The sequence below is a fragment of the Rhizobium indicum genome (assembly GCF_005862305.2).
Classification (GTDB): domain Bacteria; phylum Pseudomonadota; class Alphaproteobacteria; order Rhizobiales; family Rhizobiaceae; genus Rhizobium; species Rhizobium indicum.
The window spans coordinates 3,202,501-3,260,171 of the sequence record NZ_CP054021.1; the positions used below are offsets into that span (position 1 = coordinate 3,202,501).

General features: G+C 60.8%; 48 protein-coding genes, 1 tRNA gene, 2 rRNA genes and 1 riboswitch (2 of these 52 only partly in view). Of the genes, 19 read left to right on the plus strand and 32 right to left on the minus strand.

Going from position 1 to position 57,671, the window contains the following annotated elements:
- The 6 genes from FFM53_RS15685 to FFM53_RS15710 form a co-directional block, all read left to right on the plus strand.
- Positions 1-1,456: ribosomal RNA gene (locus FFM53_RS15685) — 23S ribosomal RNA — on the plus strand (it extends 1,360 nt beyond the left edge of the window).
- 184 nt (positions 1,457-1,640) lie between these two features.
- Positions 1,641-1,755: ribosomal RNA gene (gene rrf / locus FFM53_RS15690) — 5S ribosomal RNA — on the plus strand.
- Between the two features lie 133 nt (positions 1,756-1,888).
- Positions 1,889-1,965, plus strand: a tRNA-Met gene (locus FFM53_RS15695).
- 593 nt (positions 1,966-2,558) lie between these two features.
- Positions 2,559-3,560: an NADH-quinone oxidoreductase subunit NuoH gene (gene nuoH / locus FFM53_RS15700; protein ID WP_138334946.1), complete on the plus strand. Its 1,002-nt coding sequence runs from the start codon at positions 2,559-2,561 to the stop codon at positions 3,558-3,560.
- 10 nt (positions 3,561-3,570) lie between these two features.
- A complete protein-coding gene (locus FFM53_RS15705) occupies positions 3,571-4,137 on the plus strand; it encodes an NADH-quinone oxidoreductase subunit I (protein ID WP_113544252.1) in 567 nt (188 codons plus the stop codon).
- A 45-nt stretch (positions 4,138-4,182) separates the two neighbouring features.
- A complete protein-coding gene (locus FFM53_RS15710; protein WP_138334948.1) occupies positions 4,183-4,623 on the plus strand; it encodes a CBS domain-containing protein in 441 nt (146 codons plus the stop codon).
- A gap of 77 nt (positions 4,624-4,700) precedes the next feature.
- On the opposite strand, the gene nuoG is transcribed toward FFM53_RS15710, so the two are convergent.
- The 14 genes from nuoG to FFM53_RS15780 all read right to left on the minus strand — a co-directional run bounded on the left by nuoG (position 4,701) and on the right by FFM53_RS15780 (position 19,087).
- On the minus strand, positions 4,701-7,280 hold the full coding sequence (gene nuoG / locus FFM53_RS15715; RefSeq protein WP_138391166.1) for an NADH-quinone oxidoreductase subunit NuoG: 2,580 nt from the start codon (positions 7,278-7,280) through the stop codon (positions 4,701-4,703).
- 31 nt (positions 7,281-7,311) lie between these two features.
- Positions 7,312-8,577: an NADH-quinone oxidoreductase subunit NuoF gene (gene nuoF / locus FFM53_RS15720; RefSeq protein ID WP_138391163.1), complete on the minus strand. Its 1,266-nt coding sequence runs from the start codon at positions 8,575-8,577 to the stop codon at positions 7,312-7,314.
- Positions 8,578-8,581: 4 nt separating this feature from the next.
- Positions 8,582-9,091, minus strand: coding sequence for an NADH-quinone oxidoreductase subunit NuoE (gene nuoE, locus FFM53_RS15725; RefSeq protein ID WP_138334950.1), 510 nt, complete (start codon positions 9,089-9,091; stop codon positions 8,582-8,584).
- A gap of 16 nt (positions 9,092-9,107) precedes the next feature.
- Entirely contained in the window at positions 9,108-10,322 is a 1,215-nt protein-coding gene (gene nuoD / locus FFM53_RS15730) for an NADH dehydrogenase (quinone) subunit D (protein ID WP_138391162.1), read from the minus strand.
- Between the two features lie 29 nt (positions 10,323-10,351).
- Complete coding sequence (locus tag FFM53_RS15735; RefSeq protein WP_138391161.1) at positions 10,352-10,888, minus strand: NADH-quinone oxidoreductase subunit C; 537 nt, start codon at positions 10,886-10,888, stop codon at positions 10,352-10,354.
- Positions 10,885-11,388 carry a NuoB/complex I 20 kDa subunit family protein gene (locus tag FFM53_RS15740; RefSeq protein WP_063474344.1) on the minus strand — a complete coding sequence of 168 codons (504 nt, stop codon included), beginning with the start codon at positions 11,386-11,388 and terminating at the stop codon, positions 10,885-10,887. Before FFM53_RS15740 ends, FFM53_RS15735 begins: the two co-directional genes overlap by 4 nt.
- Positions 11,376-11,741 (minus strand): NADH-quinone oxidoreductase subunit A, encoded by a 366-nt coding sequence (locus FFM53_RS15745; protein WP_138334953.1) that lies wholly within the window; start codon positions 11,739-11,741, stop codon positions 11,376-11,378. Before FFM53_RS15745 ends, FFM53_RS15740 begins: the two co-directional genes overlap by 13 nt.
- A 150-nt stretch (positions 11,742-11,891) precedes the next feature.
- Positions 11,892-13,331: an NADH-quinone oxidoreductase subunit N gene (locus FFM53_RS15750; RefSeq protein WP_138391160.1), complete on the minus strand. Its 1,440-nt coding sequence runs from the start codon at positions 13,329-13,331 to the stop codon at positions 11,892-11,894.
- Positions 13,328-14,803, minus strand: coding sequence for an NADH-quinone oxidoreductase subunit M (locus tag FFM53_RS15755; protein WP_138391159.1), 1,476 nt, complete (start codon positions 14,801-14,803; stop codon positions 13,328-13,330). Before FFM53_RS15755 ends, FFM53_RS15750 begins: the two co-directional genes overlap by 4 nt.
- Before the next feature lie 8 nt (positions 14,804-14,811).
- A complete protein-coding gene (locus FFM53_RS15760; RefSeq protein ID WP_138391158.1) occupies positions 14,812-16,572 on the minus strand; it encodes a Na(+)/H(+) antiporter subunit D in 1,761 nt (586 codons plus the stop codon).
- Positions 16,565-16,819, minus strand: coding sequence for a hypothetical protein (locus FFM53_RS15765; RefSeq protein ID WP_063474349.1), 255 nt, complete (start codon positions 16,817-16,819; stop codon positions 16,565-16,567). The genes FFM53_RS15760 and FFM53_RS15765 overlap by 8 nt, the downstream gene beginning before the upstream one ends.
- Positions 16,816-18,279 carry a monovalent cation/H+ antiporter subunit D family protein gene (locus FFM53_RS15770; protein ID WP_138391157.1) on the minus strand — a complete coding sequence of 488 codons (1,464 nt, stop codon included), beginning with the start codon at positions 18,277-18,279 and terminating at the stop codon, positions 16,816-16,818. The genes FFM53_RS15765 and FFM53_RS15770 overlap by 4 nt, the downstream gene beginning before the upstream one ends.
- A 5-nt stretch (positions 18,280-18,284) precedes the next feature.
- Positions 18,285-18,587 (minus strand): NADH-quinone oxidoreductase subunit NuoK, encoded by a 303-nt coding sequence (gene nuoK, locus FFM53_RS15775; RefSeq protein WP_138391156.1) that lies wholly within the window; start codon positions 18,585-18,587, stop codon positions 18,285-18,287.
- Complete coding sequence (locus tag FFM53_RS15780; RefSeq protein WP_138334957.1) at positions 18,587-19,087, minus strand: NADH-quinone oxidoreductase subunit J family protein; 501 nt, start codon at positions 19,085-19,087, stop codon at positions 18,587-18,589. The genes nuoK and FFM53_RS15780 overlap by 1 nt, the downstream gene beginning before the upstream one ends.
- A 1,046-nt stretch (positions 19,088-20,133) precedes the next feature.
- Here FFM53_RS15780 and FFM53_RS15785 point away from each other — a divergent pair.
- Complete coding sequence (locus FFM53_RS15785; protein WP_138391155.1) at positions 20,134-22,656, plus strand: methyl-accepting chemotaxis protein; 2,523 nt, start codon at positions 20,134-20,136, stop codon at positions 22,654-22,656.
- 267 nt (positions 22,657-22,923) lie between these two features.
- A complete protein-coding gene (locus FFM53_RS15790) occupies positions 22,924-23,736 on the plus strand; it encodes a hypothetical protein (RefSeq protein ID WP_138391154.1) in 813 nt (270 codons plus the stop codon).
- A gap of 93 nt (positions 23,737-23,829) precedes the next feature.
- On the opposite strand, the gene FFM53_RS15795 is transcribed toward FFM53_RS15790, so the two are convergent.
- The 10 genes from FFM53_RS15795 to FFM53_RS15840 form a co-directional block, all read right to left on the minus strand.
- Positions 23,830-27,000, minus strand: a complete 3,171-nt coding sequence (locus FFM53_RS15795; protein ID WP_138391153.1) for an efflux RND transporter permease subunit — start codon at positions 26,998-27,000, stop codon at positions 23,830-23,832.
- 41 nt (positions 27,001-27,041) lie between these two features.
- Positions 27,042-28,238: an efflux RND transporter periplasmic adaptor subunit gene (locus FFM53_RS15800; RefSeq protein WP_138391152.1), complete on the minus strand. Its 1,197-nt coding sequence runs from the start codon at positions 28,236-28,238 to the stop codon at positions 27,042-27,044.
- A gap of 272 nt (positions 28,239-28,510) precedes the next feature.
- A complete protein-coding gene (locus FFM53_RS15805) occupies positions 28,511-29,275 on the minus strand; it encodes a bestrophin-like domain (RefSeq protein ID WP_138334962.1) in 765 nt (254 codons plus the stop codon).
- A 129-nt stretch (positions 29,276-29,404) separates the two neighbouring features.
- A complete protein-coding gene (locus FFM53_RS15810) occupies positions 29,405-30,538 on the minus strand; it encodes a calcium:cation antiporter (protein ID WP_138334963.1) in 1,134 nt (377 codons plus the stop codon).
- A gap of 237 nt (positions 30,539-30,775) precedes the next feature.
- Positions 30,776-31,483, minus strand: coding sequence for an SDR family NAD(P)-dependent oxidoreductase (locus FFM53_RS15815; protein WP_138391151.1), 708 nt, complete (start codon positions 31,481-31,483; stop codon positions 30,776-30,778).
- A gap of 166 nt (positions 31,484-31,649) precedes the next feature.
- The gene (locus tag FFM53_RS15820) at positions 31,650-32,000 is read right to left on the minus strand and encodes a ribbon-helix-helix domain-containing protein (protein ID WP_138334965.1); all 351 of its coding nucleotides are present in this window, start codon (positions 31,998-32,000) and stop codon (positions 31,650-31,652) included.
- Positions 32,001-32,025: 25 nt separating this feature from the next.
- Positions 32,026-32,622, minus strand: a complete 597-nt coding sequence (locus FFM53_RS15825; protein WP_113548574.1) for a DJ-1/PfpI family protein — start codon at positions 32,620-32,622, stop codon at positions 32,026-32,028.
- 104 nt (positions 32,623-32,726) lie between these two features.
- Positions 32,727-33,119 carry a DUF779 domain-containing protein gene (locus FFM53_RS15830; RefSeq protein ID WP_138391165.1) on the minus strand — a complete coding sequence of 131 codons (393 nt, stop codon included), beginning with the start codon at positions 33,117-33,119 and terminating at the stop codon, positions 32,727-32,729.
- Positions 33,120-33,338: 219 nt separating this feature from the next.
- A complete protein-coding gene (gene adh / locus FFM53_RS15835) occupies positions 33,339-34,847 on the minus strand; it encodes an aldehyde dehydrogenase (RefSeq protein WP_138391150.1) in 1,509 nt (502 codons plus the stop codon).
- A gap of 166 nt (positions 34,848-35,013) precedes the next feature.
- A complete protein-coding gene (locus tag FFM53_RS15840; RefSeq protein ID WP_138391149.1) occupies positions 35,014-35,973 on the minus strand; it encodes a helix-turn-helix domain-containing protein in 960 nt (319 codons plus the stop codon).
- A gap of 208 nt (positions 35,974-36,181) precedes the next feature.
- Here FFM53_RS15840 and msrB point away from each other — a divergent pair, with 208 nt between their 5' ends.
- Complete coding sequence (gene msrB / locus FFM53_RS15845; protein ID WP_138391148.1) at positions 36,182-36,667, plus strand: peptide-methionine (R)-S-oxide reductase MsrB; 486 nt, start codon at positions 36,182-36,184, stop codon at positions 36,665-36,667.
- Positions 36,668-36,707: 40 nt separating this feature from the next.
- Here msrB and FFM53_RS15850 read toward each other — a convergent pair whose 3' ends face one another.
- Entirely contained in the window at positions 36,708-37,916 is a 1,209-nt protein-coding gene (locus FFM53_RS15850) for a TIGR03862 family flavoprotein (RefSeq protein WP_138391164.1), read from the minus strand.
- A gap of 170 nt (positions 37,917-38,086) precedes the next feature.
- Positions 38,087-38,509, minus strand: coding sequence for a MerR family transcriptional regulator (locus FFM53_RS15855; protein ID WP_138391147.1), 423 nt, complete (start codon positions 38,507-38,509; stop codon positions 38,087-38,089).
- Positions 38,510-38,580: 71 nt separating this feature from the next.
- Here FFM53_RS15855 and FFM53_RS15860 point away from each other — a divergent pair, with 71 nt between their 5' ends.
- The 6 genes from FFM53_RS15860 to FFM53_RS15885 all read left to right on the plus strand — a co-directional run bounded on the left by FFM53_RS15860 (position 38,581) and on the right by FFM53_RS15885 (position 46,904).
- Positions 38,581-40,851, plus strand: coding sequence for a heavy metal translocating P-type ATPase (locus tag FFM53_RS15860; protein ID WP_138391146.1), 2,271 nt, complete (start codon positions 38,581-38,583; stop codon positions 40,849-40,851).
- A gap of 243 nt (positions 40,852-41,094) precedes the next feature.
- Positions 41,095-41,320, plus strand: a riboswitch (cobalamin riboswitch).
- 280 nt (positions 41,321-41,600) lie between these two features.
- On the plus strand, positions 41,601-41,822 hold the full coding sequence (gene nrdH / locus FFM53_RS15865; protein ID WP_018243700.1) for a glutaredoxin-like protein NrdH: 222 nt from the start codon (positions 41,601-41,603) through the stop codon (positions 41,820-41,822).
- 14 nt (positions 41,823-41,836) lie between these two features.
- A complete protein-coding gene (nrdI, locus tag FFM53_RS15870; RefSeq protein ID WP_138334974.1) occupies positions 41,837-42,241 on the plus strand; it encodes a class Ib ribonucleoside-diphosphate reductase assembly flavoprotein NrdI in 405 nt (134 codons plus the stop codon).
- Positions 42,220-44,424: a class 1b ribonucleoside-diphosphate reductase subunit alpha gene (nrdE, locus tag FFM53_RS15875; protein WP_138391145.1), complete on the plus strand. Its 2,205-nt coding sequence runs from the start codon at positions 42,220-42,222 to the stop codon at positions 44,422-44,424. The genes nrdI and nrdE overlap by 22 nt, the downstream gene beginning before the upstream one ends.
- Before the next feature lie 175 nt (positions 44,425-44,599).
- The gene (nrdF, locus tag FFM53_RS15880) at positions 44,600-45,574 is read left to right on the plus strand and encodes a class 1b ribonucleoside-diphosphate reductase subunit beta (protein ID WP_138391144.1); all 975 of its coding nucleotides are present in this window, start codon (positions 44,600-44,602) and stop codon (positions 45,572-45,574) included.
- 103 nt (positions 45,575-45,677) lie between these two features.
- Positions 45,678-46,904 carry an adenylate/guanylate cyclase domain-containing protein gene (locus FFM53_RS15885; protein WP_138391143.1) on the plus strand — a complete coding sequence of 409 codons (1,227 nt, stop codon included), beginning with the start codon at positions 45,678-45,680 and terminating at the stop codon, positions 46,902-46,904.
- A gap of 1 nt (position 46,905) precedes the next feature.
- Here FFM53_RS15885 and queE read toward each other — a convergent pair whose 3' ends face one another.
- From queE to FFM53_RS15905, 4 genes are all read right to left on the minus strand, one after another.
- Positions 46,906-47,634, minus strand: coding sequence for a 7-carboxy-7-deazaguanine synthase QueE (gene queE / locus FFM53_RS15890; RefSeq protein WP_138391142.1), 729 nt, complete (start codon positions 47,632-47,634; stop codon positions 46,906-46,908).
- Positions 47,631-47,987 (minus strand): 6-carboxytetrahydropterin synthase QueD, encoded by a 357-nt coding sequence (gene queD, locus FFM53_RS15895; protein ID WP_138334979.1) that lies wholly within the window; start codon positions 47,985-47,987, stop codon positions 47,631-47,633. The genes queE and queD overlap by 4 nt, the downstream gene beginning before the upstream one ends.
- Positions 47,987-48,697 (minus strand): 7-cyano-7-deazaguanine synthase QueC, encoded by a 711-nt coding sequence (queC, locus tag FFM53_RS15900; protein ID WP_138391141.1) that lies wholly within the window; start codon positions 48,695-48,697, stop codon positions 47,987-47,989. The genes queD and queC overlap by 1 nt, the downstream gene beginning before the upstream one ends.
- Before the next feature lie 173 nt (positions 48,698-48,870).
- Positions 48,871-49,923 carry a LacI family DNA-binding transcriptional regulator gene (locus FFM53_RS15905; RefSeq protein ID WP_138391140.1) on the minus strand — a complete coding sequence of 351 codons (1,053 nt, stop codon included), beginning with the start codon at positions 49,921-49,923 and terminating at the stop codon, positions 48,871-48,873.
- A gap of 307 nt (positions 49,924-50,230) precedes the next feature.
- Here FFM53_RS15905 and FFM53_RS15910 point away from each other — a divergent pair, with 307 nt between their 5' ends.
- From FFM53_RS15910 to FFM53_RS15925, 4 genes are all read left to right on the plus strand, one after another.
- The gene (locus tag FFM53_RS15910; protein WP_173883595.1) at positions 50,231-51,490 is read left to right on the plus strand and encodes an ABC transporter substrate-binding protein; all 1,260 of its coding nucleotides are present in this window, start codon (positions 50,231-50,233) and stop codon (positions 51,488-51,490) included.
- 128 nt (positions 51,491-51,618) lie between these two features.
- Positions 51,619-52,569: a carbohydrate ABC transporter permease gene (locus FFM53_RS15915; protein ID WP_138391246.1), complete on the plus strand. Its 951-nt coding sequence runs from the start codon at positions 51,619-51,621 to the stop codon at positions 52,567-52,569.
- Positions 52,566-53,546 (plus strand): carbohydrate ABC transporter permease, encoded by a 981-nt coding sequence (locus tag FFM53_RS15920; RefSeq protein ID WP_138391247.1) that lies wholly within the window; start codon positions 52,566-52,568, stop codon positions 53,544-53,546. Before FFM53_RS15915 ends, FFM53_RS15920 begins: the two co-directional genes overlap by 4 nt.
- A gap of 3 nt (positions 53,547-53,549) precedes the next feature.
- Complete coding sequence (locus FFM53_RS15925; RefSeq protein WP_130765134.1) at positions 53,550-54,665, plus strand: ABC transporter ATP-binding protein; 1,116 nt, start codon at positions 53,550-53,552, stop codon at positions 54,663-54,665.
- A gap of 6 nt (positions 54,666-54,671) precedes the next feature.
- Here FFM53_RS15925 and FFM53_RS15930 read toward each other — a convergent pair whose 3' ends face one another.
- Positions 54,672-56,915 carry a glycoside hydrolase family 2 protein gene (locus FFM53_RS15930; protein WP_138390640.1) on the minus strand — a complete coding sequence of 748 codons (2,244 nt, stop codon included), beginning with the start codon at positions 56,913-56,915 and terminating at the stop codon, positions 54,672-54,674.
- 102 nt (positions 56,916-57,017) lie between these two features.
- Positions 57,018-57,671, minus strand: the 3' portion of a protein-coding gene (locus FFM53_RS15935; RefSeq protein ID WP_064650841.1) for a LacI family DNA-binding transcriptional regulator. It continues 345 nt past the right edge of the window; 654 of the gene's 999 nt are visible here — the last part of the coding sequence; the start codon falls outside the window, past its right edge; it ends in the stop codon at positions 57,018-57,020.

The window sequence follows — 57,671 nt, forward strand, 5'->3', positions numbered from 1 at the left end:
ACCAAGGGTTCCTGCTTAAAGTTAATCTGAGCAGGGTTAGCCGGCCCCTAAGGCGAGGCAGAAATGCGTAGTCGATGGGAACCACGTTAATATTCGTGGGCCTGGTGGTAGTGACGGATTGCACAAGTTGTTCATTCTTATTGGATTGGATGGGCAGCGGAGCGGTTCCAGGAAATAGCTCCACCGTATAGACCGTACCCGAAACCGACACAGGTGGTCAGGTAGAGTATACCAAGGCGCTTGAGAGAACTATGTTGAAGGAACTCGGCAAATTGCACGCGTAACTTCGGAAGAAGCGTGACCCCATGCTAGGCAACTATTATGGGGTGGCACAGACCAGGGGGTAGCGACTGTTTATCAAAAACACAGGGCTCTGCGAAGTCGCAAGACGACGTATAGGGTCTGACGCCTGCCCGGTGCTGGAAGGTTAAGAGGAGAGGTGCAAGCTTTGAATCGAAGCCCCAGTAAACGGCGGCCGTAACTATAACGGTCCTAAGGTAGCGAAATTCCTTGTCGGGTAAGTTCCGACCTGCACGAATGGCGTAACGACTTCCCCGCTGTCTCCAACATAGACTCAGTGAAATTGAATTCCCCGTGAAGATGCGGGGTTCCTGCGGTCAGACGGAAAGACCCCGTGCACCTTTACTATAGCTTTACACTGGCATTCGTGTCGGCATGTGTAGGATAGGTGGTAGGCTTTGAAGCGGGGACGCCAGTTTCCGTGGAGCCATCCTTGAAATACCACCCTTATCGTCATGGATGTCTAACCGCGGCCCGTTATCCGGGTCCGGGACAGTGTATGGTGGGTAGTTTGACTGGGGCGGTCGCCTCCGAAAGAGTAACGGAGGCGCGCGATGGTGGGCTCAGACCGGTCGGAAATCGGTCGTCGAGTGCAATGGCATAAGCCCGCCTGACTGCGAGACTGACAAGTCGAGCAGAGACGAAAGTCGGTCATAGTGATCCGGTGGTCCCGCGTGGAAGGGCCATCGCTCAACGGATAAAAGGTACGCCGGGGATAACAGGCTGATGACCCCCAAGAGTCCATATCGACGGGGTTGTTTGGCACCTCGATGTCGGCTCATCGCATCCTGGGGCTGGAGCAGGTCCCAAGGGTTTGGCTGTTCGCCAATTAAAGCGGTACGTGAGCTGGGTTCAGAACGTCGTGAGACAGTTCGGTCCCTATCTGCCGTGGGTGTAGGAATATTGACAGGATCTGTCCCTAGTACGAGAGGACCGGGATGGACATATCTCTGGTGGACCTGTTGTCCTGCCAAGGGCATAGCAGGGTAGCTACATATGGACGGGATAACCGCTGAAGGCATCTAAGCGGGAAACCCACCTGAAAACGAGTATTCCCTATCAGAGCCGTGGAAGACGACCACGTTGATAGGCCGGGTGTGGAAGTGCGGCAACGCATGAAGCTTACCGGTACTAATAGCTCGATCGGCTTGATCGTTCTCATTGACTATGCTCATCTCAAGGCGACCGCAAAGCGGTCGTCCTGACAAGGCGAAGGCGCCAGCCTTTGCCCGGTCCCGGCGAACACGAAGTGTTCGTCCGGTTGGAGCTCTAAAACGTGTTCAAAAACGAAGTCATAGGACTTCACCAGCTTCTCAAAACATATAGTTGCGCTTTGCCGACCTGGTGGTTATGGCGGGGTGGCTGCACCCGTTCCCTTTCCGAACACGGCCGTGAAACGCCCCTGCGCCCATGGTACTTCGTCTTAAGACGCGGGAGAGTAGGTCGCTGCCAGGTCTGCAAAGCGCAACTTATGTAAAACAATCTTCTCATCACAAACTCTACGGCCCATAGCCGAAATAAAAGGGCCGCTCACAAAGCGGCCTTTCGTGTTAGAATACTGCAGCAAATCTCAAAGATTTGCACATGGCGCGGGGTGGAGCAGCCCGGTAGCTCGTCAGGCTCATAACCTGAAGGCCGCAGGTTCAAATCCTGCCCCCGCAACCAAATTCCTCTTAAAGATCAGCATCTACCTTACTTATCGCTGGCGGAAAAGCTTCGCTTTCCCTGGCGATGGTAGCTCCTCGTTCGCGAAGCTCACCATAACCTGAGGGTGAGCGGTTGCTCGGGCAACGCCCGATAAAACAGTCCAGTGGACTGTTTTAAGACCCGAACGGGGCAAATCCTGCCCCGCAACCAACGATACTTACAAATTTGCCCATTCAGGGTATTTGCCCTTGAGCTCCTCGCCATAGCGGTCGAGGAGCTTTTTGCGTTTCTGCAGGGTGTCCAGCTCCCCGGAGCCAGCTGACCTGCCACGGAACTTCATCCGGCTGCGATGAGAGCCTCGGCGGTTTTTGATACGCATGGTGCCGTGCAATCGGCGGAAACGCGAAGCTTTCATCTTGCACAGCGAACCACTCGTCTCAAAACGTCCTGAGCCCGGACACATCATAGCCAGCGGCAACATAACTGCGACGGCATTGTATGAGGTGCCTCGCCGTTGTACCATGTAGTCTGACAAGTGCGCGCAGTGCTCATTGTATAGCCGGAGCCAAAGTCCGGGCGCGCTTCAACCCGATGAATAAGTAGCCGGGATCATGGAACTTATCGTCGCCCTTGGCCTGATCGTCTTGAAGGTCGCGTTCCTGATTGCGATCCTGCTGTTGCTACCCTTGCCGCTAACCTGGCTGGAACGCAAGATCGCCGGGCACATGCAGCAGCGGATGGGGCCGATGCGCGTGGGATGGCACGGGCTGTTGCAGCCGGTAGCGGACGGAATCAAGCTCCTGACCAAAGAGGATCACATCCCGGCCGAGGCCGACCGGTTCCTGTTCAAACTGGCGCCAATCCTGGCGCTCGCCCCGCCCTTTGTGGTGTTCGTCGCGATCCCCTTCGGCGAAACTGTCTCGGTCCTCGGCCACGAGATCACGCTCTACGTCTCCAACATGAATGTGGCGCTCCTTTTCGTTTTCTCGGTGATCGGGATCGAGGTTTATGGCGTCATCTTCGGCGGCTGGGCCTCCAACAGCAAATACGCTGTCCTGGGCAGCCTCAGAACCTGCGCGCAGATGATCAGCTACGAAATCCCGATGGGGTTCGCGGTCATCGGCGTGGTCATGCTGGCGCAATCCATGAGCCTTCTCGAGATCGTGCGGGCGCAGGCCGATGTCTGGAACATCGTCTACCAACCGGTCGGATTCTTCGTGTTCTTCATCGCTGGATTGGCCGAAGCGCAGCGCATTCCCTTCGACCTGGCGGAAGCGGAAGGCGATCTAGGGGCCGGGTTCCATACCGAATACAGCGGTATCCGCTTTGCCTTCTTCATGGTTAGCGAATATGCCATCGTATTGCTTGTGTCTGTCCTGGTGGTGATCCTGTTCTTCGGCGGTTGGAACGGAGTTCTGATTCCCTTGCCACCGCTCCTGTGGTTTGTGCTCAAGGTCGCGTTCTTCGTCTATGTGTTTATCTGGTTCCGCTTCACTTTCCCCCGCTACCGCTACGACCAACTGATGGCGATCGGATGGAAAGTCTTGCTTCCTCTTTCAATGGCGAACATAATTATAACCGGTGTACTTTTAGGGGTCGTAGCGGCTCCGTAGCGAGGCGGCGATGTCGCGCGCGCAGGACAGAGTTGGAACATGGATTGGTTGGGCGTTCTTTGCCGATCTGGCGAGCGCCTTGGCTCTGACCTTGGGCTACATGTTCTCCAGATCCGTGACCATGCAGTATCCGGACAAGGAAAAGTGGCTGCCCTACTCCCGCTATCGCGGGCATCACTTCCTGACGCGTGATGAAGAGGGCGAGATCAAGTGCGTGGCCTGCGAACTCTGCGCGCGGATCTGTCCCTGCGACTGTATCGAAGTCGTCCCCTACGAGGACGAGAAGGGCAAGCGGCACCCGGCCAAATTCGAGATCGACACGGCCCGCTGCCTGTTCTGCGGGCTGTGCGAGGACGCCTGCCCGGCGGACGCGATCGCGCTTGGCCAACAATACGAATTCTCGAGTTTTTCCTCAGCTGACCTGGTGATCGGGCGCGACGACCTGCTCGCCAAGCCGGGTAAGGCGGCAACCGGCGGCGGCGTGGTTGCCGCGCGCCTGAATACGAAGAAGGACGTACTTGTCGAGACGAAAGAGACGCAGGGCTACAACTGGTGGCGGAATATTCGGCGAACATGAACGCGCGCCAGCTGTCAAACCGAAGCGCTCGGAAAGGAGGCTTAGATGTTTGTCGGTGAAATCATGAAGAACAAGGGTGTCGGTGTCATCGCAGTCGCTCCCGATCAGACGATGGTGGAGGTACTGAGGTTGTTTCGAGACAACAATATCGGCTTCGTCGTCGTGAGCCGATCGAACAGCAAATACCTCGGTACGCTGTCGGAGCGGGACTGCTGCAATGCGGTGGCGGAATACGGGGCTGAGGCGGCGGCGATGCGGGTCGCGGACATCATGAACCGCAATGTGGCGACGTGTTCGACACAAGATTTGCTGCCCGTCGCGATGGGGATCATGACCCAGCGGCGTACGCGCCATGTGCTGGTCACGGATGGAGGCGACGTTGTCGGCGTGGTCAGCATCGGCGACGTGGTTAAACACAGGCTCGACGAAGCGCAGCGTACAGAGCAGGATCTGCAGGATTACATATGCGGGACCAGGTATCACTGACGTCGCCAACTCGAATGTGAAGACGCTGGGGCGGGCAGCTTGCCGCAGAGCCTTGCGGTGCCCCGACCCCCAAATCTTCAGACCCCACGCCAGATCTGGCCCGGGCGGTCGACCTCAAGAGTCGCATGCGCCTTCTGGACTTCCACCGCGCATGGATATTCGCCCCGCCGCAGCAGGCTGTTGAGACGCAAGGCTCTATAGTTTTCCGGAACGAAGACGAGGCCCTTGGGAAACCGCCTGTCGACCTTGAGCTGCGCCGTCAGTTCGCCCTGGCCGGAACGCACGATTACCTGATCACCATCCGAAAGGCCAAGCTCTGCGGTATCCTGCGCGCTCATCGCGACATAGGGATCGTTGGCGACCGTGTTCAGGATGTCCGACCGTTCGGAAAGATATCCGTTGTGGAACAGGCAGTCGCCGGTGATCAGCATGAGCCGGTCGGCTGCTGTTGGAACGGGTGGCGGCGCAAGGAACACGCCAGCCGGTAATGTTGGCACCGCCTTGGTGAATGCGCCGTCGGCGCCAAGCCCGTCCTGCGTCAACCCCTGATAGGCCGGAAGCAGCCGGGCAATCTCGTCGAAAATTTCGGCTTGCGTCGATGGCCGCAGCGCCTGGTTGCGTAGCGCCGCGACGAAGTCGACAATCGCCAGATTGCCTCGCGCCTCGAAAACGGGCTCACTGAATTTGCGAACATTCTGGATCCGACCCTCGTTGTTGGTGAACGTTCCGGATTCCTCGCCGTAGCCCGCCGCGGGCAAGACGACCTCGGCCATGCCCGCCGTATCCGTGAGGAACGCGTCCTGCACGATCAGGAGATCGGCGGCGCCAAGCGCCCGCGTCACAAAGTCCCGGTCGGGATAGGCGACCAGGGGGTCGGTTCCGACGATGTAGAGCGCGCCCATCCGCCCACCGACGCAGAGCTCCAGCATGGCGTCGAGATCCGCGCCGGGTTCAGACGGGATTTCGGCGCCCCAGTTTCGTGCAAGAGTTGCGCGCGTCGCGTCATCGGCGACCGCCCGCAGCCCCGGCAGAGCCGCCGGCAGGACCCCCATGTCCCAGGCGCCCATCTGGTTGGCACGGTCGAAGAGAAACTGCATCGCCGGGCCTTTGCCGAGCAGGCGGAGAACGTGCAGCAGGTTGTTGAGCTGCTGCAGCGTCGCGCGCGCTTCGGGTGATCTCAGGAGGTCGACGCTGACAAGCACGGTGACGCTGCGGCCTTCCTTGAGCGCGGCGGCCAGGCGATCCGGCCCGTCACTGCCGGCGCCCGCCGCCGGCCTGCCGATTGCCGCGTCGATGTCCGCAAAAGCGCCGCCCGGCAAGGCCTGACCAGCTGCCGCCACGAGACCGGCCACCACCGCCGCAAGGCTTGCCGCTTCTCCGCCCGGAGGCACACGAACCACCACCCTGGCATCGGCGTCCAGACGCGATGGCCGCGCCGATAGCATGAGCAATCCGGTCTGCCGCCGCCGCGCGCCGTCCCGCAGCAGGTATTCGGTGACCGGGTTCTCCTCGGTTATATTGCCTCCGACGACGAGCACGCAGTCGTTGCCGATTACGTCGTCCAGCGGCGTGCGGCTGTAGAAAGTTCCCAATAGCGGGCCGAGCGTATCGAAGGGCGCGGCCCAGCGTGACGAACAATCAATGTTGTTGGTCCGGAATACTGTTCGCATCAGCTTCTGGAACTGATAAAGCACCTCGTTGGGCAGGCGAGGCGAGGCCAGCCCGCCGGCAGCCTTGCTCTCGACGGCCAACAGTCGCCGGCGCAGATAGTCCCCCGCTTCGTCCCAGGAAACCGGAACCAGGGCGCCATCCTGACGGATCATTGGCTGCTTGATCCGGTCCCGGCTTGCAACGAAATCGAGACCGAAGCGTCCTCGCACGCAGAGAGTTTCGTGGTTGACACCTTCGTCCCACTTCGAGCGCACCCGCATGAACTCGCCCTTGCGCGTGCCCACCGTCAGCTGGCAACCGGTGCCACAATGCGGGCAGACCGTGTCGGTCTCTACGAGATCCCAGGGGCGCGCCTTGTAGCGGTAGGGGAAGCTCATCAGCGCGCCGACCGGGCAGACCTCGACGCAATTGCCGCACTGGTCGCAACTCGCCAGACTGCCCTCGAAGCCGGTGACGGCGGTATCCATGCCTTTTTCGACGGTGCCCAGCGCCACCGCGCCGACGACCTCCTCACACATCCGGACGCAGCGCTGGCACTGGATGCAGCGGTTGACGTTCATGATGATGACCGGGCTCAGACGAATGTCCTCGGAGTGGAACACACGTTTGTCATCGCGGAATTGGCTTTCGCGGGGCCCGTAGGCCATTACCATGTCCTGAAGCTCGCATTCGCCGCCCTTGTCGCAGATCGGGCAGTCGAGGGGGTGGTTGGCGAGCAGCATGTCGAGCATGGAAGAGCGCGTTTCCTCGATCAGAGGCGTGTTCGTCCGCACGACCATGCCATCGGTGACCGCAGTGGCGCAGGACGGCTGCAACCGCCGCACGCCCTCGATCTCCACCAGGCACATGCGGCACGAAGCCAGCGGCGGCAGCCGCTTCAGATAGCAGAAGGTCGGGACGTCGATGCCCAAACGCTGGGCGGCCTGCAGCACAGTCGAGCCAGCCTCAACTTCCAGCGTTTGTTCGTCGATCGTGACTTTAAGCATGGTTTCCTCACAACCCTGATCCAGCACTCCTTCAGTGAAACGGGCACCTCCGCTCCTCGACATGGGCGACGAATTCATTTCGGAAATGCGCGAGTGCTGCACGCAATCCCATCGCTGCACCGTCACCCAAGGCACAAAACGTATTGCCGAAAATGCCCTTGCAGAGCATCTCCAGCTGCTCCAGATCGCCGGGTGCGCCATCCCCGCCTTCAACCCGGCGCAGGACCTTCACGACCCAGTTCAATCCTTCCCGGCAGGGCGTGCACTTGCCGCAGGACTCATGGTGGAAGAACTCCATGATCCTGGTGGCGACCTTGACCATGCAGGTGCTATCGTCGATCACGATAACGCCAGCCGAACCGAGCATCGAGCCGGCGGCAGCCAGCGAGTCAAAATCCATCCTCACGTCCAGCCCGTGCTCAGGGATGACCGGCGCTGAGACCCCGCCCGGGATCACCGCCTTGATCTTGCGTCCCGGCAAGGCCCCACCGGCATGTTCCTCGACCAGCTCGCGCAGTGGTATGCCCATCGGCAACTCGTAGAGGCCGGGTTTGCGCACCTGCCCACTGAGGCAGTAGAGCTTCGGGCCGGGGCTCTTGTCCGGGCCGATGCCGCGGAACCAGTCCGCGCCCCGCGCCACGATATGCGGCACGCAGGCCAGCGTCTCGACATTGTTGATCACAGTCGGGCTGGCGTAGAGCCCGGCCACGGCCGGAAACGGCGGCTTCAATCGCGGCTGCGCCCGCTTGCCCTCGAGCGACTCGAGCATCGCAGTCTCCTCGCCGCAGATATAGGCGCCTGCGCCGCAGTGGATGTGGACGGCGAAATCGAAATTCGAGCCCAGAATGCCCGTTCCCAGATAACCCTTTTCGTGTGCCTCGGCGATCGCCTGCTCCAGGCGACGGATCGCCGTCACATATTCTCCGCGGATGTAGACATAGGCGGTTTTGGCCCCAATCGCATAGGCGCTTACCGCCAGCCCCTCGATGAGTTGATGCGGATCGCGCTCCATGATGATCCGGTCCTTGAAGGTGCCTGGCTCGCCCTCATCGGCGTTGCAGCAAAGATATTTCGGCTTGTCGACCTGCTTCGGCACGAAACTCCATTTCATGCCCGTCGGGAATCCGGCACCGCCGCGACCGCGCAGGTTGGACTGTTTGACGAGGTTAACGACCTCGTCAGGCGTGTATTCGCGCAGCGCCTTCGCCAGTGCCTGGTAGCCGCCGCCAGCCTCGTAGGTCGACAGCAGGTGACTGTCCGGCGCGGCGACATTCTTGAGGAGAACCGGCTCGAACATGGCGCTACTCTCCCTGCGGTCGCGTAGAGGGCTCGATGCTCGCGACCCGTTCCGTTGTAGCCCGCAGGTTGTCCAAAAGTGCATCTATCCGCGCGACATCAAGGGCACCATGGTAATCGTCGCCGACCTGCATCACCGGAGCCATCTCGCAGGCACCGAGGCACTCGACGGAGGAAAGCGTGAACATCCCGTCCGGCGTGGTGTCGCCCTTCCTGATCGCCAGCGCCGTTTCCAGATGCTTCAGCAGGTCCTCGGCTCCGCACAGCATGCAGGAAACATTGTCACAGAGTTGCAGATGGAACATGCCCACCGGCTCGGTATGGAAGAGCGTATAAAAGGTCGCCAGCTCGTAGACCCAGATCCGTTCGACTCCGAGAATGTCGGCGACTTCTTCCAGCACCTGACCAGGCAGATGGCCATGCTCCCTCTGCGCGATCAGAAGCGCGGGCATGATCGCAGAGCGCTGGTCGGGATACCGCGCCGCTGCGTCTTTTATCTTTTCGCGCATGGTCATTGCATTCAAATCCCTGCTACTTGTCCACCTCCGCCATCACTGGGTCGAGACTGCCGAGCACGGCGATCATGTCCGCCAGATAGCGGGCGTTGGTCACCCCGAACAGTCCCTGAAGGTTGACGAACGAGGGTGCCCGCACCTTCATGCGGAATGGTTTTGGCGACCCGTCGCTGATGATATAGAAGCCAAGCTCGCCCTTTGGCGCCTCGATCGCCGAATAGACCTCGCCCTTCGGCACCTTGAAGCCATAGGCCGACAGGTCGAAATGCTGGATGAGTGCTTCCATCGAGCAATGCACCTTGTCCTTGTCCACCGGGAAGGCGATTGTTGGCATGTCGATCTGGAACGGCCCCTCGGGCATCTGGTCGAGGCATTGTTCGATGATCCGGACGCTCTCGCGCATTTCCTCGACCCGACATTGCCAGCGCGCATAGCAGTCGCCCTCGTCGCGCGTGATGACGTTGAAGTCGAGCCGGTCATAGATCTCATAGGGCTCGTCGCGACGGATGTCCCAGTCGACGCCCGAAGCGCGCAGGTTCGGACCGCTCAGGCCAAGATCGATGGCGTCCTCGGCGGAGATCACGCCGATCCCCTGCGTGCGCTTCAGGAACACCCGGTTGTTTTCGAGCAACCGCTCATAGTCGCGGATCCGGTTCGGGAAGATGTCGCAGAACTCCCTGATCTTGGGAAGGAAACCGTCAGGCAGGTCCTCGCGCACTCCGCCAACCCTGCAGAAGGACGTGTGCATGCGCGCACCGCTGATCATTTCCAGGAGGTCCATGATCATTTCGCGCTCCCGCATGGCGTAAAGCAAGGCGGTCATGGCGCCGAGGTCCATCGGCAGCGCGCCGGTGATCAAGACATGGCCGGAGATCCGCGCCAGCTCGGCCATCATCACGCGGATATATTGTGCGCGGATCGGTGCTTCTATGCCGAGGAGTTTCTCCACCGCCAGCGCGAAGGCGAGGTTGTTCGACGGTGGACAGAGGTAGTCGAGCCGGTCGGTGAGCGGAAAAATCTGGGTGTAGGTGAAGCTCTCCGCCAGTTTTTCGGTGCCGCGATGGAGGTAGCCGATGTGTGGATCCACGCGCTTGACGTACTCGCCGTCCAATTCCAGGACGAGCCGAAGAACCCCATGCGTGCTGGGGTGCTGGGGGCCGAGATTGAGAAGCACCTCCTTGGTGTCGAACGCTTCGCCTTGCGGGCTGATCAATTCGGTGACTTCGGTCATTTTAAGTTCCCGGCGTGGAGCGGCCTCCCTTATGGAATGTTCTTGGTGGCGAGGTCGGGCTGCGTCGGTGGCGTGCCTTCGGCGCCAAACGGGTTCAGCTTGTCCTTGTAGCCACGGAGCGGAAAATCCTTGCGCTGCGGGAAGCCCTCGAACCCTTCCCACATGTAGATCCGGCGCAAATCGGGGTGGCCGTCGAACCTGATCCCGTACATATCCCAGGCTTCGCGCTCATGCCAATTGGCGGTTCGCCAGATCCCCGTCACCGACGGGACCCGCGGCGGATCGGCGAGGCGGCATTTGATGCGAACGCGCAATTTGTTCGGTAGCGAATAGAGGTGGTACACCGTCTCGTAGCGTGGCATCTCAGGATAATGATCGACCCCGCAGATGTCCGACAGGAAGTTGAACCGCAACGCCGGGTGTTCCTTCAGAAACCGGCAAAGCTCGACGATCATGTCAGGCGGAGCGGCGAAGGCATGTACACCATGCGCGAAGCCAAGATCGTCGATTGCCTCGCCGAAACGCTCCGTGATCGTAGTGCAGATGAGGGGCGTCTCCACACTCATGACGCTGCAACCCGACCCAGAGGAGTCCCGGCCAGTGCTCGGGATTTTTTGATCTTCTCCTGAAGTAGCAGGAATCCATGCATCAGCGCCTCGGGCCGCGGCGGGCAGCCGGGCACATGCACGTCCACCGGCACGAAGGTCTCCGCTCCCTGCACCACGGCATAGGTATTGTAGACCCCGCCCGAGATAGCGCAGGTGCCCATGGCGATAACCCAGCGCGGCTCCGGCATCTGGTCATAGAGCCTGCGCACGACGGGAGCGAATTTCCGCGTCACGGTGCCGGCGATGATCATCACGTCGGACTGGCGCGGCGAAGGCCGGAACACCACGCCGAACCGGTCGAGATCATAGCGGGCGCACCCCGCCGAGATCATCTCGATGGCGCAGCAGGCAATTCCGAAGGTCTCGGGCCACAGCGCCGATTTTCGGCTCCAGTTGATAACGCTCTCGGCCGTGGTGAACAGCACGCTGTCGCGGATCGCATTGTTTACGCCTCCCATTCCAGCGCTCCCTTCAGCCAGGCGTAGGCGAAGCCCACAAGAAGCAGCACTATGAAGACGAACATCTCGACATAACCGACGAGCCCGATGTCTTTCAGGACAACGGCCCAGGGAAAGAGGAACATCGTCTCGACATCGAAGACGACCAACAGGATCGCGAGAATAAAGAACTGCACCCTGAAGCGGCCCCCGGCGGCGTCGCCTGCTGGGTCCATGCCGCATTCATAGGGCATGTTCTTTTCGGGATAGGGATTGGACGGGCGCAGCAGTGAGGAGACAAAAAGCGTCGCCCCTGTCACCAGAACAACTCCGGCGACCATGAAAAGAACCGGCAAGAATTCCATTGCAGTCATATCACTGCACCGGTTGCCCACTGCAGGCTTTTCTCGGGCCGCCGCCCCTGTTCAGGGCCGTAATGCGGTCGCCCCGGGGAATCGACTTGGGCAATCCTTTCTTGAGCTTCGAGTTTATTCCGTCGGGCAGATCATTGCAAATTCAATCGGTCAGCCGCCAAACACCGAGTTTTGAGCAAGCCTCAGAAACCAGGCGGGAAACAGGCCGATGCCGATGGTGCCCAAGGCGGTGAAGGCGAGCGTGGCGCGCACCGAGGGCGTCAGCGCCGGGTCGAACGTCCTTTCCGGCTCGCGCATGTAGATCACCATGACGATGCGGATGTAAAAGTAGGCGGCGACGGCGCTCAGCAGCACCGCGATCACCGCCAGCATGACGAAACCTCGCTCGACGAGCGCGACCAGCACATAGAACTTGGCGAAGAACCCGGCCGTCGGCGGAATGCCGGCGAGCGAGAACAGATAGAGCAGCATCAGAAGCGCGAGCCCGGGACGGGACTTGGCGAAACCCGAGTAGTCTTCGATAACCTCGCCCGAGAAATTGCCGTTCCGCATCATGATGACGGTGGCGAAAATGCCGAGATTCATCAAAGAGTATATCAGCAGGTAGAGCATCACGCTGGCGATCCCGTCGGCACCGCCGGCCACCACGCCAAAAAGGGCGAACCCGGCATGGGCGATGCTGGAATAAGCGAGGAGCCGCTTGAAATTATCCTGCACCAGCGCCACGAAACTGCCGAGCGCCATCGTCACCACGGCAATGACCGCGACGATGATCCAAACGTCCGAGGCTGCTACCAGCGGGTTGAGGAACACCCGCAGGATCACTGCGAACCCCGCCGCCTTGGGGCCGACCGACATGAAGGCGGTGATCGTCGTCGGCGCGCCTTCATAGACGTCCGGCAACCACATATGGAACGGCACCGCGCCGACCTTGAAGACCAGCCCCGCGACGATGAAGACCACCGCCAGCAGCAATCCGGGATCGAGCGGATCGCCGGTGACCGCCGCAGCCATCCCGTCCAGCTGCGTCGTACCGGTGAGCCCGTAGACCAGCGAAACGCCGTAAAGGAAAATCCCGGTCGAGACCGCGCCAAGGATCACGTATTTCAGCGCCGCTTCGTTTGACCGCCGCTCTCGCCGCAGGAATCCGGTCAGCACATAGGTGCAGAGCACCATCAGTTCGAGGCCCACATAGATCGAGAGGAGATCGGTCGCCGAGGCCATGATCATCATTCCCGAAAGCGCAAAGAGCAGCAGGACATAGTATTCGCTGCTCCCGATCCCCTCGATATCCGCATATTTTCGCGAAAGGAGGAATGTCAGGATGGTGGCCAGGTAGAACACGAACTTGAAGAAGACCGCGAAGCGGTCGGCGACGAACATGCCCGTATAGGCCGGCCGCACCTCGCTCGAAAGAATGAGTGTCGCCAAGGCGGCAATCAGCACGATCGCGACGGAAGCCCAGACCAGGAAATATTCCTGCCCCCTGCGCACAAGTTGTCCCAGGATCAGCAGGATGCAGGCTCCAGTGATCACCACGATCTCGGGCAGGCTTGCGAGAGCCGACTGGAAAAGTGCTGCGGCGGTCATGGGCCGCTCCCCTTATCGTGCACCTGAGCCAGCAGATGCTTCACCGAGACGTCGATGATGCCGAGAAAGGGTTTCGGATAGAGCCCGACCCACAGCACTAACACGGCCAGCGGCAGGATCGCTGCCATCTCGCGGGCGTTCACGTCGCATATCTTGAACCGGGCGCCGACGCTGGCGGGACCGAGCGCGACTTTCCTGTACATGCCAAGCAGATAGGCCGCGCCCAGCAACGCGCCCAAAACGGCCGCCGCGCCGACGGCCAGGTTGGCCGCAAACCCGCCGGACAACACCAGCAATTCGCCTATGAACGAATTCGTTCCCGGCAGCGCCATCGACGATAGGGTGAACAGCGCGAGAAACGCTGTGTAGACCGGCGCCGCCTTCATCAACCCGCCATATTCGGCGATGCTGCGCGTATGTGTCCGCTCGTAAATCAGGCCGACGAACAGGAACAGGGCGCCCGTCGTTACGCCATGATTGAACATTTGCAGGATGCCGCCCTCGAGCCCGCGCAGGTTCAATGCAAAAATCCCCATCGTCACGAAGCCCATGTGGCTGATGCTGGAATAGGCCACCAGCTTCTTCAGGTCGTCCTGCGCCAGCGCAAGCAACCCGCCATAGACGATCGCAAGCGCCGAAAGCGAAAGCATCAGCGTCGAATAATACACCGACGCCTCCGGCAGCATCGGCAGCGAGAACCGCAGGAACCCGTAGGCGCCCATCTTCAGGAGCACCCCTGCAAGGATGATGCTGCCTGCCGTCGGCGCCTGCACATGGGCGTCCGGCAGCCAGGTATGGACCGGCACCATCGGCACCTTGACGGCGAAGGCGATCAGGAAGGCGAAGAACAGCCAGGACTGGACTGGGAACGGCAAATCCTGCGCTGTCAGCGCGAGGATGTCGAAGGTCTCGCCGCCGTTGAAATAGAGCACGATGACACCGATGAGGAACAGGAGGCTGCCCGCCAGCGTGTAGAGGAAGAACTTGAGCGCCGCATATACCCGGCCTTCGCCACCCCAGACGCCGATGATCAGGTACATCGGGATCAGCATCGCCTCCCAGAAGACGTAGAACAGGAACAGGTCGAGCGCGCAGAACACCCCCAGCATCAGCGCCTGCATGGTGAGCAGACTGACCATGAACTCCTTCACCTTGCGATCGATCGCGACCCACGAGGCGAGCACGCAGATAGAGCCCAACAGCGCTGTCAGGAACACGAAGAGCGCGCTTATCCCGTCGATACCAAGCGCATAGGTGATCCCGAGTGCCGGCACCCACGGGTGCGTCTCGGTGAACTGCATCGCGTGGGTCGTTGTGTCGAAGCTGGCCAGCATAGCGATGGAGAGAGCAAGGTCGAGGACGGTGACACCCAGCGCTGTCCACCGCACCGCATCGTCGCTGTGGAGGAACATCAGAACCACCGCCCCGGCGACGGGCGTGAACATGATGAGACTGAGTAGCGGGAACTCCATCGCACCCCCTACCGCCACGCCACGGCGAAGACGACGGTGGCTGCGATCACACCGGCGATCATCGCCAGCACGTAATGGGTCACGACGCCGGTCTGGAGCCGCCGCAGCGCCCCGCCGCCGCGCAGGGTCAAGCGGGCGACACCGTTCACGACGGCGTCAACGCCGGTGGCATCGATCCGCAGTCCCATTCGCGCCGCCCCATGCAGGAAAGGCAACACAGCAGTCTCGGACACGTCGCTCACCGCCTTCTCGTAGCGCGCCAGCGGTTTTCCGGCGATCCACATGAAGACCCGTGCGCCCTTGCGGTAGAACCAATCGGTGTCGATGCTGATCGTGTTCTCGGGGTCGAGCGCCCTGAGGAATATGACAAAACCCAAGGCGGTGAACATCAGCACGCCAAGGCTCTCGGTGACATGGACGCCGGTGTAAGGTTCGTAGTCCACCGGATAGGGCAGAAGATCGTAAAGCGGCTGAGGGAACACCCCGATCGCGATGCAGAGCACCGCCGCCATGCCCATCGCAACCAGCATGTTGCGGGGCGGCTCCCGCGCCTCCAGCCCACGGTCGGTGCCAAAGAACATGTAGTATGGCAGCTTCAGTCCGGTGTGCAGGAACGTCCCCGCCGACGCCATGGTCAGCGCGAGCACCATCACAGCGCGGTGATCCTGTCCGGCGGCGGCCACCACCATCGACTTGGTGACGAAGCCCGAGAAGAATGGAAATGCCGAAATCGCGAAAGCGCCAACCATGTAGAGCGCCACGGTCACCGGCATGGTCTTGTAGAGCCCACCAAGCTCGGTGAGCTTGCGCCGGCCGGTGACGTAAATCACCGCCCCAGCACCCATGAACAAGAGCGCCTTGTAGAGGATATGTGCGAAGGCATGACTGGTGGCCCCGTTCACCGCCATCTCGGTGCCGACGCCGACGCCCGCCACCATGTAGCCCACCTGGCTAACGATGTGATAGGCCAGTAGCCGCCGGCAGTCGTTCTCCAGCACCGCGTAGACGACGCCGTAGAGCGCCATCGCGGTGCCGAGCCAAACGAGAAGTTCAGTTCCCGGAAACGCCCGCGCCAGCACATAGACGGCGGTCTTGGTGGTGAAGGCGCTCATGAACACCGCGCCGGTGACAGTCGCCTCCGGGTAAGCGTCGGTCAGCCATGCGTTGAGCGGCGGCACAGCGGCGTTGAGCATGAACCCGGCAAGGATCAGGTAAGCGCCGACGCCCATCTCGCCTGCGATCGGGCCGAAGAGCAGCGAGCCAGTCGAGAGCCCGTGGAGAATGACGCCGCCCAGTAGGACGACGCCGCCAGTGATATGGACCATGAGATACCGGAACCCGGCGGCGATCGCCTGTCGGCCGCCTTGGGCGAAGACCAGATAGGCAGAGGCAAACGCCATGCCTTCCCAGAACAGGTAGAGCGTCAGGTAGTCGCCGGCGAACACGATGCCGAGGGCGCTGCCGACGTAGACAAATGCAGCGACATGCTGGCCGGGGCGAGACAGGTGCAGCGCATAGACCGTTCCGATCAGCGCCATGATGGTGAAAACGGTGGCGAAGACGATGCTCAGCTTGTCGACCTTGGCTATGAGGATTTCCTGCCCGATGAACTGCGTCGCGCCGTAGCTTCCCGGTTGTACCGTCAGCACGGCGAGGATCGCCAGCGCCGGGATCAGCAGCAGATAGGCTTTGCGGATCGATCCGTTCAGGAAAGGGATCGGCAGGGCGCCGAGAATGAACAGCAGGGCGGGATGGACGAAGTCAGTCATAATAGTCCTCGCGCCGCATGAGCCCAGCCCGATGGCCGAGGAACTTGGAAACGAAAATCAGCAGCACGCAGGATAAGAAGCCGTAGACGGCCGACCAGCCCGGCAGGCGGTCCCACAGGTATTCGGCGTGTTCGCGGTGGACCAGAAAGTCGGCGATGACGATCAGAACGAGCACCAGATAGAACAGCCGGCGGCGCTGGCTCGCATGTTCCTCGTCACCAAAGAAGTCGACGACACGCTTAATCATCTGACAACTCCTTCCGCCAGGGTGAGGAAATAGCCGGGAAAGATGCCCATCGACACCGACAAGATGGCGGTCGCAACCAGCGGGATCGTCATCATCGGAATTTCACGGACCGTCGCCGGGCTCTCCTGCGCTTCCGTCCCGAAAAAAGCGACATAGCTGACAGGCAGGAAATAAGCTGCGTTCAGGACCGAGCTCGCAAGGAGCACGACCAGGAACGCAATTTCGCCCGCCTCCACCGAGCCCCGCGCCAGATACCACTTGCTGACGAAGCCCGCGGTCGGCGGCACCCCGATCATGCTCAGCGAGGCGACGAAAAAAGCACCCATCGTCCAAGGCAGCCTGCGGCCGATGCCGGCCATGTCGCTGATATTCCGCTTTCCCGACGCGCAAAAGATCGAGCCGGCGCAGAAGAAGAGGGTGATCTTGGAGAACGCATGAGCCGCAATGTGGAGGATGCCGCCGACCATCGCGACCGGCGACAACAGAACCGCGCCCAGAACGATGTAGGAGAGCTGGCTGACCGTCGAATAGGCGAGCCTCGCCTTCAGGTCGTCCCGCGTCAGGGCATAGACGGACGCCATCAGGATCGTGAAGGAGACCAGATAGGCCGTGGCGATGCCCAGCCCCAGCCCGCCCACCAGCCCCGTGCCGAAAATGTGGAATACCACCCGCAGCACGCAGAACACGCCCATCTTGACCACTGCCACTGCATGCAGGAGCGCGCTGACCGGTGTCGGCGCCACCATCGCGGCAGGCAGCCAGGCGTGCATCGGCATCACCGCAGCCTTGGCAAAACCGAAGAGATAGCAGAAATAGACGACAGTAAGCATCGGGGCCGAGGCATCGACCCGCGAGAGCAGCCCCCCCGCCACAAAATCGAGCGACCCCGCAATGTGGTAGGTCAACGCCAGCGCGGCGAGAAGCAGGCTTTTCGACGCGCCCATCAAATAGACGAGGTACTTGCGGCTGCCCGCCCATCCCTGTTCATCCTCGTGGTGGTAAACAAGCGGATAGGTCACGAGGCTAAGCATCTCGTAGAAGATCACCAGCGTGAACAGATTGGCGGAAAAGGCGCCCCCGACGGCCGCCGCGAGGCTGGTGGCGAAGCAGGCGAAGAACCTAGTCTGCGCATGCTCGTTCAAGTGGCGCATGTAGCCGATGGAATAGATCGCCGCCACGATCCACAAAAGCGACGAGACGGTGGCGAATACCATGCCGAGCGCATCTACCCGGAAAGCGAAGTCTATCCCCGGCAAAATTTCGAACAGGCGCAAATCGACCGTCCCGCCCGCCAGCACCGTGGGCGCCATCGAGACGACAATCGCGAACATGGCGATTGCAGCGAGCGGCGAGACGATATCGCGGAGCTTCTCGCGGTTGTGCAGAAGGAGAACGGCAAGGGCCGCCAGGCCTGCTATGGCGACGGCAAGCAGCGGCCGGATCGATATCACCGGGTCCAAAGCCGCTATCCTTTCATCATGGTCACTTCGTCGACCTTGAGGGTGGATTTGTTCCTCACGAGGGCGACCAGGATACCGAGGGCGACGGCAACTTCCGCCGCGGTAGTTGCGATGACGAAGATCGCGAAGATCTGCCCGCGGAAATCGCCGTAGTAACGCCCGAAAGCGATGAAATTGATGTTGACCGAGTTGAGCAGCAGCTCCAGCGACATCAGCACGACCAGGATATTGCGCCTGACCAGCACGCCCGCTGCTCCGATCACGAACAGGACCACTCCGAGTAGAATGTACCACGAGAGCGGAACCATCATCCCTGCTCCTTCCGCGCCAGCACGATGGCGCCGACTAGGGCGGCCAGAAGGATGACGGACGCAGCTTCAAACGGCAGGAGATAGTCGGCGAAAAGTGTCGTGCTGAGCTGCCTGATCTGATCGCCGCCGCCCATGGCAGCGGGCTCCGTGATCGAAAAGCGGTCGCTCCAGAGCACCAGCACAAGCATCTCGATCCCAAGCAGGATGAGCAGCACCATGGCCGGCAGGTTGCGGCCCGGCAAGAACCGCTGCAACACCGCTTCACGTACATCGATCATCATGATCACGAACAGGAACAGGACCATGATCGCGCCGACATAGACGAAGATCTGGATCACCGCGAGCAACGGCGCCTCGAGCATAACGAAGATTGCCGAGATGTTGAGGAAACACGCCATCAGCGCCAATGCGCTGTGCACCGGATTCCGGGCCAAGACCACCGTCAGGGCCGTGATCACGGACACCGTAGCGAACAGAAGAAAGAACCCCGGATCCATCGACGCCGACCCTCCGACGCGAACCGCTACCCGGCGCGAGACGGCCGGATTTGAGATTGCGCCGCAACTTCCGATGCGTTCACAAATTGTGCCCTAATATTGGATTTTTCACAAGATTATTGTCATTGGCGGAGCAAGACCGGGTCGGTCCGGATGTGGCGAAGGTCGCTTGCGAAGCGCGCGCTTTCGATAGCGCCGTACCGATTTTATTGTTCCATAGGCAAATGGCTTGAGCCGGTCGGTACCGACGTTTTGTTACGGCGTAGTGGGAAATTTCTTCCAAACACCGGCTGTTTCGCCGAAGTTACAAGTCTCTGTGGCTTCAGGCCCCCGCAGCCAAATCCTCTGAAGATCAGCAACTACCTTCTTATCGCTCGCGGAAAAGCTTCGCTTTCCCTGGCGATGGTAGCTCCTCGTTCGCAAAGCTCACCATAACCTGAAGGGTCCGAAGGACGGTTCAAATCCTGCCCCCGCAACCAGACACGAGGATTTAACGCCTCTTCAGGGGCCCGCAAGAAGGCGAAGCCGACGCAGCGGGACAGAAAACAACAAATCCTGAAACCGAAACCAAACTTCCTTCCAAAAATCAAACGCTCTTCGTGGAGCAGCCCGCTCGGCGGACAATCGATTCACTGGATCGATTACTTATCCGCCTCACCTCGCCAGGCTCATAACCTGAAGGATGAGCGGTCGCTCGGGCCTCGCCCGATAAAACAGTCCACTGGACTGTTTTAAGACCCGAACGGGGCAAAGCATGCCCCCGCAACCAGATTCCCCAATACACTCCAGAGACCAAAATTCAAAAGCCCTCCGACAAGGAGGGCTTTTTGCGTTTCCAGATGTGATCGAGGAGTTAACCCCTCAGCAGGGGGCCGCGACAAGGCCAGGCGATGATGAATGGCCGATCTGCCTATATGCCCGTTCGAGCGTCTGAATCACGTCCTCGCCTCGACAGGTGAAGCGTGCATAGTTCTCGAATCAACCCATTTATCGGTTCTTAAACAAAGAATGACAGCTTAGCTCCAATCGGTGGCGAGGGTGCATTCGTGGTAAATGGTTTGATGTCGCGGGTTCGCATTCAGACGAAGGTGCTCGTACTTTTGGCGCCATTCGTCATTAGCCTATGCGCAGTGGGACTGACGGGGTACTACGCGTCCAGCCTTCTCGAGGGACGGATGGAGATCTCCAACCATGTTTTGCAGTCCCTGAACGGGTTCAAACATGTTTCTTCCAGCATGACCGGCTTTCTGATGAAGCCGTCGCCGGAAGCTCGTGATACCGCGCTTGCGGACGCCCGAGAGCAACTGGCAAACCTGAAGCAGACGATCGAGAGGCTAAGGCTGACGACTGATGTGGGGCTTCTTGACCGGGCGCTTGATCAATCGCAAATCATTCCACAAAAGATCGAAGCGATTTGGCAAATCGAAACGGGACAGCAGAAAATTCTCAGTGATGTGGACGCTGCTTCCGCGGCACTTCTTGACCTGCAAGGGCAGGTTGGCAAGCGCTCGTTCATGCTGATGGCCAGTGCGAAAAAGATGGAAAATGCCAACAAGAGCGGCCTGAGCAATTCCGTTTCCATCAGCGCCGCCGCCAGTGTCGCGACAAAACTTCGCAATGACTATGCGAACGCGACGACGCCGGCTGACAAAGTTAGCCTGCTAGCCAAATATGCGCCCGATTTGCAAAAGGCCAAGGAGCAGCTTTCGCCTGCTGTAGCGACCGAAGCCCTCGCCGCGCAGTATGCCGCTGCTGTGGATGCCATCGCCAACGCTTCGAAGGTGTCGCCTAACACTTTGGATGTCCCAGCAACGGATACCGCCGTCGCCAATCTTGCTGCAACTGGCGACAGTCTCAAGACGATTGGCGACGATCTGATGCGGACCTCCGTGCTTGCGCTTGCTGCGTCGGACAAGGATATCTCTCAGGCGACGAATGTCGGCAACGCACTGCGCGCCATGGTTAACAGCAATAACGAGATTCGCGTCGGTTTCGCCGAACTCGCCGGCAATCCGGACGAAGCGCGAGTGAAGAAAGTCCAGCAGTCGATCTACATGTATCAGACCGAGCTCGGCCGTCTCGCCGGAGTGGTGAACGACGATCCCCTCTTTGCCGAAATTCCGAAGAAGGCTCAACCCGTCCTCGATCTGCTCGCGGCGAACGCGGCAGCGCTCTCCGAAGGTGCGGCGCGCAAGCTGGCCGAGTTCGACAGCGCTGCGGGGCAGATCGACAACACCTGGAACCTGCTTGCTCAGTTCGCCGAGACGCAAAGGCAAAATGCTGGGCAGGATCGTCAACAGGCCAATAGGATATCCGGCGGAGCCATTGTCTTCGGCATCCTGATCGCTATGACCGCGGGTGCGGCGCTGGTCGTCACCCTGAAGGGACCGATCACCCAGATTACCGCAGCGATGCGCAAGATCGCAGAGGGAAGGCTCGATACCGCAATCACCGGCGAGGCACGAGGCGACGAAATCGGGGAAATGGCCCGTGCGCTTTCCGTCTTCAAACAAAATGCCCTGTCGAATGTCGAAATGGAACAACAGGCCGAGATCGCGCGTAGTGATGCGGAATCTGAGCGCGCCCGCAACGAACTCGAGCGACGTAGCGCCAAAGCCCAGGTTGACGCCGCAATCGAGGCGCTTGCAGAGGGACTCACACGGCTGTCGCGCGGGGAGTTGAATTTTTCGATCGATACGCCCTTTGCCTCCGAACTCGACCGGATCCGCACCGATTTCAACATGTCGGTGGCGGGTCTCAGGGAGACGCTCTGCGATATCCGCGAGACGTCTTCTCTTATCAGCGACAATGGCCGACAGATGGCGGAAGCCGTTGATGACCTGGCCAGCCGAACGGAAAAGCAGGCGGCTGCACTTGAAGAAACCGCAGCGGCAGTGGAGGAGATTTCTTCCGCCGTCAACACCTCTTCGGGACGGGCAGCAGCAGCGCTTGCGCTTGTCCAACGCGCCAAACAGGGCGCCGACGCCTCGGCTTCGGTGGTCCAAAACGCGGTTTCGGCCATGGGACGGATTGAGGACGCGTCGGGCAAGATTGTTCAGATTGTCAGCGCCATCGACGCCATCGCTTTCCAGACCAATCTCTTGGCCCTAAATGCGGGAGTCGAAGCGGCAAGAGCGGGTGAGGCCGGCAAGGGCTTTGCTGTCGTGGCACAGGAGGTGCGGGAGCTGGCGCAGCGATCGGCTCGCGCAGCCAAGGAAATCGGCGAACTCATCAACAATTCCGTCCGCGAGGTTGCGTCCGGCTCCGAATTCGTCGGCCGCACCGGCAATGCGCTGATGGAGATTTCCAGCGAGATCGTCCACATCGTCGGTCATATCGAGCTCATCGCCTCGTCAAGCCGCGACCAAGCGACGACACTCCATTCGATCAACGCATCGGTGAACGATATTGATCGAATGACGCAACAAAATGCGGCGATGGTGGAAGAGACGAATGCTGCCACCCGACAGCTATCGTCCGAGGCGCTTGCACTTACCGACATGATTGCACGCTTTCGGCTTGAAGGCCACGAGAGCCCGGCTTCAAGAGGGTACGAGGCTGCGGCATAACAGCAGCATGTATTCGCAGAACCTGTTAATTTGCTTTGAGATGCATGGTTTCCGATCAGAAGGCTGATGAGTGATACGTTTCCCTTGATCAGTTTTCAGGTGCACGATCGTTGCTAAAATAGCAATATTCTAATATACGTGGAGCCGGCGTTTTAATATTTTCGCAGCGGCAAGCAACGTCCCTCCAATTGGCGGGCGTTTATTATCCTATTCAGCAGGGCGTTCGACTTCATGAAGTAGATTAAATATTTATAGGGGGGAGGAATAATGCGAAAATGGGCATCTTCTTTACTGACGGCTCCGCACGCAAGGTGTCGTCTTCCGTTTACAGTCTCGGGATTGCCAGCGCTCTTTGTCGTGGTGCTCTTTGCCGGTGTCGCTTCCGCGCAGGCGCCGACTGAAGAGCAGCGCAATGCGATCAGGGCGGAATGCCGCTCCGATTTCATAGCGCAATGTTCAGGGGTGACGCCGGGCGGTATCGAGGCGCTCACTTGTCTGCAGCAGCATAGCGCCACGCTTTCGGCCGGTTGCCGGAAGGCGGTGGCGGCGATAAGCAAACCCAAGTCGACATCGGCGGAGCCGGCCCCGGCGGCGCCCGCAACGACTGGGGCGACCAGCCCGGCGCCCGCCACCGGTACGCCAGCGCATCAGCCGACCCAGGCGCAGCGCAACGCCGTCAAATCGGCCTGCCAACGCGATTTCATGTCGCAATGCTCCGGCGTTACACCGGGCGGCACCGAGGCACTCAGTTGCCTGCAGCAGCACAATGCCGCTCTATCGGCGCCGTGCCAGCAAGCCGTTGCGGCCTTTGGAGGATCAGCGGGGGGAGGATCAGCCGGATCAACCCCAGCCAGCGGCGGTGCCGCGGCGACGGTTGCGACCACACCTGCTCCTCGGGCCATGATGCCGGCCTTTTCGCCGCGCGAGGAACTGATGATCCTGCGCGAAACCTGCGGATCGGATTTTCGGGCGCTGTGTCGCATGGTGCCTTTGGGCGGAGGGCGGGGTATCGCTTGCCTGCGGGACAATCTGCAACGCGTGTCGCCTGCCTGCCAAAGGGTGCTGACCTCGGGACTATAGCTTCTGTTCGAATCCCTGCTGAAGAGCCCCCCAACGGCAACCTGCTTCCGCGCGAAACCGCAAGTGATCGCGCGACAGGCTGTTGCCACAGCCTTACTGAACCTTCGATATCTCCGTTTCGGCGAGGCCCGCGGTCTTTGTGAGCCCTTTCCAATATTCCTCGAGGCGCTGCAACAGGACGTAGAAGGACGGGACAAAGAGCACGGCGAGGCAGGTCGAGGCGATCATGCCACTGAAAACCGATATCCCGATCGATTTGCGGGCGGATGCGCCGGCGCCGGTCGCCAGCACCAGCGGCAGGACGCCGAGGATAAAGGCGAAGGACGTCATCAGAATTGGCCGGAAACGCAAGCGGGCGGCTTCGACGGCCGCATCCAGTATTTCCATGCCTTCCGCCCGCCTTTCCCTAGCATATTCGACGATCAGGATGGCATTCTTCGATGCAAGCGCGATCAGCAGGATAAGGCCGATCTGCGTATAGAGGTTGTTGGCGACGCCGGCTGCCATAAGCGCTGCCACCGTGCCGAGGAGGGCGAGCGGCACGGCGAGAAGGACTGCCAGCGGCAAGAGCCAGCTTTCATACTGGCCGGCGAGCACGAAATAAACGAGGAGCATGGCAAGCGCGAAGATGAAATAGATCTGCCCGCCCACGGCCTTCTCCTGATAGGACAGCGCCGTCCATTCGAAGCCTGTACCCGGCGGCAGTGTCTGATCGGCAATCTGCTCCATGACGTCGAGCGACTGGCCGGAACTGAAGCCGGCGGCAGGCCCGCCAACGATCGTTGCCGACGGGTAGAGATTGTAGAGGCTGATCAGGGAGGGGCCTTGTGTCGTCGTGACATCGACGACCGTGCCGAGCGGCACCATTGTGCCGTCACCGGCCTTGACCTTCAGATTACGGATGTCTTCGGCGCTGACCCGGAAATCGGAAGCGGCCTGGGCATAGACCTGGAAGGTGCGGCCAAATTTGTTGAACTGGGTGACATAGCTCGATCCGACATAGCCGGAGAGAGCGGAGAAGACCTGGCCCACCGTAATTCCCAGTGTCTCTGCCTTGATCCGATCGACGGAAACGGCAAGTTGCGGCACGTTCGAGCGAAAAGGCGTACTCAGCCTCTGCAGCGACGATTGGGCACTGCCGTTCTTGACGATCGTATCGGCAAGCGATTGCAGCAGCGGGTAGTCGGAAATGCCGTTCCTGATCTCGACCTGCATGGTAAAGCCGCTGGCATTACCGACGCCCTGGATTGGGGGCGGTACCACCACCAGCGTCTTGGCGGCGAGCACGCTTTGCAGCGCGCCGTTCAAATGCTGGTAGATCGACAGCAGATCCTGCCCCTTTTCCTTGCCGCGCTCGTCCCAATCCTTCAGCACGACATAGGCGACGCCGGCATTCTGCAGGCTGGCATTGTTGTCGAGAACGGAAATGCCGCTGATGGTCAGCACCTGATCGACGCCAGGCGTGGCTTCGGCGATCTTGCCGACCTCTTCCATCACCGCGTCGGTGCGTTCCTTCGATGCGCCGTCGGGCAGCTGGGCACTGATCAGCACATAGCCTTGATCCTCGATGGGCAGGAATGCGGTCGGCAGGCGGGCGAGCCCCCAGACGGCGATACCGATCAGCACAAGTGCTGCTATGACCATGATGCCGCTGTGTCGGGTCATCGATCCGATCAGCCCGGCATAGCTGCGTTCACCCCTGTCATAGACCCTGTTGAAGCCGCGATAGAAGATGTTGCGTTTCTCGGGCGGGACCGGCGGCCGCAGCCAAAGGGCGCATTGCGTCGGTTTCAATGTGACGGCATTGATCGCGCTGATCAGTGCCGTGGCGGCGATGACGAGGGCGAACTGCCGATAGAGCTGCCCGGTCAAGCCGGGCAGGAAGGCGGCCGGAATGAAAACCGCCATCAGCACCAGCGTGATGCCGATGACCGGGCCGAGCAGTTCCTCCATCGCCTTTTCGGCCGCCTTTCGGCCGGACATGCCCGCCTCGATGTGTCGGGCGACACCTTCGACGATGACGATGGCATCATCGACGACGATGCCGATGGCGAGAACGATGGCAAACAGCGTCGACAGGTTGACGGTGAAGCCCAATGCCGCCATGGCCGCGAAGGCGCCGATGATGGTGACCGGAACTGTGGTCGCCGGCACAAGCATCGCCCGCCAATCCTGCAGGAAAACGAGAATGACGATGAGAACGAGAACGCCGGCCTCGATCAAGGTGACGTAAACTTCGTCGATGGAGGCCTCGACGAATTTCGTCGTGTCGAACGGCACGTGATATTCGAGGCCCGGCGGGAAGCTTTTCGAAAGCTCCTGCATTTTCGTGTTCACTGCCTGTGCCACCGCAATGGCATTCGCCTCCGGCAGCTGAAAAATGCCGATACCGGCTGCCGGTCGGCCGTTCTGCATGAAGGACTGGCTGTAGGTCTGGGCGCCGAGTTCGACGCGGCCGATGTCGCGGATGCGCGTAATGCGGCCACCCTGTCCGCTCTCGACCTTGACGACGATATTCTCGTAGTCGGTCGCCTCGTTCAATCGGCCATTGACGTTCAGTGTATATTGGAAGACCTGTCCCTTCGGTACCGGCGGAATGCCGATCTGGCCGGCGGCAACCTCCTGGCTCTGCTGCTGCACGACACTGACCACATCCTGCGGCGTCAGGCCGCGCGCCTGCAGCAGGTTCGGATCCATCCAGATGCGCATGGCGTACTGGCCGGCACCGAACACCGTGACGTTGCCGACACCCGGCAGGCGGGCGAGTTCATTCTGCAGATTGATGACGGCGTAGTTCGACAGGAACAGGCTGTCATAGCGGCTGTCGGGCGAGGTCAGGCTGACGAAGCCGAGGATCGCCGTCGACTTCTTTTGCGTCGTCACACCCTGAAGCTGCACCGCTTCGGGAAGCGATGACATCGCTATGGCGACGCGGTTTTGCACCAGAACCTGGGCCTGGTCCGGATCCGTTCCGATGGCAAAGGTCACGGTCAGGGAATAGGTGCCGTCGCTTGCGCTCGTCGACTGCATGTAGAGCATGTCCTGCACGCCGTTGACCTGCTGCTCGATCGGCAGCGCGACGGTATCGACGAGGGTCTGTGCGCTGGCGCCCGGGAAGCGCGTCGTCACCTGCACCGTCGGCGGAACGACATTCGGATATTGCGCCACAGGCAGCTGGAACAGGGCCACCGCGCCGATGAGCACGAAAACCAACGCCAGAACATTGGCGAGTATCGGTCGCTCGATGAAGAAACGCGAGATCATGCTGTTGTCCTTAGACGTTCAGATGAAGCATGGCGGCGGATTCATTGCGTGGTGGTCTTGGCCTTGGCATCGCCGGCGGCATTGGCCGTCGGGTTCATTTCCATCTTCTCGGGGGTGACCTTGCTGCCGGGAATGGCCTGCTGGATACCTTGGGTCACCACCCAGTCAGCCGGATCGAGGCCGGACTGGATAACCCGAAGCGGACCTTCACGCTGGCCGGTCTTGACCTGCTTCTGCTCAACGACGTCGTCCTTGCCGAGAACAAGCAGGTAGCTGCCCAGCTGGTTTGTCCCGATGGCGTCGTCGCGCACCAGCAGAGCCTTGTCGTTATGGCCGACCGGCACCCGAACCCGCACGAAGAGACCGGGCAGCATGGCGTGGTCCTTGTTGTCGAAGAGGGCGCGCACCTGAAGCGTGCCTGTGGAGGCATCGAGCTGCGGCGAGACGTAATCGAGATGTCCCTTATGCGGGTAGCCTTCCTCGGTCTGCAGGCCGAGTTCTGCCGGAATGCTTGGAAGATCCGTCTGCTTGAAGGTGCGCCCCTGCCTTGCCAGGGTTTCCTTGATCATCAGCACCTGGGTTTCGCTGACGTTGAAATAGGCATAAAGCGGATCCGTCTGAACGATGCTGGCGAGTTTGGTGGGACCGGATACGCCGACGAGCGCGCCGATATCGACGAGGTGATCGGTGACGGTGCCGTCGAACGGGGCAAGCACCTCCGTATATCCGAGGTTGATCGTCGCGAGATCGAGATTGGCCTGAGCGTTGAGGATGGATGCATTCGCTTCGTCGAGGGTCGCCTTGGCGCTGTCGACCGCGGTCTGGGTGGTGACCTGTTGCTTCGACAGATTGAGCTGGCGGTCATACTCCTGCTTTGCGCCGACTTGGGAAGCCTGCTGCGAGGCGAGTGACGCCTTCGCCTGATCCAGTTGCGCCTGATAGGTGTTGCGCTCAATTCCGAAGAGCTTGGTGCCCTTCATCACCGTCATGCCGTCCTGATAGTCGATCGATTGGACGTAGCCTTGGACGCGCGCCTCGATATCGACGGAGTTGAGCGGCGCCGTGTTGCCGGTGAGTTCGAAATAGAGCGTCACCGGTTGCTGGATCGGCTGGGCGACCCGAACCGGATGTGGAGGAGGGGCAACGTAAGTATTGCCGCTTTCCTCACAGCCACTGAGAATTGCCATGCCGGCGAGCACCACAGACAGGTGCAGACCCTGATACAATCTCACACGCATTGCCGCCGCCCCGATGTTTACGAGCCTACTACATAATTCATCAAATCGAATCGGTTTGTTGAATTATGAAGCAATTTCAACGAGATACTGCGTCCTTTGCGCGTCTGAATAGACGCGCGGCGCCGTAGTCTTCATGCGTGCCTCGGTGGAGACGACCCCTCTCCGAAAAGTTCCGGGCATGCGATATTATGTCGCGGCATTGCTAAAAATTGCAATAGCTGCTGGTGCACAATTAAACTGTGAGCTCGTCCTCGACGGATGCCATGATGCGGCTATGGTTTCCCCAGCCGTTCGATGGCAAACTGTAGTGGTGCATCCGAAACACGGATCAGCCCGACATATGGGTTCGCCATATCCGAAACCAGGAAGATGGCGCCGGCGACGGACAGGGCGCAGACGAGTAGAATTGACAGCACCGTCGGATTGGCCGGCGCCTGCAGCCCGAAGGTCGCAAAGAGCAGCGAAAGCCAACAGACGAGAACGGTCAAAAAAGCCCAGGGCAAGCCCTCTTTGCCGGATTCGACCAACAGCCAGTGGGTCTCGGCCACCATGCCGCTCACTTCCAGCGCACGCGCCTGGAGAGAGTGCTGCACGGCATCCCTCGGCGCCAGGGATCGAAGGTCGGCCTGAACCGCCTCGATATCCTGATATTCCCCCGGCGCATTGCCGGACGTCTCGTCGATGGTCTCGGCAGTCCAGCCACGGCTCAGCCGTTTCTCGATGAGTTCACGCAGCAATTGACGTGCCTTGTCGGTTTCCGGCCCGTATTGCGCCATGACCCGGTCAAGCAGAAGTACCCGTGCCGCCGCCGTTCTCATTTCCACTTCGGCATTGTCATAGGACGACTTGGCGGATGCGATCAGAAGGCCGAGCGCCAGGGCAGACAGCGTTCCCACCACTGCGGTCGCCAGCCTGATGACGTCCTTGGATTCTGCATTGAGATGGTGATCCGGCAAGCGGCCGCGCACCATCAATCCTAACGATGTTGCCATCGACAGGAAAACAAATACAAGCCCGCCAACCAACAGTGAGCCCAAGCCCTGTCTCCGTATCGCCACGTAAGTCCTGCAGTCACCTTGCAAGCTGTGCTGCTATCATAGCGGAAGACAGATCAAGCACGGAACTCTTTACTTTCCTGATCTTGTGCGGCCGCAATCGGGCGGGTTTCATTGCTGGAAAATCAGCAGCACGTAAGCCAGAAAAAGCACCAGATGGACAGCACCTTGCATGAGATGCGTGCGGCCGCTGGCAAAGGTGATGATGCTAACGGCAAGAGTGAGCAGGAGCATCACCAGATCTCCATGTTCCAGGCCGAGGGTTACCGGGTGCCCGTAAAGACGGCTGATGACAAGCATCGCCGGCACGGTCAGCCCGATCGTCGACAATACCGAACCAAGGAAGATGTTGACGGCGCGCTGAAGATTGTTGGCGATGGATGCACGCACGGCGCTGATTGCCTCGGGCGTCGCCACAAGGATGGCCATGACAACACCGCCAAATGCGGTTGGGGCATGCAGGGTTTCGATAATGTAATCGATCGGCCGCGCAAGCTGTTCGACCAGAAAGACGACGGGACCCATATAGGCGAAAAGCAGAATGGCATGAGGCCAGACCGGCCCGCGGGGAGGAGCATGTTCACCATGATGCTCGTGCCGATTGCTGTCGTCGGCGAAATAGTCCCGATGACGGCCGGCCTGAAGAAACAGAAACGTAGCGTAAAGACCGACCGATATTATACCCAGTATCAGTTGTCTCGATGCGGATGGATGCTGTCCGTCTGGGCCTGCAAGAAATGTCGGCATCACCAGGCTCAGGGTCGCCAGCGGGACGATGACCCCGAGATAGGCGTTGGCGCCCTGCAGGTTATGCTGTTGTTCCGGTCGCCGCCATGCGCCCAGCAGCAAGGACAGGCCGACCATGCCGTTCAGGATGATCATGACGACCGCAAAGAGCGTGTCGCGCGCAAGCGTGGGGTTGTTCTCGCCGTGAAGCATGACGGCGGATATTGCCATCACCTCGATCGAGGTGATGGCGAGCGTCAGAATGAGGGTACCGTAAGGCTCCTTCAACCGCTCCGCCAGGTGATCCGCATGCCGCACGACCGACAGAGCGGAGCCGAGGACGACGGCAAACAGCCAGACGAAAACCACAGTGAACCAAAGGGGATCGGAAAGCTGCCCGAAGAGCTGCTCCTGGAAGGTAAGGAACGCCAGGCTGGTCGCGACGCTGACGCCGAGGAACCATTCCTCGCGCACCAGGCTGGTTGCGCCGACGGCGCGCAATGCCGGACCCTCCGTCATCGAAACCATCCGCCTTCTGGCAAATGCCGCCGCAATGCGATCATCAACACCATGGTGTCCGCCCGCTGTTCTCCTGCCCGTCCCATGAGCAGGCGCAGACGAGGCTGCCTCAAGGCGAACCGAAGCTCAAGCCAGATCGTGTGTCACTGAATAAAACTTGCAGGTCTCTGTCGTGTCATCACCCACTGATCTCGACAAAGTAGCAATCGCGGGCGATCGATCACGCCACGTCTTCCGTTATTCGCGGCCGGTCGCCGGGATTGCCGCGCCGGTGACGACGGCTGCGGCCGGCGAAATCAGGAAGGCGATGAGGCGGGCGATCGATTGCGGCGATACCCAGCCGTCCGTCTTCGCATCGGGCATGGCCGCGCGATTCTCAGGCGTGTCGATCGTCCCGGGCAGGATGCAGTTGGCGGTGATGCGGTCGTCGCGGCATTCGGCAGCGATCGCCTCGGTCAGCCGGATGACGGCGGCTTTCGAGGCGGCGTAAGCGGCCTGCTTGGCGCCGGCCTTCAGGCCGGGCGCGGCAGCGATATGAACGATACGGCCGTAGCCGGCCGCCTTCATGGTCGGGAGAACCGCGGCGCTGATGGTCAGCGCAGTGCGGGCGTTTGCGGTCATCATCGTCTCCCACTGCGCGGGCGCCTCCGGCCCGACCGGCCCCATCTGGAAACCACCGACGGTGTTGACCAATGCGCTCACGCCGCCGAAGCGCTTGACGGCCCGGGCGACAGCGGAGGCACAGGAAGCATAATCGGTGAGATCCGTTCCCGCGATCGACAGAAATTCCGTAGAGGCAGGAAGATCGCCGGCCAAGGCTTCCAGCTCATGGCTCGAACGGTTCATGCAGACGAGTTTTGCGCCGGCATTGGCAAGCTCGCGGACAACGGCGCTGCCGAGGTTGCCGCCGGCTCCGGTGACGATCACGGCTTTCTGGTCTTTCATGACAATCGATCTCCTGACGGTGCCCGCGCTGGACGGTGCCGCGCATTGTTGATCCAGGCTGCGCTGCAGCGCAAGCCCGCCGCCCAAGACAAGGTCAGATGTTTGCGAAACGGCCCGCGGAGCTATCCGCGGGCCGTTCGTCTTTGATCGTCTGCCGGACCAGCTTTCAATGATATTTCTCGCGCTCGCGGCCGAGGATGACAGGCGCGTCGAGGCCGGCGATGGGACGGGTGACATCGGCCGGGATGTCGCCGGTGAGCTGCAGGTCGAGATAGCGAGCGCAGCAGACCCGCAGGAAGGACGTGAAGTTGCCGAGATCGTGGCCTGCATCGATCGATTCATGATGCAGCCGGGTGATCAGCTGGACGACATTCATGCCGTCGCGGCGGGCGATTTCCTCCAGCTTCGACCAGAAGAAATTTTCCAGCCTGACGCTGGTGACCATGCCGTCGATGCGCAGCGACCGGGTGGCGCTTTCCCAGAGCCGAGCATCCGCCTTGATGAACAGTTCACACATATCGTCCTCCCCGGTGCCGCCCTCCTCAGGCGGCGTTGGTTTCGAGCAGTGCTGCGGCATCGAGCACGGCCATGAACTGGCGCAGCCACGACGGATGCGCCGGCCAAGCGGGCGCCGTGACCAGATTGCCGTCCGAGACTGCATCGCTGATAGCGATGTCGGCATAAATGCCGCCAGCAAGTTCGACCTCCGGCCGGCAGGCGGGATAGGCCGAGCAGGTGCGGCCCTTCAAAACGCCGGCTGCGGCGAGCAGTTGTGCGCCATGGCAGATGGCGGCGACGGGTTTTCCTGCGTCGAAGAAGTGCCGGACGAATTTGAGGACGTCGGCATTGAGGCGAAGATATTCGGGCGCGCGGCCGCCGGGGATGACGAGGGCATCGTAATCTTCGGCGCGCACACTGTCGAAAGTGGCGTTCAGCGCGAAATTATGGCCGCGCTTTTCGGAATAGGTCTGGTCGCCTTCGAAATCGTGGATGGCGGTGGCGACGGTCTCGCCAGCGTTCTTGCCGGGGCAGACCGCATGGACCGTATAGCCGCAGGCGAGCAGCGTCTGGAACGGCACCATCGTTTCATAATCTTCGGTGAAATCACCGGTGATCATCAGGATCTTTGAAGCTGGCATCGTTTCCTCCCTTTGAAACCAACTGGCGGAGAGTAGCAAAGAGCTGTGGAGAGCAGGTACTATGGGAATACTACAGGCAAAATTCGTACCCGATAAGGCGACCATTAAATCGCCCTGACCTTCACATCAGGCAATGCGCAAGCCTCGCCGCCGCCGAAGAGGCGGGAACGGGTCAGGAAGCGCTTCTCGCGGCCGTTGTCGAGCGAGAACATGCCGCCGCGGCCGGGCACGACGTCGATGATCAGCTGCGTATGCTTCCACGCCTCGAACTGGCTGGCGCTGATATAAACAGGTACGCCGCCGATCTCGCCGAGCTTGACGTCGCTGTCGCCGATCATGAATTCGTTAGCCGGATAACACATGGGCGAGGAGCCGTAGCAGCAGCCGCCGGACTGGTGGAAGAGGATATCGGGATGATCCCGCTTGATTTCTGCGATCAGATCGAGAGCTGTGTCGGTTGCCAGAACACGCGCTTCGCCGATGACGGTGGTTTCCATCATTCTTCCTCCAAAGTTTCGGGAGGAGAATTCCCCTCCCCAACCCCTCCCCACAAGGGGGAGGGACTTACGATGCCGCTCCGACAGCTCAACTCGTTGAAGTTTCGGCAAGAAGATACGTTTTTGGAGCGAGGCAATTCAACGCGTTGAGCCCCTCCCCCTTGTGGGGAGGGGTTGGGGAGGGGTTTTGACACTCCCTCCCGCCAAGCTAGAAGCTTCTCAGAAGAAGCCAAGCGCTTTCGGGCTGTAGCTCACCAGCATGTTCTTGGTCTGCTGGTAGTGGTCGAGCATCATCTTGTGGGTTTCACGGCCGATGCCCGACTGCTTGTAGCCGCCGAAGGCGGCATGGGCCGGGTAGGCGTGGTAGCAGTTGGTCCAGACGCGGCCGGCCTGGATTTCGCGGCCGAAACGGTAGCAGCGATTGGCGTCTCGGCTCCAGACACCGGCGCCAAGACCGTAGAGCGTGTCGTTGGCGATTTCGAGAGCTTCCTTCTCGTTCTTGAAGGTCGTGACCGAAACCACCGGTCCGAAGATCTCCTCCTGGAACACACGCATCTTGTTGTGACCCTTTAAGATCGTCGGCTTGACATAATAGCCGTTCGCCAGCTCGCCGCCGAGATCGTTGCGCGAGCCACCGGTCAGCACCTCGGCGCCTTCCTGCTTGCCGATGTCGAGATAGGCGAGGATCTTTTCCAGCTGCTCCGTCGAAGCCTGGGCGCCGATCATCGTCGCGGTGTCGAGCGGGTTGCCCTGCTTGATCGCCTCGACGCGCTTGACGGCCTTTTCCATGAAGCGGTCGTAGATCGATTCCTGGACGAGGGCGCGGCTCGGGCAGGTGCAGACTTCGCCCTGGTTGAGGGCAAACATCGCAAAGCCTTCGAGCGCCTTGTCGAGGAAATCGTCATCCTCGGCCATCACATCGGCGAAGAAGATGTTCGGCGATTTGCCGCCGAGTTCCAGCGTCACCGGAATGAGGTTCTGGCTGGCATATTGCATGATCAGCCGACCGGTCGTCGTTTCGCCGGTGAAGGCGATCTTGGCGACGCGCGGGCTGGTCGCCAGCGGCTTGCCGGCTTCGAGGCCGAAACCGTTGACGATGTTAAGTACGCCGGGCGGCAGGAGATCGCCGACGATCTCGGCCCAGAGCAGGATCGAGGCCGGGGTCTGCTCGGCCGGCTTCAGTACGACGCAGTTGCCGGCGGCAAGCGCAGGCGCCAGCTTCCAGGTGGCCATCAGGATCGGGAAGTTCCACGGGATGATCTGACCGACGACGCCGAGCGGCTCATGAAAGTGATAGGCGACGGTATCGTGGTCGATTTCGCCGATCGAACCTTCCTGGGCGCGGATGCAGGAGGCGAAGTAGCGGAAGTGGTCGATTGCCAGCGGAATGTCGGCCGCCATGGTTTCACGGATCGGCTTGCCATTGTCCCAGGTCTCGGCCTGGGCGAGCAATTCAAGCTTGTCTTCCATGCGCTGGGCGATCTTCATGAGGATATTGGAGCGCTCGGCAGCGGAGGTGCGGCCCCACTTTTCCTTTGCCGCATGAGCGGCGTCGAGTGCGAGGTTGATGTCCTTTTCATTGGAGCGGGGAATGTCGCAGAGCTTGCCGCCGGTGACGGGCGTGAGGTTTTCGAAGTATTTTCCCTCGACCGGCTCGCGCCATTCGCCGCCGATATAGTTGCCGTATTTCAGCTTGAATGGCGACTCGACGATTTTCTGATGAAGCATGTCATCCTCCCTTGATGATCCAGGTTCCCAAACGAACCAGTGGGAGGAAAATGAGCATGTTTTGGCGCAGGGACTAGGGTGGGTCTTCCATACCGCAGTGCACAGTGTAGCAGACCTGCGACAGCATCGGGTCACGATTGCTACAGGAGCGGGACCTTTACTCCGATCAGTGGAGATCGAGCTTTTTCATCTTCCTGTGCAGCGTGGCGCGGCTGATGCCGAGCGCGATCGCCGCCTGCGAAACATTGCCGCTGGCGCGCGACAACGCCCGCGAGAGTGCCGCCTTCTCCGCCTCGACGATCTCGTCCTGCTGGGAGACGCCAGCCTCATGCAGGGCATCGGCGGCCGGAATGCCGGCAGCGATGCGCTTGTCGTCCAGCAGCAACGCGACGCGGGCGGCGCGCGTCGCGCCGAGCACCAGATCGTGCCTGTCGACGGCCAGCAGGGCGGCGGCGGAATTGGCGCCGGCCGGGACCATCAGGAAACGAGCGCCGGCAAAGGCCGAGCGGAAAAGGTTGAGCTCGATGCGCATCGCCGCATCGCGCACGGTCTGCGTCACGATCGCTAGCGTCATCTCGTTGACGTCTTCGCGACATGTGGAGATGTCGAGGGCTGCTGCCACCCGCCCACGATGATCGCGGATCGGCGCCGTCGTGCAGCTGAGGCTGGTATTCGAGCTGAAAAAATGCTGATCGCGGAAGATGGCGACGGCACGCTCGTCGGCAAGTGCGGTGCCGATGCCGTTGGTGCCGATGCTGGCCTCGGTCCAGACCGAGCCGGTCCAGAGGCCGAGTTCGCGGAATTCCTTGTCGTCTCCGGCAGCGCCCCGACGCTCCAGCGCGATGCCGTTCTTGTCGGTCAGAAGCAGGCAGCAACCGGCCTTGCCAACGGTGGTAAAGAGACGATCGAGCTCTTCCGTCGCGCTGGCAATCAGCTGTTCGGACTGCTCGCGCGCACGGCGGAATTCATGGTCGGTGAGGCGCAGTGGAGCCCGCTGGTCCTCGGGGGCGAGCTGGTGCATGGTCATGCACCGCCGCCATGAGGCGACAACAGGAGAACTCGCCGCCGCAGAATTGCGCTGGGCAGACGTGTAGACGTGCTCGGCGTGCGCTGAGTGTTCGTGCATCGGCTCCTCCCACCGAATTTCAGCACATTCTGATGGAAAAATGGCTGGTTTGCAATCTGCCGGCGCTGGCGGTCGTCACCGTGCGGCGCTTCCTGACGAAAGTGGCGGAAATCACATTTCGGTGTTTGGGCGGCCAAGGCGTAACAAAAGACCCTCGCTTTCGTAGTTCTTTGCAGAAGCAAGGTTTGCCAGACGAGGAGATCCGACCATGCTGAACAGACGATTGTTGCTGATGGGCGCTGCTTTTGGCGCACTTGTGGTTCGCTCAGGCCTGGCCGGTAAGGCGATCGCCGGCGAGACGTTTGCGGTGACCCACACCGAGGAGGAATGGCGCAAGCTGCTGACGCCGGATCAATATGTCATCCTGCGCCAGGCGGGGACGGAACATCCCTTCACCAGTGCCTTGCTGCATGAGGAGCGAAAGGGCAATTTCGCCTGCGCCGGCTGCGAACAGGACCTTTTTTCCTCGACCACCAAATTCGACAGCGGCACCGGCTGGCCGAGCTTCTGGGCGCCGCTTGAAAATGCCGTCGGCACCACCGGCGACACGACCTTCAGCATGGCACGTACCGCCGTGCACTGCAGCCGTTGCGGCGGTCACCTCGGCCATGTCTTCGATGACGGCCCGAAGCCAACCGGGCTTCGCTACTGCATGAATGGGCTCGCCATGACATTCCGTCCGACTTCGGCCTGATCGAGGGATGATCTCACTCGGTGCTGATGACTGCCAGCGTCTAGTGTTGCAACCAGGCTTCTATGCCGCGGGCCGCCGCCCGGCCGGTCGCCAGGCAGGCGGTGAGGAGGTAGCCGCCGGTCGGCGCCTCCCAGTCGAGCATTTCGCCGGCAACGAAGGTGCCCGGCAGCGCCTTCAACATGAAGTTTTCGTCGATGCCGCTCCAGCGGATGCCGCCGGCCGAGGAGATCGCCTCGCCGATCGGCCGGGTTTCGATCACCGGCACCGGCAGGGCCTTGATCATGCCGGCGAGACGCTCCGGATCGGTTCGGTCGCGCTCGGGAGCGAGTTCGCGCAGCAGCGCCGCTTTGACGCCGTCGAGGCCGGCGCCCTTGCGCAGGCGGTTTGAAAAGCTCGACTTGGCATCCTGCCGCGCAAGGTCGCGGCTCAGCCTCTCGATGGTGCGGCCGGGTGTGAGGTCGAGCGTCAGGACGGCGCTGCCATGGTTCAGCAGCCGGTCGCGCAACGCGGCCGTATGGGTATAGACGAGGCTGCCTTCGATGCCGCTGCCGGTGATGACGAATTCGCCGGGAAAAGTGCCGGCCTCGGACGTGGCGGTGACTGATTTTACCGGCTCGCCGGCGAAACGCTCGCTGAAGTTCCCGCGCCAGCCGACCACGAAGCCGCAATTGGCGGGTTGAAAAGTGGCAATTTCCACACCCCTGCCGACCAGCCAAGGCACCCAGGCAGCATCGGAGCCGAGGCGCGGCCAGCTTGCGCCGCCGAGCGCGAGCAAGGCTGCGTTGCAATGGACGATGCTGCGCCCTTCGGGCGTTTCGAAAGCATAGCCGTTTTCGGCAAAACCGGCCCAGCGGTGGCGGGTGCGCAGCGTGACGCCCTGCGCCTCCAGCCGCCTGAGCCAGGCGCGCAGCAAAGGCGAAGCCTTCATCACCTTCGGGAAAACCCGGCCGGACGAGCCGACGAAGGTGTCGGTGCCGAGCCCTGCTGCCCAATCCCTGATGTCATCAGGGGTAAAGGCATCAAGAGCGGTTTGCAGGCGGGCGAAAGCCGCGCCGAAGCGCGTGATGAAGCGGGCGTAATCCTCGGAATGGGTGATGTTGAGACCGGATTTGCCGGCCAGCAGGAACTTGCGGGCAAAGGTCGGCATGGCGTCATAGACGGTCACCGCATGACCGGAACGGGAAAGCAGTTCGGCAGCCGCGAGACCCGCCGGGCCGCCGCCGATGATTGCAATCTGCTTCTGGTTCATTGATGTCTCGCCCGATTCTGTCTGCATGCAGTTTTGGCGCGGGCTCGGATTGCCTGCAAGGGCAGGGATTAGAGCAATTCCAGGAAAAGTGTGAAGCGGTTTTCCGTCCGGAATTGCGGGAAAACAAAGAGATAGAGCATTTTCGTGATTCGAAGAAAAACGGAAATGCTCTAGTGGTGCGGATGCGTGCACTGGCCGTGGTCGGCTAGCACCTCGATGACGCGGCATTGGTCGACGCGGCCGTGGCCGCAGCCTTCCACCATGATTTCCAGCTCGGCCTTCAGCGCCATCAGGCTGCGGATGCGCTGCTCGACCTCGATGAGGCGGGCCTTGGCGATGGCGTCGGCCGAGGCGCAGGACTGGTGCGGATCGTCCTGCAGGGTGAGCAGCGTGCGGATCGCCTCGATCTCGAAGCCGAGCTCGCGGGCGTGGCGGATGAAGGCGAGGCGGCTGATATCGGCGGGTTCGAAGGAGCGCTGATTGCTCTCGCTGCGGCTCGGCGCTGCGAGCAGGCCGATGCTCTCATAATAGCGGACCGTCGGCACCTTGACGCCGCTTTGGCGGGCGGCTTCACCGATCGTGATCTTTTTCATGATTTTCCTCTTGCACCTCTAGTCGCTAGAGGATGTAGGAGGGATGCTTCTATTTGACAAGGAAGCGGATCATGGCTGAGAGCGAGACACGATACCGGGTTGGCGGCATGGATTGCGCCTCCTGCGCAACCAAGATCGATACGGCGGTCAGACGCTTGGCGGGTGTCGCCGATGTTTCCGTTTCGGTGATGGCGGGCACGATGACCGTGCGGCACGATGGCAGCAGTGATCTCAAGGCGATCGAGAAGAAGGTGACCGGGCTCGGCTATTCCGTCGCGCCGCTTGCTGGAAGTGCTGCGCCTGCGCATGCGAGCCCACAGAATCGTCAGGACCACGGACATGATCACGGCGATCACGCGGGCCATGACCACGACCATGAAGGGCACGATCATGCAGGCCATAGCCATGACCATGACCATTCTCACGATCACGGCGAGCAGGAAATCGAGGGGTTGCACGGGCACGACCATGCGCCAATGGCCGGTCCCTGGTGGCAAAGCAGGAAGGGCCGGCTGACCATCCTTTCGGGGGCGGCACTCGTTGCCGCCTATGCCGTCGGCCATCTCGTGCCGGCGATTGCATCCTATGCCTTCATCGTCGCCATGCTGATCGGGCTGGTGCCGATCGCTCGGCGCGCCATCATGGCCGCCTTCTCAGGCACACCGTTTTCGATCGAGATGCTGATGACGATCGCCGCCGTCGGCGCCGTCATCATCAATGCCGGCGAAGAGGCGGCAACTGTCGTGTTTCTGTTCCTCGTCGGCGAGCTGCTGGAAGGGGTGGCAGCGGGCAAGGCGCGGGAAAGCATCCAGTCGCTGACGGGTCTGGTGCCGAAGAACGCGCTGCTCGAAGACAATGGCCAGACACGGGAGGTGGCGGCGGAAAGCCTTTCGGTCGGTGCCATCATCATGGTTCGTCCTGGCGATCGGATCTCGGCGGACGGCATTATCATTTCAGGCGAGAGCGCGATCGATGAGGCGCCGGTGACGGGCGAGAGCACGCCGGTACGCAAGGGCATTGATGCCGTCGTTTTTGCCGGCACGGTGAATGGCGATGCGGTGCTCAGGGTTCGCGTCACGGCGGCTGCCGCCGACAATACCATCGCCCGCGTCGTCAAGCTGGTGGAGGAAGCTCAGGAATCGAAGGCGCCGACCGAACGCTTCATCGATCGGTTCTCGCGCTATTACACACCCGGCGTGGTCGTGGTCGCAGCGCTGGTCGCGGTCGTTCCGCCGCTGCTGTTTGCTGGGCCGTGGGGCGAATGGGTCTATAAGGGCCTTGCGATCCTTTTGATCGGCTGCCCCTGCGCGCTCGTCATCTCGACGCCGGCGGCGATCGCCGCCTCGCTTTCATCCGGTGCGCGGCGCGGGCTGCTGATGAAGGGCGGCGCGGTGCTGGAAACGCTCGGCAAGGTGACGATGGTCGCCTTCGACAAAACAGGCACGCTGACGGAAGGCAAGCCGCAGGTGACTGACATCATTTCCTTTGGCCTGAGCGAGGCGCAGGTGCTGTCGCGCGCGGCGGTGCTGGAGCAGGGTTCCAGCCATCCGCTGGCGCTGGCGATCCTCAACCGCGCCAAGGCGGACGGCGTTCCCGTGCCGCCGGCCTTCGAGCTGGAAGCGCTGCCGGGCAAGGGTGTCAGCGGCAAAGTCGGCGGCGAGGCGCTGGATCTGCTGTCGCCGCCCGCCGCCCGCGAGCGCGGAACGCTCGGCGCGGAACAGGATGCACGCATTACGGCGCTGAACGACGAGGGCAAGAGCGTGTCGGTGCTGCTCGTCAACGGTGTTGCGGTCGGCCTGATCGCCATGCGCGACGAGCCGCGCGAGGATGCCGAGGCCGGGCTCGCTGCCCTCAAATCAGCAGGCGTCAAGGCGATAATGTTGACGGGCGACAACAAGCGGACGGCAGCAGCCGTTGCCGGCATGCTCGGCATCGACTGGCGCGGTGAGATGATGCCGGAAGACAAGCAGCGGGTCGTCGGCGAATTGAAGCGCCAGGGCTTCGTCGTCGCCAAGGTCGGCGACGGCATCAACGATGCTCCGGCCCTGGCGGCGGCCGATATCGGCATTGCTATGGGTGGCGGCACCGATGTGGCGCTGGAGACGGCGGATGCCGCCGTGCTGCACGGACGCGTCGGCGACGTGGCGCGGATGATCGAACTTTCCAAGCGAACGATGCGCAACATCCTGCAGAACATCACTATCGCACTCGGGCTGAAGGCGGTGTTTCTGGTGACGACGATCGCCGGCATCACCGGGCTCTGGCCAGCGATCCTCGCCGATACCGGCGCCACCGTGCTGGTGACGATCAATGCGCTGCGGCTGCTTCGAATAAAGATATGAACATTCCTGGACGTCATCCCTCCGGCGCTCATCACCGGTGGGATCTCCCGTCAACGATTCGGGCCCGATCTCGAATCGAAAATCGCGGGACCGGCCATAGATTGGCTCTCCTCATCGGGACTTTCTCCACAGCCTGCTTTCTTTAAGCGTTGGTTAGCCATGTTTTTCACAGGAACGTAGCGATTTCAAACCTGTCGTAACGCAATGCACAAACCATCCGTTGACGCGAATTTGGATTGGCGTACTATATCTAGTGTTCGAGGTTCCCTCGATTCGTGAGGATCGACGGCTAAGACGGGAATTCGGTGCGCTTCGCCATCATGGCGCGGCAATGCCGGAGCTGCCCCCGCAACTGTAAGCGGCGAGCAACTGTCCGATTTCAGGTCACTGGAGCATGATGCTCCGGGAAGGCTGGGGCAGGGTGCTTTGACCCGTGAGCCAGGAGACCTGCCTCGAACGAAACGTCCACGGGCGGGGTGTCCGGAAGGTCGCGTTGCATGGCTGCGGGGAATCTCCGCGTCGCGTTTCGCAGGCCCGAACCTCCGCCCCTGAAACCTTCGTATTGAGCCACTTCGGGGTGAAGTCATGTCAGTATCTCAGTTCAGGCCGCCACCCGTTAGAGGTAGAGGGCGGAGTACGCCCAGCGGCTAAACAGCCGCATAGCTCAAATCATCAGAGAATTTTTCGACGGATATCGACAGATTTCCGATCGATGTCCTGCGCCCAATTGCATCGTCACGAGGAATATCATGACCATTACCGTCTACAGCAAGCCTGCCTGCGTCCAGTGCACTGCCACCTACCGCGCCCTCGACCGGTTGGGTGTCGATTATGACATCGTCGATATCTCGCAGGATGCCGAAGCGCTCGATCGCGTCCGCAGCCTCGGCTACATGCAGGCGCCCGTCGTCATCGCCGGCGAGCAGCATTGGGCGGGCTTCCGTCCCGACATGATCAGCGCGCTCTCTTGACGTGAGGACAAGCGATGGGCCTGATCGTCTATTATTCCAGCCGATCCGAGAACACCCATCGGTTCGTCGTCAAGCTCGGACTGCGCGCGGCGCGCATTCCGCCAGGTGGCGCAGACGCATTCCATATCCGCGAACCCTTCGTGCTGATCGTGCCGACCTATAGCGGCGACGGCGGCAAGGGCGCCGTTCCCAAGCAGGTGATCCGTTTCCTCAACGATGCGGAAAACCGCGGACACATCCGCGGCGTAATCGCCGCGGGCAATAGCAATTTCGGCGAGACATACGGGCTCGCCGGCAACGTGGTCTCGCAGAAATGCCAGGTGCCGTACCTTTACCGGTTCGAGCTCATGGGCACCGAAGACGACGTCGCCAAGGTCAAACACGGAATGGAACGATTTTGGACACGGGAACAAACCTGACGCGGGATGCGGGCGCAAAACCGCATCACACTATTGCTCAGCCCGCCGGGGAGAGGCCGTCGAAGGCAGCCGAAACCCTCGACTATCACGCGCTGAACGCGATGCTGAACCTCTATGACGATGAGGGGCGGATCCAGCTCGACAAGGATCGAATGGCTGCCAAGCAATATTTCCTGCAGCATGTAAACCAGAACACGGTGTTCTTCCACAATCTGAGGGAAAAGCTCGATTACCTCGTGACCGAGGGTTATTACGAGCAGGAGGTTCTCGACCAGTATTCCTTCAATTTCGTGCGGGATCTGTTCGACCAAGCCTATGCCAAGAAATTTCGTTTCCCAACCTTCCTCGGCGCCTTCAAATATTACACCAGCTATACGCTGAAGACCTTCGACGGAAAGCGCTATCTCGAGCGCTATGAGGACCGCATCTGCATGGTGGCTCTGGCCTTGGCGCGCGGCGACGAGGCCCTTGCCCGCGACATGGTCGACGAGATCATTTCCGGCCGCTTCCAGCCGGCAACGCCGACCTTCCTCAACGCCGGCAAGAAGCAGCGCGGCGAACTGGTTTCCTGCTTCCTGCTGCGCGTCGAGGACAATATGGAATCGATCGGTCGGTCGATCAATTCGGCGCTGCAATTGTCGAAGCGCGGCGGCGGCGTGGCGCTGTCGCTGACGAATATCCGCGAGGCAGGCGCGCCGATCAAGCATATCGAGAACCAGTCCTCAGGCATCATCCCTGTCATGAAGCTGCTCGAAGATAGCTTCTCCTACGCCAACCAGCTCGGCGCGCGGCAGGGGGCAGGTGCGGTCTATCTCAACGCCCACCACCCCGACATCATGCGCTTCCTCGACACCAAGCGCGAAAATGCCGACGAGAAGATCCGCATCAAGACGCTGTCGCTCGGCGTCGTCGTGCCCGATATCACCTTCGAGCTAGCCAAGAACAACGAGGATATGTATCTTTTCTCGCCCTATGACGTGGAGCGCGTCTATGGCGTACCCTTCACCGAGATTTCGGTGACGGAAAAGTACCGCGAGATGGCTGATGATGCCCGCATCTCCAAGAAGAAGATCAAGGCGCGCGAATTCTTTCAGGTGCTTGCCGAAATCCAGTTCGAGAGCGGCTACCCCTACATCATGTTCGAGGACACGGTGAACCGGGCGAACCCGATCGCCGGGCGTATTTCGATGAGCAATCTCTGCTCGGAGATCCTGCAGGTGAGCGAGGCGAGCGAATATAATGACGACCTTTCCTACAAACATCTCGGCAAGGATATTTCCTGCAATCTCGGCTCGCTGAATATCGCGGCGGCAATGGATTCGGCCGATTTCGGCAAGACGATCGAGACCTCGATCCGGGCGCTGACGGCCGTTTCCGACATGAGTCACATTTCCTCGGTTCCCTCGATCGAGAAGGGCAATGACGAGAGCCATGCGATCGGCCTCGGCCAGATGAACCTGCACGGCTATCTCGCTCGTGAACGCATCTTCTACGGCTCCGAGGAAGGCGTCGACTTCACCAACATCTATTTCTACACGGTGACCTATCACGCGATCCGCGCCTCGAACCTTTTGGCGGTCGAACGCGGCGCGAGCTTCAAGGGCTTCGAGAACTCGAAATATGCCTCCGGCGAATATTTCGACAAATATACCGACCGGCCCTGGGAGCCGGCGACGGAAAAGGTGAAGGCACTGTTCGAGACGGCGGGCATCCACATTCCGACGCAGGAAGATTGGGCGGCACTGAAGAAGGCGGTGATGGCTTCCGGCCTCTATAACCAGAACCTGCAGGCGGTGCCGCCGACAGGGTCGATCTCCTACATCAACCACTCGACCTCCTCGATCCATCCGATCGTCTCGAAGATCGAGATCCGCAAGGAAGGCAAGATCGGCCGCGTCTATTATCCGGCGCCGTTCATGACCAACGACAATCTCGACTATTATCAGGATGCCTACGAGATCGGGCCGGAGAAGATCATCGACACCTATGCGGCGGCGACCCAGCATGTCGACCAGGGCCTGTCGCTGACCTTGTTCTTCCGCGACACGGCAACGACGCGCGACATCAACAAGGCGCAGATCCATGCCTGGAAGAAGGGCATCAAGACGATCTACTACATCCGCCTTCGCCAGATGGCGCTGTCCGGCACCGAGGTGCAGGGCTGCGTGTCTTGTACGCTGTAATTTGATATTTCGCTCCGGAGCATTTGCCCCTCACCCTAACCCTCTTCCCGTCTGACGGGGAGAGGGGACTTGGTTGGGGATGACGCTGCCACAAGTCTCTTCTCCCCAGTGGGGAGAAGTTGCCGGCAGGCGGATGAGGGGGCGCCGAGACATATTCCTCAAGAGGGACCACCTAATGAACATGCAAATCCAACCCGCTTCTCGCGTGCGCGCCATCAATTGGAACCGCATCGAGGACGATAAGGATCTCGAAGTCTGGAACCGGCTCACCGGCAATTTCTGGCTGCCGGAGAAAGTGCCGCTTTCGAACGACATTCCTTCTTGGGCGACGCTGACGCCAACCGAGCAGCAGCTGACCATCCGCGTCTTCACCGGCTTGACGTTGCTCGACACGATCCAGAATGGCGTCGGTTCCATCCGGCTGATGGAGGATGCGGTGACGCAGCATGAGGAGGCGGTGCTTTCCAACATCTCCTTCATGGAGGCGGTGCATGCGCGCTCCTATTCGTCGATCTTCTCGACGCTGTGCTCGACGCCGGATGTCGACGATGCCTATCGCTGGTCGGAGGAGAACGAGTTCCTGCAGCGGAAATCGGCGCTGATCATGGAGCAGTATCGCTCCGGCGATCCGTTGAAGAAGAAGGTTGCGAGCGTCTTCCTCGAAAGCTTCCTGTTCTATTCCGGCTTCTACCTGCCAATGTATTGGTCGAGCCGCGCCAAGCTGACCAACACGGCCGACATGATCCGGCTGATCATCCGCGACGAGGCGGTGCACGGCTATTATATCGGCTACAAGTTCCAGCGCGGGCTGGAACGCCTCGGCGAGGAGAGAAGGCAGGAGATCAAGGATTTCGCCTTCGAGCTGCTGCTCGAACTCTATGACAACGAGGCGAAATATACCGAAGCGCTCTATGACGGTGTCGGGTTGACCGAGGACGTCAAGAAATTCCTGCATTACAATGCCAACAAGGCGCTGATGAACCTCGGCTATGAGGCGTTGTTCCCGGGTGAGGCCTGCAAGGTCAATCCGGCGATCCTGTCGGCACTTTCGCCGAATGCCGACGAGAACCACGACTTCTTCTCCGGCTCCGGCTCCTCCTATGTCATCGGCAAGGCTGTCGCGACCGAGGACGAAGACTGGGATTTCTGAGGCTTGATCGGCGTCTGCCTCTTATCATTTGCTCTCTCATCGCCCACATTCAGCGGAACTAAATTCGGTCCTCGCCGGTGATGTGGCGTAGCGGGAGTTTTTGATGTCGTCTTTTTTGAACAAGGCCGGGACTGCCGTCGAAGCGGAAGAGGGCGTCTGGCCGATCCGCAGAAGACGGATTCTCGACTGGCTGGTGAACGATACGCGCGGCGAGCGGTTCATCGACAATATCCTGGTGGAAATGTGCGAGAAGCTTTTGGCATCAGGAGTGCCGGTGGCGCGGGTGACATTGCATTTCAGGACGAACCATCCGCAATGGATCGGCGCCCGCATCCTCTGGAAGGAAGGCCTGGCAGAGGCGAAGATCAACACTTTCGCCTATGGTGTCGAAAACACGCCGGAGTTCCTGAAGAGTCCCGTCAACGCGATCCATCAGGGTTCGGAGGAGGTGCGTAGACAGCTGGAAGGCACAGCCGACGGCGACGAGGATTCATTCTATCAGGAACTGCGCGATGACGGCCTCACGGAGTATATCGCCTGGCCGCTCGAGCATACTTTCGGCAAACGGCACGTCGCGACATTTTCCACCAGCCGGCCCGGCGGTTTTACGAGCGAGCATGTCGATTTCCTGCGTGATCTGCTGCCGGCCTTGACGCTCGTCAGCGAAATTCGGCTGAAGAACATCATGGCGCGCACGCTGCTGCAGACGTATGTCGGACCGCATGCGAGCGAACAGATCCTGGCGGGCGTCACGACGCGCGGCAGCGGTGCGACCGTCGGTGCGGCAATCATGATCTGCGACCTGCGCGACTTTACGGCGATCTCCGATCTCTGGCCGCGCGACGATGTCATCCATCTGCTCAATGATTATTTCGACGCCATGTCGGACCCGATCGAACGCTATGGCGGAGAGATCCTGAAGTTCATGGGCGACGGATTGCTGGCGATCTTCCCGCTGAGCAAGGAAACGGCCTGTCACGATCTGCTGCAGTCGATCCGCGAAGGGCAGGGGTTGATGGCGCAATTGAACCAGCAGTATGCGGGCAACGGACGCGAACCGCTGCGCTACGGCGTCGGCGTGCATGTCGGCGACGTCATGTACGGCAATATCGGCTCGCGCCGGCGGCTCGATTTCACCGTCATCGGCCCGGCGGTCAATGTCGCCTCGCGGCTGGAAACCCTGACCAAGGAGGTCAAGCGGCCGGTACTCCTGTCGCGGGCCTTCGTCGAAATGGCGGGCTGTGCGGAGGAGATGGACAGTCTCGGCACCTTCCCGCTGCGCGGGCTCGGCGAGCCGGTCGATGTTTTCGCCTTTCCAGAGGCCAGGTAGCTCAGACCCCTCGCTTGTTTCCCCAAAGCAGCACGTGCAGTTGGGGCAGTACGCGGGCTGAAAACCATTGGTCGGCCGTCACCTTGTCGACAAGCCAGTGCATGCGATCCATCACGCCGTCGATATCGATGCCTGCGTCGTCGTCATCGGGCAGCGGCGGGGTGTGGTTGCCTGGTTGGAGGAACAGTGGAATTTGGGGATAGCGCTCACCCGCCCGTTGGGCGAATTCGTAGTCGGCATCGTCGAAGATGACGATCTTCAAGGCGATCTCCGGACCGCCGGCTGCCAGTTGAAGACAGTAGTCCACCTGGTCCCAATCCGTCAGCATTCCGCTGGATGGCGGTTTAGGGCTGATGACAAGGATGTCGAGATCGCGAAACCAGGCCTGGGCTACGCTTCCCTGCGTTTCCAGTGCAAAGCGGTATCCCTGGGAATGGCCGAGCTCGACCAGCGGCCTCAAGGGCTGTATCGCCGGATTGCCTCCGGAAAGGGAAACCGTCAGTGGTTTGCCCCCGGAGAGTTCGGTGACCTTATGCCAGACCGCCTCAGTGGACATAGGAATCCATTGATCCCGGAACGCGCTGTCGACGGCGTGAAGGCTGTCGCACCAGGAACACCGATAGTCACAGCCGCCTGTCCTGACGAACACCGTCGGCAGCCCAATCAAGACGCCTTCACCCTGTATGGTCGGGCCAAAGATCTCGCTGACGCGAATGGTCCCCACGCTCACGGCCTGTACTCCGCCCAGGTTTTCGGCGTCTCGCTGACGCGAACGGACGATGTCTCCGGGAAGCGCTGCTTGCACCAGTCGTAAAAGTGCCTTGCCAGAAATTCCGACGTGACTTTCGAATGGCCGAAGACGTCGTTCAGGTGACGATGATCGAAAGTTTCGTCGATATAGCGCTTGAGCGGTGAGAGGTCGTGATAGTCACGTACGAAGCCATCATCATTCAGGCTTTCCGCAGCCAGCTCGACGATGACGACGTAGTTGTGCCCGTGAAGCCGAGCACATTGATGGTCGGTAGGCAGGTGATCCAATTGATGGGAGGCGGAGAGATGAAACTCCTTGGTGATGCGGTACATCAACGCACCTCCGTGGCCGAATATCGAGACACGGCCGCTTTCCAGAAATCGCGGTCTTCGTATTCCGTGGGATCGGGGACGCCGGCAAGATGGAACGCTTCGCGACGTTCCACACAGGTTCCGCAGCGCCCGCAGTGGCGCTCGCCGCCTTTGTAGCAGGACCATGTCTCCGAAAACGGCGTGCCGTGTTTTTCGCCGTCAACCACGATCGCTGCTTTGGAGACATCGACGTATGGGGCAAGCAGTTTCACGCTCGCATAACCTTCCAGCGCTTCGTTCTGCATGCGCTGGAAAGCATCGATGAAGCCCGGCCGGCAGTCCGGGTAAATGAAGTGGTCGCCGCCATGCACGGCGACGGCAACGGCATCTGCTTTTTGCGCGGCCGCCAAACCGAATGCGATTGCCAGCATGATGGCATTGCGGTTGGGCACGACGGTGGCTTTCATTGTCTCCTCGGCGTAGTGGCCGTCCGGAACCTCGACATTGTCGGTCAGGGCCGATCCGCTGAGATGGCCGCCGATGCTGGCGATGTCGATGATATGATGGGGAACGGAGAGGCGTGAGGCACATCTGGCGGCGAAGTCGAGTTCCTTGCGATGCCGTTGGCCGTAGTCGAAGGATACGAGACCGATAAGCTGTTGTTCCGCTGCTACCTTGTGGGCAAGCGTAACGGAGTCCAGTCCGCCGGAGCAGACGACGATGGTTTTCATATTTTGGATCCCTTGTTTTGACCGGGTGGGCTGCGACCGGATTGCGCGGTGCTTCTAGGACAAATCACGCGTTATGGAAACAGTTTTGAAGCGTCAGCGTCACTAAGGGATGAGATGACGTTGATTTCACTGCGGTTTTCGTGGCTCGAGGTTTGATGCCAACGCGAGGTCGTCTAACCGATCGGAAAGTTGATCTGCGGCGGCAGCAGGAGTTGCAGATCCTCGGCATCCGGATTGTTGATGCGCTGCAGCAGCATGCGTCCCAGATCCTCGCCGGCCGCCGTCAGGTCCTCGTGGATCGTGTCGACCTTGGGCTGCAACTGGCTGAGAAGGCGGGACGTCTCCTTGGCGACGATATCGTAATCGACGGCCAGTATGCGGCCGGCATCGCTCATGCCGCTGATGACGGCAAGCGCCGAAACTTCGCCGGGGCAGATGAAACCATCAGGAGCATCCGGGTCATCAGCGCGGCTGCGAATGAAGTCGCGCAGCACGTCTGCCGGCGTATCGAGATCGACCGCCTCGGGGATCTCATAGGCGATGCCTGCCTCGCGCACCGCCGTCATAAAGCCATGCAGGATATGCTGGCAGAAGGTCAGCCGTTTCGGCGGCAGGATGACTGCCGCCTTTTTGCGGCCCTTAGCGATCAGCCGGCGCGTCGCCTCATAGGCAAAGGTGAAATTGTCGTAGTCGACATAGGGGTGCTGCGTCGAAAATTCGGTGCGGCCATGACAGATGAAGGGAAAGCCGGTCTCGAGCAGCAGGCGGACGCGGGCATCGAGCGGTTCGGTGCGCGTGAAGATCAGCCCGTCGGCGAGGTGATTTCGGATGATGTATTCAGCCGCCTCGACATCGGTCGTCGACAGGAAGTTCGGGGCGACGACAAGATGGTAGGAGGTCTCCTTCAGCGCCTTGGCGATGCCGTACATGATCGAGGTGCTGAAACCGACCACTTCCTCGTGCGAATCGAGCAGGATGGCGATGACGTTGGTGCGGCCGGTCTTCAGACGCTGCGCGGCCCGATCAGGAAGGTAGCCGATCTCGCGGGCGATACGGTGCACGCGTTGGCGGGTCTCGAGCGAAATCTGCGGCGCATCGGAAAGCGCCCGTGACACCGTCGTCACCGCAAGACCGGCGATCGTGGCGATCGTTCGCAAGGTCGGCTTGCCGCGCTTATGCGTGATATCGAGATTTTCGCCGCGTTGCGGCCGGGACGGTTCGGTCACCCTTGGCTTTCCATGCTGGAATTGCCGATACCATAACACGATGAATCGGGCGCGCAATCGACGAATGGAAACGTTTTAAATTTTAGCGTTTTGTTAGCCATAGATTAAATATGAAATATATTCAGTATCTTAGTGAAATAACCATATTTTTCTCGGGAGTCGAGAAAGGGCTTGACGACCAAAGATTTATAACGTTTTAAATTAGCAACCGCGCGGAGGAGCGCGGCCGTATGCTGACCGCTGCAATGGCGGGAAGCATCGGGCGGCAGGGAGGTCCCGCCGCCGATTTGCAAACGGGAGGAAATTCATGAACAAGTTTTTGAGCTCGGCAGCTATTGCTGTCGTGATGATGGCTGGCCTCAGTGCTGCCCGCGCCGCCGACGTGAAGGAAGTGCAGATGCTGCACTGGTGGACGTCTGGAGGCGAGGCAGCGGCGCTGAACGTCCTGAAGCAGGATCTTTCGAAGGAAGGTTTTGCCTGGAAGGACGTTCCTGTTGCCGGCGGTGGCGGCGATGCGGCGATGACGGCGCTGAAGGCGATGGTTGCGGCCGGCACCTATCCGACAGCCTCGCAGATGCTGGGTTATACCGTGCTCGATTATGCCCAGGCCGGCGTCATGGGCGATCTGACCGAGACGGCGAAGAAGGAAGGCTGGGACAAGTCGGTTCCGGCAGCCCTGCAGAAGTTCTCGGTCTATGACGGCAAGTGGGTTGCTGCCCCCGTCAACGTGCACTCGGTCAACTGGCTGTGGATCAACAAGGCTGTGATGGACAAGATCGGCGGCACCCAGCCGAAGACCTTCGACGAGCTGATCGCCCTGCTCGACAAGGCCAAGGCAGCCGGCGTGATCCCGCTCGCCCTTGGCGGCCAGAACTGGCAGGAAGCGACGATGTTCGATTCCATCGTGCTGTCGACCGGCGGTCCGGAGTTCTACAAGAAGGCCTTCAACGACCTCGACGATGAATCGCTGAAGTCCGACACGATGAAGAAGTCCTTCGACAATCTGGCGACAATCATCAAATATGTCGACCCGAACTTCTCGGGCCGTGACTGGAACCTGGCAACGGCCATGGTCATCAAGGGTGACGCGCTGGTGCAGGTGATGGGCGACTGGGCCAAGGGCGAATTCGTCGCCGCCAAGAAGACGCCGGACACCGACTTCCTCTGCTACCGCTTCCCCGGCACCGACGGCAGCGTGGTCTACAACTCCGACATGTTCGGCATGTTCAACGTTCCTGATGACCGCAAGGCCGCCCAGGTGGCGCTGGCAACCGCGACGCTGTCGAAGAGCTTCCAGTCGGCCTTCAACGTCGTCAAGGGTTCGGTGCCGGCTCGTACCGACGTTCCCGACACCGACTTCGACGCTTGCGGCAAGAAGGGCATCGCCGACCTGAAGGCAGCCAACGAAGGCGGCACGCTGTTCGGTTCGCTGGCGCAAGGCTATGGCGCACCGCCGGCCATCGCCAATGCCTACAAGGATGTCGTCTCGAAGTTCGTCCACGGCCAGATCAAGACCTCTGACGAAGCCGTCAAGCAGCTCGTCCAGGCGATCGACGACGCCCGCTGAGATCACGTGTGATGACAATGCTTCCCCGCGTGCTCCGCGGGGAAGCTTCAGGCTCCGCGCCGATCATGCGCGGACAATCATGCCCGGACGATCATGCAGGGCCGATTGTGGGGAGGAGATGACATTCCATGAGCACCGTTGCGACAACAGAACCCGCGATCACAACGCGCGGGACAAGAGCATCCATTCGTGGCCGGCTGCAGGATGCGCTGCCGAAGATCGTCTTGGCGCCGAGCTTCGTCATCACCATCATCTTCGTCTACGGCTTCATCGTCTGGACGGCCTATCTGTCGTTCACCAATTCCAAGACCTTTCCCTCCTATGCGCTGACCGGAGCACGCGCCTATCAGCGGCTGTGGCGCTGGACCTTCGAGAGCGATCCGCCGTCCTCCTGGTACACCTCGATCACCAACATGGCGATCTTCGGCTTCCTCTATATCGGTATCTGCCTGGTGCTCGGTCTCTTCCTCGCCATCCTGCTCGACCAGAAGATCCGCGGCGAGAGCGTGTTGCGGCCGATCTTCCTCTATCCGATGGCGCTCTCCTTCATCGTGACAGGCGTTGCCTGGAAATGGTTCCTCGATCCCGGCCTCGGGCTAGAACAGACGCTGCACCATTTTGGCTGGACGAGCTTCCACTTCGACTGGATCAAGAACAAGGACTTCGTCATCTACACCGTCGTCATCGCCGGCGTCTGGCAGGCGTCCGGCTTCGTCATGGCGATGTTCCTGGCGGGTCTGCGCGGCATCGACGGCGAGATCATGAAGGCCGCCCAGATCGACGGCGCTTCGCCATTCCAGCTCTATCGGCGCATCGTCATTCCGCTGCTGCGGCCGATCTTTCTGTCGGCCTTCATCGTGCTCGCCCATATGGCGATCAAGTCCTACGACCTCGTGGTGGCGCTGACCTCGGGCGGCCCCGGCGGCTCGGCCTGGCTGCCGTCGAACTTCATGTATGAATACACTTTCAAGCGCAACGAGATGGCCGTCGGCTCGGCCAGCGCCATCATCATGCTGATGACGATCTCGGCGATCATCGTTCCCTATCTCTATTCCGAACTGAAGGAGAAGGCGCGATGAGCAGCGTGACCTCTCCGATAGCAACCTCGGCAACGCTGCCGCAGACCAGCGACAGCAGAAACGACAACAAGAACAGCAACACCCGCTGGATCGGCCGCACCGTCATCTACGGCCTGCTGCTGGTCTTCGCCGTCCTCTATCTGATGCCGCTCTTCGTCATGCTCACCACCTCGTTCAAGACCATGGACGAGATCCAGAACGGCAACATGCTGGCGCTGCCGCAATCGCCGACCTTCGATCCCTGGATCAAGGCCTGGGGCGAGACCTGCGTCGGGCTCACCTGCGCCGGCATCAAGGGTTACTTCTGGAACTCGATCAAGATGGTCGTGCCGGCTGTCGCGATCTCCACCATCATGGGGGCGCTGAACGGTTATGTGCTGACCAAATGGCGCTTCCCCGGCCACACGCTGGTGTTCGGGCTGATGCTGTTTGCCTGCTTCATCCCGTTCCAGTCAGTGCTGTTGCCGATGGCAACGATCCTGGGCTCCCTCGGCCGCTTCGGCATGACGCTGCAGAATACCACGGGCTTCAACTTCGGCTTCGGCAATCCGACGGTCAATCTGGTCTTCGTGCATGTCGTCTATGGCTTGGGCTTCACGACGCTGTTCTTCCGCAATTTCTACGAGGCCTTTCCGACCGAGCTGGTCAGGGCCGCCCAGGTCGATGGCGCCAGCTTCTTCCAGATCTTCCGCCGCATCATGCTGCCGAACTCGCTGCCGATCATCGTCGTCACGGTGATCTACCAGTTCACCAATATCTGGAACGACTTCCTGTTTGCCTCGGCTTACGCCGGCACCGGTGACACCATGCCGATGACGGTGGCGCTGAACAATGTCGTCAACACCTCGACCGGGGTGGTCGAATACAATGTCAACATGGCGGCGGCGATGATCGCCGCCGTGCCGACGCTCATCGTCTATATCCTCGCCGGCCGCTACTTCGTGCGCGGTCTGATGGCGGGCGCTGTCAAAGGGTAATCCATGGCCTTCCTCGAAATCTCCGGTCTCAAAAAGCGCTTCGGCGCCGTCGACATTCTCAAGGGGATCGACCTCGAACTCGAAAAGGGCGGCTTTCTCGTGCTGGTCGGCCCGTCCGGCTGCGGCAAGTCCACGCTGCTCAACACCATTGCCGGGCTGGAGACGATCACCTCAGGCGATATCAAGATCGACGGGCGCGACATCAGCGGGCTGCATCCCTCCAAGCGCGACATCGCCATGGTGTTCCAGTCCTATGCGCTCTATCCGAACATGACGGTGGCGGGCAACATCGCCTTCGGCATGGAGATCCGCGGCGTGCCCAAGGAGGAGCGTGCCAGGGCGATCGCCCAAGTCTCCGACATGCTGCAGATCGGCCACCTGCTCGACCGCAAGCCGAGCCAGCTGTCGGGCGGCCAGCGCCAGCGTGTCGCCATGGGAAGGGCGCTGGTGCGCAATCCGCAGGTCTTCCTGTTCGACGAGCCGCTCTCCAATCTCGACGCCAAGCTGCGGGTCGACATGCGCACCGAGATCAAGCGGCTGCATCAGCGCATGGGCACCACCTTCGTCTATGTCACCCACGACCAGATCGAGGCGATGACGCTGGCGACCAAGATCGCCGTGCTGAAGGACGGCGTGCTGCAGCAGTTCGGCACACCGGCCGAGATCTATAACAGCCCCTCCAATATCTTCGTCGCCGACTTCATGGGATCGCCGGCGATGAACCTGCTCAACGCCACCGTCGAGAACGGCGCCGGCGGGCTCGAAGTCTCGCTGGAGCGGCCGAATGCCGCCCCGCTCAAACTGCCGGTCATATCAGGCAATGACGGTCTGACCGCCTATACCGGCAGGCAGGTGATCTTCGGCATCCGCCCGGAGGCCTTGACCGACCCCGATGGCGCCGACCGCAAGGCGCGCTCGCTGACCGAGGGCGATTGCCTGATCGAGGTGGTCGAACCGGCCGGCTCCGACACCTTCGCCGTCACCAAGCTCGGCGGCAAATCTGTCGTCGCCCGCCTGCGCGCCGATACAGGCATCGCGCCAGGACAAAATACCCGCCTCGCCTTCAATCTCGACAAGGCCGTCTTCTTCGATCCGGAAACACAGGCGCGGATTGCGTGATGGCCGTCAGGCGGCCGTCACACCGAGCGTCACCGGCGCGAAACGCGAGGAGACCGCTTCGACGGTGATCTCGCCGGTGAACCCTGTCGCCTCCAGCCAGAAGCCGGCAGTGCCGCCCTGCAGTGGCACGTTGGTCGGGCCGACGATCCTTGCCGGGCCGTGAACCTTCAGCGAAATGCTGTCGTTCATGAAGGGCAGGCGCTGGCCGCGCTGGTCGAGGGCGCGGATGATGACGCGCGTGCTGTCGCGTTCGCGTGCCCTCAGCGTCGAGCTGTCGGCAACGACTTCCAGGGTCGTGGGCAGCGGATCGGCCGCCAGCGTCAGGCTGGCCACCGGCTCCCCGCCGATATAACCGGTGAAGGTGCCGTCGATCCATTCGAGACCCCAGGTGCCGAGCTCGTCGGCGGTAAAGTGCCGATGGTCGAGCACAACGGGCGGATGCGGCAGATGCGGGTAGTTTTCGCGGTCCGGACCGATGCGCTTGCTGAGCGAGCCATATTGCAGCTCCACCTCGTCGCAGTTGGTCAGGATGATCAGCGGCAGCACGCCGCCGATATTGCGTTCGCCGCGCGCCCAGAAGGTCACCGGCTTCATGACGATCTCCTCGGAAGGGTCGCACTGGCTGATATAGGCATAGGCCGCGAATTTCGGCTCGCGGAACATGTCCATCACGCCGTGATAGCAGATGCGGTCGCCGGAGCCGAAATCCTTGTGGGTGTTGTAATCGAACATGCACCAGCCGATGGCGCCGGAGATATCAGGGTCGCCATAGGCGGCATTCAGTACATCAAGGTGCCGGCGCACATGCTCGGCCTGGCGCTGCTCCTGGTCATAAATCTTCGTCGGGTGCATGTGGCCGTTGAACTCGGTGATGAGGTACGGCACCTTGTGGGACAGTCCGGTATTTTCCTGCTGAGCGCGCAGCGCGGTGCGTGGGCGGTTGGCGCCCGGCAGCTCTTCATTGCCGAGGATGAAGTCGTTCATCGTGTAGACGTCTTCGAGCAGCTCGCTCTCGGTGAGATAACGCACGCCGCCGGTCTGGCGGGTGCTGTCGAGTTCACGGGCGAGGCGATTGGTCTCGGCGTAGAAATCGTGATTATCCTGCGATTCGTTGATGCGCACGCCCCAGATGATGATCGAGGGGTGGTTCCAGTCGCGCTCGATCATGCGGCGGACGTTCTCGATCGATTCCTGCTGCCAGTCGGCATCGCCGATATGCTGCCAGCCGGGGATCTCCTCGAAAACCAGCAGACCGATTGTGTCGCATCGGTCGAGGAACCATTTCGACTGCGGATAATGCGAGGTGCGGACGATATTGCACTTCAGCACCGTCTTCATGATGTCGGCATCGCGCTCCTGGGCGGAGCGGCCGGCGGCATAACCGACATAGGGGAAGGCCTGATGACGGTTGAGGCCGCGCAGCTTCAATGGCTTGCCGTTGAGGAGGAAACCTTCCGGCGTGAATTCGGCGGTGCGGAAGCCGAACCTGGTTGAGACACGGTCGGAGCCGTGTTCGGTCCTCAGCTCGACGGTGACGTCATAGAGCGTGGGATCGGTGATGTCCCAGAGGGCGATGCCGGTGAGGCCACCAAAGGAGAGCGTGGTGCGGCTGCCGATCGTTTCGGTCGCGGCAGTGGCGACCACCGTGCCGTCGGCCTGCTTCAGCGTGGCGGTGACGGTCGCCGAGAAGCTGCGGCCCTCGGGATTGGCGATGTCGACGCGTATGGTCGCCGATTTCTCCGGGCGAAGAACGTCGGTGGTTTCGATCTTGAGATTGCGGATCGAGACCGGGTCGGTAACCTTCAGCCAGACGTCGCGGTAGATGCCGGCATAGGTCAGATAATCGATGCGGCCGCCGAAAGGCGGAATGTCGGGATTCTCGCTGCCGTCGATCTTGACGGTGACGAGGTTCTCGCCCTTGACGAGCTTGCCGGTGAGGCGGGCCTCGAAGGGGGTATAACCGTCCTTATGGGCAATGATTTCCTCGCCGTTCAGATAGACGACGCTGTCGGCCATGGCGGCGTCGAAGACGAGCGAGACTTCGCGGCCTTCGAACTCCGGCAGCCAGCGCAGCACCTTCTGATAGGTGAAGGCGCGCTGATAGCTGGTCTCGTCGAAATAGCTGAAGGGCAGTTCGACAGCGGTATGCGGCAGGCTGACCGACTTGGCCGCATCGAAAGCTTCGAGCAAACGCTGGCCGAAGCCCTCATGGAAACTCCAGCCTTCGTTGAAGGAAACGACGGAACGCATTTCAAACTCTCCCGGTTACAGCATCAGGGACGGTGCGGCGCCTTTCGGCGCGTGAAAATTGAGTCATACTATTCCTCCTTGATGCAATGGGTATGCGAGCTGTTAGGCGGTCGAGCCCCAGCGGGCGGTGCAGGTGAGCGTGATGCTGTGCGGGCCTTCGATCTCGGCGTCATGGCGTTCGATCAGTTCGACGACGGCATCAATGAAGGCAACGTGGTCGAGGCTCAGCGTGGTCAGGTCGTTGCAATCCCAGGCGGCCATAGCGATGCCGTCCTGGCCGACGATGGCGATATCATCAGGCGTGTTCTTGCCAAGCACTCGGCGGGCTGCATCGCGTGCGCCGATCGCCATGACGTCGTTGCCGCAGATGATGGCGTCGACCTTGTCACGGTGCAGCAGGAGCACGGCTTCCTTGAAGCCGGAATCATAAGAATAATCGCCGAAGGCCTGCGCTTCGAAGGAAAGGCCGCGCTTGGCCAGCGCATCGGCGAACCATTTTCGCCTGAGTTTGTCGATCCAGCTTGAATTGGTGCCGGAGAGGTAGGCGAAACGCTTCTTGCCGTCGCGGACAATCTTGTCGATGATCTCGTCCGCGGCCTCAGCGCCGTCGATGCGGATGCTGGAGACGCTTTCGTTGTCGAGCGGCTCGAAGGAGACGATGATCGGCTTCGTCGTGTGGAAAATATCGACCGCATCCTGCATCGACACCATGTCGGAAAAGACGACGACGTGATCGACCTGATAGGTGGAGGCAAG

What these genes read in the sequence shown, in the direction of transcription:
- nuoH (WP_138334946.1), top strand. Translation starts at nt 2,559, where the DNA reads ATGGAACTTATCGTCGCCCTTGGCCTGATCGTCTTGAAGGTCGCGTTC.
- FFM53_RS15705 (WP_113544252.1), top strand. Translation starts at nt 3,571, where the DNA reads ATGTCGCGCGCGCAGGACAGAGTTGGAACATGGATTGGTTGGGCGTTC.
- FFM53_RS15710 (WP_138334948.1), top strand. Translation starts at nt 4,183, where the DNA reads ATGTTTGTCGGTGAAATCATGAAGAACAAGGGTGTCGGTGTCATCGCA.
- nuoG (WP_138391166.1), bottom strand. Translation starts at nt 7,280, where the DNA reads ATGCTTAAAGTCACGATCGACGAACAAACGCTGGAAGTTGAGGCTGGC.
- nuoF (WP_138391163.1), bottom strand. Translation starts at nt 8,577, where the DNA reads ATGTTCGAGCCGGTTCTCCTCAAGAATGTCGCCGCGCCGGACAGTCAC.
- nuoE (WP_138334950.1), bottom strand. Translation starts at nt 9,091, where the DNA reads ATGACCATGCGCGAAAAGATAAAAGACGCAGCGGCGCGGTATCCCGAC.
- nuoD (WP_138391162.1), bottom strand. Translation starts at nt 10,322, where the DNA reads ATGACCGAAGTCACCGAATTGATCAGCCCGCAAGGCGAAGCGTTCGAC.
- FFM53_RS15735 (WP_138391161.1), bottom strand. Translation starts at nt 10,888, where the DNA reads ATGAGTGTGGAGACGCCCCTCATCTGCACTACGATCACGGAGCGTTTC.
- FFM53_RS15740 (WP_063474344.1), bottom strand. Translation starts at nt 11,388, where the DNA reads ATGGGAGGCGTAAACAATGCGATCCGCGACAGCGTGCTGTTCACCACG.
- FFM53_RS15745 (WP_138334953.1), bottom strand. Translation starts at nt 11,741, where the DNA reads ATGACTGCAATGGAATTCTTGCCGGTTCTTTTCATGGTCGCCGGAGTT.
- FFM53_RS15750 (WP_138391160.1), bottom strand. Translation starts at nt 13,331, where the DNA reads ATGACCGCCGCAGCACTTTTCCAGTCGGCTCTCGCAAGCCTGCCCGAG.
- FFM53_RS15755 (WP_138391159.1), bottom strand. Translation starts at nt 14,803, where the DNA reads ATGGAGTTCCCGCTACTCAGTCTCATCATGTTCACGCCCGTCGCCGGG.
- FFM53_RS15760 (WP_138391158.1), bottom strand. Translation starts at nt 16,572, where the DNA reads ATGACTGACTTCGTCCATCCCGCCCTGCTGTTCATTCTCGGCGCCCTG.
- FFM53_RS15765 (WP_063474349.1), bottom strand. Translation starts at nt 16,819, where the DNA reads ATGATTAAGCGTGTCGTCGACTTCTTTGGTGACGAGGAACATGCGAGC.
- nuoK (WP_138391156.1), bottom strand. Translation starts at nt 18,587, where the DNA reads ATGGTTCCGCTCTCGTGGTACATTCTACTCGGAGTGGTCCTGTTCGTG.
- FFM53_RS15780 (WP_138334957.1), bottom strand. Translation starts at nt 19,087, where the DNA reads ATGGATCCGGGGTTCTTTCTTCTGTTCGCTACGGTGTCCGTGATCACG.
- FFM53_RS15790 (WP_138391154.1), top strand. Translation starts at nt 22,924, where the DNA reads ATGCGAAAATGGGCATCTTCTTTACTGACGGCTCCGCACGCAAGGTGT.
- FFM53_RS15795 (WP_138391153.1), bottom strand. Translation starts at nt 27,000, where the DNA reads ATGATCTCGCGTTTCTTCATCGAGCGACCGATACTCGCCAATGTTCTG.
- FFM53_RS15800 (WP_138391152.1), bottom strand. Translation starts at nt 28,238, where the DNA reads ATGCGTGTGAGATTGTATCAGGGTCTGCACCTGTCTGTGGTGCTCGCC.
- FFM53_RS15810 (WP_138334963.1), bottom strand. Translation starts at nt 30,538, where the DNA reads ATGACGGAGGGTCCGGCATTGCGCGCCGTCGGCGCAACCAGCCTGGTG.
- FFM53_RS15815 (WP_138391151.1), bottom strand. Translation starts at nt 31,483, where the DNA reads ATGAAAGACCAGAAAGCCGTGATCGTCACCGGAGCCGGCGGCAACCTC.
- FFM53_RS15820 (WP_138334965.1), bottom strand. Translation starts at nt 32,000, where the DNA reads ATGTGTGAACTGTTCATCAAGGCGGATGCTCGGCTCTGGGAAAGCGCC.
- FFM53_RS15825 (WP_113548574.1), bottom strand. Translation starts at nt 32,622, where the DNA reads ATGCCAGCTTCAAAGATCCTGATGATCACCGGTGATTTCACCGAAGAT.
- FFM53_RS15830 (WP_138391165.1), bottom strand. Translation starts at nt 33,119, where the DNA reads ATGGAAACCACCGTCATCGGCGAAGCGCGTGTTCTGGCAACCGACACA.
- adh (WP_138391150.1), bottom strand. Translation starts at nt 34,847, where the DNA reads ATGCTTCATCAGAAAATCGTCGAGTCGCCATTCAAGCTGAAATACGGC.
- FFM53_RS15840 (WP_138391149.1), bottom strand. Translation starts at nt 35,973, where the DNA reads ATGCACGAACACTCAGCGCACGCCGAGCACGTCTACACGTCTGCCCAG.
- msrB (WP_138391148.1), top strand. Translation starts at nt 36,182, where the DNA reads ATGCTGAACAGACGATTGTTGCTGATGGGCGCTGCTTTTGGCGCACTT.
- FFM53_RS15850 (WP_138391164.1), bottom strand. Translation starts at nt 37,916, where the DNA reads ATGAACCAGAAGCAGATTGCAATCATCGGCGGCGGCCCGGCGGGTCTC.
- FFM53_RS15855 (WP_138391147.1), bottom strand. Translation starts at nt 38,509, where the DNA reads ATGAAAAAGATCACGATCGGTGAAGCCGCCCGCCAAAGCGGCGTCAAG.
- FFM53_RS15860 (WP_138391146.1), top strand. Translation starts at nt 38,581, where the DNA reads ATGGCTGAGAGCGAGACACGATACCGGGTTGGCGGCATGGATTGCGCC.
- nrdH (WP_018243700.1), top strand. Translation starts at nt 41,601, where the DNA reads ATGACCATTACCGTCTACAGCAAGCCTGCCTGCGTCCAGTGCACTGCC.
- nrdI (WP_138334974.1), top strand. Translation starts at nt 41,837, where the DNA reads ATGGGCCTGATCGTCTATTATTCCAGCCGATCCGAGAACACCCATCGG.
- nrdF (WP_138391144.1), top strand. Translation starts at nt 44,600, where the DNA reads ATGAACATGCAAATCCAACCCGCTTCTCGCGTGCGCGCCATCAATTGG.
- FFM53_RS15885 (WP_138391143.1), top strand. Translation starts at nt 45,678, where the DNA reads ATGTCGTCTTTTTTGAACAAGGCCGGGACTGCCGTCGAAGCGGAAGAG.
- queD (WP_138334979.1), bottom strand. Translation starts at nt 47,987, where the DNA reads ATGTACCGCATCACCAAGGAGTTTCATCTCTCCGCCTCCCATCAATTG.
- queC (WP_138391141.1), bottom strand. Translation starts at nt 48,697, where the DNA reads ATGAAAACCATCGTCGTCTGCTCCGGCGGACTGGACTCCGTTACGCTT.
- FFM53_RS15910 (WP_173883595.1), top strand. Translation starts at nt 50,231, where the DNA reads ATGAACAAGTTTTTGAGCTCGGCAGCTATTGCTGTCGTGATGATGGCT.
- FFM53_RS15915 (WP_138391246.1), top strand. Translation starts at nt 51,619, where the DNA reads ATGAGCACCGTTGCGACAACAGAACCCGCGATCACAACGCGCGGGACA.
- FFM53_RS15920 (WP_138391247.1), top strand. Translation starts at nt 52,566, where the DNA reads ATGAGCAGCGTGACCTCTCCGATAGCAACCTCGGCAACGCTGCCGCAG.
- FFM53_RS15925 (WP_130765134.1), top strand. Translation starts at nt 53,550, where the DNA reads ATGGCCTTCCTCGAAATCTCCGGTCTCAAAAAGCGCTTCGGCGCCGTC.
- FFM53_RS15930 (WP_138390640.1), bottom strand. Translation starts at nt 56,915, where the DNA reads ATGCGTTCCGTCGTTTCCTTCAACGAAGGCTGGAGTTTCCATGAGGGC.